This window comes from Rhizobium mulingense, from assembly GCF_029194105.1.
Taxonomy (GTDB): domain Bacteria; phylum Pseudomonadota; class Alphaproteobacteria; order Rhizobiales; family Rhizobiaceae; genus Rhizobium; species Rhizobium mulingense.
On sequence record NZ_JARFVE010000013.1, the window covers coordinates 1 to 56,449 of the forward strand.

Consider the following 56,449-nt stretch of genomic DNA (forward strand, 5'->3'; position numbering starts at 1 on the left):
ACGCGCTTGGCGACGCGTTCGACGACGACGTCGGAGACCGCACCGTGATCCTTGTGGCCCCACCAGGTCAGCACATCAGTTTCGGCAAGCCGGGCTTCGCTGAGACCATGTTCCGGTTCCTGCAGCGTCGCCGTCGTCGCCGAGATGGCGGGATCGGCATTCAGCGCATTGGCGATCGCCGTGTGCATGCCCTCGGGATAGATGCCGCGGACGATTGCATTGGTATTCTCATGAATATTTTCACCCCACACAATGGTGCGAATGGTCATGTCATTCTCTCCTTGTCATAAAACGGATCGAGTCTTGGGAGGAACATCGATCCTGGGAAGGTCAGGCAGCCTGCATGGATTGACGCTCGAGCGCCCGACCCGAACGATCGAAGCGGTGGACGTGGCCGCCAAGCGGGGCAAGGCCAAGCGTCTGACCCGGCTCGTGGCGGGAAACCCCGGCCTCCCGCACGATGAGCGGCTCGTCCGTTCCGATGTCCACATAGACGAAGCTATCGGAGCCGAGGATTTCCGAGTGGACGACAGTGCCGCTCCAAACCGGCGACTCGGCCGTGATACGAATATGCTCGGCGCGCACTCCTATCGTATGGCTGCCATAGGGCTGGGCCAGTTCGCCCGACAGAAAGTTCATTTTCGGCGAGCCGATGAAGCCGGCCACGAAGAGCGAATTCGGGCTTTCGTAAAGCTCCAGCGGCGTGCCGATCTGCTCGACGACGCCGTCCCTCAACACGCAAATCCGATCGGCGAGCGTCATGGCCTCGACCTGATCATGCGTCACATAAATCATCGTCGTATTGTGCATGCTGCGATGAAGCTTGGCGATTTCCAGCCTCGTCGCCACGCGCAGCGCCGCATCGAGGTTGGACAGCGGCTCGTCAAAGAGAAAGACTTTCGGATTGCGGACGATCGCCCGGCCGATCGCGACGCGCTGACGCTGGCCACCGGAAAGCTGTCGCGGTAGGCGGTCCAAGTAGGCTGAGAGCTGCAGCATGCCGGCCGCCTGCTCCACGCGCTCGCGGCATTCATCTCTGTTGCTCCCGGAAAGCTTCATGCCGAAAGCCATATTGTCGAACACCGTCATATGCGGGTAGAGCGCGTATGACTGGAACACCATGGCGATCCCTCGCTTCGACGGCGCGTGGCGGTTCACCGTCTCGCTATCGAAGGAAAGCGTCCCTGAGGTGATGTCCTCGAGGCCGGAGATAAGCCGGAGCAGCGTGGACTTGCCGCATCCCGACGGCCCCACGAACACCATGAACTCGCCGCGGCGGATGTCCATCGTTACGCCCTTGATGACCTCGAAGGCGCCGAAGCTCTTACGGATATTCTCCAGTTGGATCTCTTCCATGTCTTACTCCCTCAACCCTTGACGCCGCCGGCGGTCAGCCCGGAAATGATCCGGCGCTGGAATATCAAAACAAGCACCACAACCGGCACGGTGACGATCACCGACGCCGCCATGATGTTGCCCCAGGGGATCTCGAATTCGCTGTTGCCCGAAAGCAGGGCGATGGCGACCGGAACGGTACGCTGTGTATCCGACGACGTGAAGGTCAGCGCAAAAAGGAACTCGTTCCACGCGGTAATGAAGGCGAGCAGCCCTGTTGTCACCAACGCCGGCCACATCAGCGGCATGAAAACCTGGGTGACGATGACCCATGGCGAGGCGCCATCGACGATCGCCGCCTCCTCGATCTCGATCGGTAATTCACGCATGAAGGTCGTCAGCACCCAGACGGTGAACGGCAGCGTGAAGATCATGTAGGAAAAAATCAGCGCGAAGGGCGTATTGAAGATGCCGATCCAGCGAATGAGCTCGAAGAGGCCGGCAAGGACGGCAATCTGGGGAAACATCGACACTGAGAGGATGGTCAGCATCAACAGCGCCCGCCCGCGGAAATGCACCCGAGCCAGAGCGAAGGACGCGGTGATCGAAAGCAACAGCGACGCTGAAACCACGACACAGGCGATCATTGCGGAATTCGCGAGGCTACGGACGAAACCGCCCTGGCCCATCACGGATGTATAGTTGCCGAACGAGATCGAGGTCGGCCAGTAATCGACCTGGAAAAGGGCCGTGCCAGTCTTCAGGCTCGTGAGGATCGCATAGTAAAACGGAAAGACCGCAATGACGACGATGATCGTGACGAGCAGGTAGAAGAGCGTATTCTTGGTGATCGACAGCAGCATCAGCGTTCCTCCCCGCCGAGCCTGACGCGGCCGAGCCAGATATAAAGGATGGTGACGGAGGCAATGATCAGGAAAAGCACCGTCGAGGCGGTCGCGCCGTAGGCGAACTTGTCGAAGTCGAACAGGTTCTCGCGCGCCATGACCGACATGGTCTTCGTCTGAGCATTGTTCGGCGTCAGCACATAGATCAGATCGAAGATGCGCATCGCGTCCAGCATCCGGAAGATCACGGCAACCATGATGGCGGGGCGGATCAGCGGCAGAGTCAGGCGCCAGAAAACCTTGACCGGGTTGATGCCGTCGATCCTGGCGGCCTCGTAGATATCGCCCGGAACCATCTGCAGTCCGGCAAGGATCAGAAGCGCCATGAAGGGCGTCGTCTTCCAGACGTCGACGATCAGCACGGCGATCATCGCCGTCTCCGGATTGGCGGTCCAGGCGATCTTCTCGCCGATAAGGCCGAAGCCGAGCAGGATGTCGTTCAGAATGCCGAACTGGTCATTGAGCATCCAGGCCCAAATTTTGGCCGAGACGATCGTTGGGATCGCCCAGGGAATGAGGATTGCGGCTCGAACAATGCCGCGCCCGACGAACCGTGCGTTTAGCACGAGCGCGACGATCAATCCGAGCACGGTCTCGATCACCACAGAAAGGACGGTGAATTTGGCGGTGTTCCAGACCGCCTTCCACCACACCGGATCGGCAAGCAGCCCGCGAAAGACGGTCCTTCCGCTCTTCAGCGTCACCCACGACAGATAGTTGTCAAAGCCGACGAACCGAGCATTGCCGAGATCGTTGAGCGACGCATTCGTAAAACTGAAATAGATCGTTCTGAACAGCGGCCATCCGGCGACGATTGCCAGGATCAGCAGCGTCGGCGCCAGAAACAGCCAGGCCGATCGAATGCGCTCGGATCGCAGCTCCGTAGAGGCTCTGAGAATGGAAACCCTTGGTTCAACTGCTTGCGGAACTACGATTTCGGTCATGAAACGCCTATCCCCGTTCGCTCGTCCGAAGACTGGACCGGCGGCCTGAGGGCCGCCGGTCGGAAAACCTTACCAGGCGTCGCCCTTGAGGGTCGTCAGGTCGGCTTCGAGAAGCTCGAGGTTCTCGGCAGCTGAGCCGCTGCCGGACAGCGTGTTGTGCACGGCCGTCCAGAACTTCGAAGACACCTCGTTGTACTTCACCTTGGCCGTCGCCGAAGGACGCGGCACCGCGTCCTGGAAGATCGGTTTCCAGTTCGGCATGAAGGGCTGTGCGGCGGCAACATCCTTGTCGTCATAAAGGTCGGTCAATGTCGGCAGATTGGACAGCTCGACGGCACGCGCCTTCTGAACCTCTTTCGATGCCATGAATTTTACGAGCGCGATGGCCGCGTCCTGCTTTTCGGAATATTTCGAAACCGCAAGGTTCCAGCCGCCAAGCGTCGAGGAAGGCTTGTCGCCGGCCGCCGCGACCGGCAGCGTCATGACGTCGAATTTGCCCTTCACGGCGCTGTCGGCACCATTGCCGAGGGAATAGGCATAGGGCCAGTTACGCATGAAGACGGCGTTGCCGGTCTGCCAGACGCCGCGCGATTCCTCTTCCTGATAGGCGAGCACGCCGGGCGGTGAGATCGTGCCAATCCAGCTCTTGGCGCGGTCAAGCGCTGCTGCCGCCTTCTCGTTGTTGATCGAGATCGTCCCATCCGGCTCGACGATCTGGCCGCCGCCCGACGACTTCACCCATTCCAGCGCGTTGCAGGTCAGCCCTTCATAGGAGTTGCCCTGGAAGACGTAGCCCCAGAGGTCCTTCTGTCCGACCTGGCGTTCCTTTTCCTGAACCTCTTTGGCGGTTGCGGCCATCTCGTCCCAGGTCTTCGGCGGCTGCTTGCCGTATTTCTCCAGCAGGTCCTTTCGGTAAAACAGCGCCGGCGCGTCGGTAAACAACGGCAGCGCCACCAGCCGGCCATTCACCGTCTGCGAGGCAATGATCGACGGGAAAAACTGGCCGGCCACATCCTTGGTGGCCTCCTTGAGATCGATGAACTGATCGGCAAGCTGCGGCGCCCAGATGACGTCGGTCTGATAGACGTCGATGTCCTTGTTTCCAGCGGCGAGCCACAGGCGATATTGAGAGAACTGCTCGCTGCTCGAGGACGGCATCGTGACGAGCTTGACCTGATTGCCGGTCTCCTTCTCGAAAATTGCGAGTTGCTTGTTGAGGAATTCGACGTTTTTCCCCGTCGTGTTGGCGGCAAACGAAATCTCGGCGGCACGGATCGGGCCGGCGACTGCGATGGCGACTGCCAGCGCGGAAACACCTAATGTAAACTGTTTCATGATCTCCTCCCAGAAATTGAAATCGATTTGGCTCGCAGAACATTGCAGAAGGCCTTGGCCGCGTCAATACGCCAATTGAACGCTTTTCAGTTGCAGCTTGCGCAACTTCTAACACCATATACACTTTAAAAGATAACTTATGGCCTTTGCACGCGATGCCTCTAACCGCCAAATTTGAAATCGGTTTCAATCATACTTAAATTGGATATTTGCCCGTTGCGTACCGCCAACACATCGTCCATTGATTGCCCAGATAAAGAAGACAACGATGAAACTTCGTGAATTCGCAAAGCAGCTTGGGCTTTCTCCGACGACGGTCAGCCGTGCGCTCAGCGGCTACCCGGAGGTGAGCGAAGCCACGCGCGCCCGGGTTGCAAGCGAAGCAATGCGGCTCGGCTATCGTCCCGACATCAATGCCGTGCGCCTGAAGACCGGACGAGCCGGAGCGATAGGCGTGATGATGGGACGTTCGGGAGAAATTCATTTCGCTGAATTCGTGTCGGGAATGGCGCAGCGCCTGGAAACGGCCGATACGGATATCCTCATCACACCCATCACCGCACACAATGATGACGACGAGATCCAGGCCTATCGACGCCTGGTCGAAAGCCGCCGGGTGGATGCAGTGATCATTCATTCGCCACGCCCCCAGGACCCTCGGATCGAGATGCTGAACAGCCTCGGCGTGCCTTTCCTGGTTCACGGCCGCTCGGAGACCGAGCACCTTCATGCTTGGCTCGACATCGATAATGAAGGTGCCGTGCGCAGGTCCACCGAACACCTGCTCGATCTCGGGCACCGCCGCATCGCCATGATCAACGGCCTCAGGGGCAAAACCTATTCGATCCACCGCGAAAAGGGTTTTCGGATTGCCCATCAGGAGCGCGGGCTCATCGCCGATCCCAACATGATGGTCTGCGATAAATTCTCCGACGAGAGCGGCTTTCGCCATGCCCGCTCCTTCCTTGAGAGAGCGAACGCGCCGACCGCCATCGTCGCCGGTTCCACGATGACGGCGCTCGGCGTTTACCGCGCCATCCGCTCGCTTGGGATGACGGTCGGGCGGGACGTCTCCGTCATCGCCCATGACGACGTCTTCCCTTATCTCACGGCCGAAAATATGGTGCCGTCACTCTCGACAACGCGATCTTCCATGCGTGCTGCGGGCACACGTTGCGCCGAGCTGACGCTGCAGCTTATTGCGGGGCGCGCCGCCGACGAGATCCACGAATTATGGCCGGTCGAGCTGATCCTGCGAGAAAGCACTGCGGCCCCGCGCTGACAGATGCGGAACTCCGCTTCGGCGGGAGATGGCAACGCGCGCGGCACCTCTCGCACCAGATCCGCGAACAAGCCGGCAATTAGAGTAAAGGTTGCCGGACGGGCCAACCGACTGCGTTGTCGCCGAAGTCCATTAGCCGGCATTTCGCCTTACCCCGCCATTGGCCCTGACGAGCGCCATCAGCATCGGGCCGATCGCAAATTCACCTCTCTCGGTCCTGCGGGTGAGATCGCGGAGATAACCGCCGGGCGAGTTGATGTGGCCTCCCCGTTCCAGGATGCAGGCGATCACCGTGGCGGCATTCTCCGGCCCCATGCCGGCGCAGGCTTCCTCATAAGCCGAGGGGCTGACGCCGAGCATTGAGCGCACGACGACGGCGGCCGACATCAGGTCGCGCCAATTTCCGATCGTTCCGTCGGGACCGTAGTCAAGAATGGCGGGGCAGGCCTGCAGGACAAGGCCGAGCGGGAAGGATTGCAGGCTGTGGCCGGCGGCCGGAGTGGCACTCGGCGTCCCGCTATCCCTTCCGGCGGGTAGCCTCGGCTGCTTCAGCCTTTGCGCATCCGGCGGCTCAGCCATCCTGTCTCTGGTTGTCACTGCCTTTTCGCCCTGCTTCGGTCCGAAGCTTGGTTCAGGTTCATAAATGGAGTCGGGGTTTGAATTCTGTTTGTGGCGCTCAATTTGAGACTCATTGGCGTCTATTTTTTTTCTTTTGATGTGGTTTTCCAGCAGGTTGACGGCTTCCTCGCGCAGCAGTCCCATCTCGTCGAGCAGCGCGGCCAGTTCGTCGATGCTCGCCATCCGCGGAATCCTGGCAACAAGGTCGCGAAACATCATCGTCATCTGCTCCCAGTCACCGGGAACGGCTTCGTCGATGGCCGTCGAAATCAGCTTGGAGATATCGCGCCGGCAGACCGTCAGGCGCTCCCTCATCGCTCGGAGCAATTCCCGGTCGGCGATCGTTTGGGCCGCGAGATTCTCAATTTCGACTGCGCGGGCAAGAAGTGGCGCGACGCTGAAGCCGAAGGCCTCGCCGATGGCCCCTGCCCTGTCGCGGCGGGCATAGCGCTTTCCATTCGGGCTATCCTTGCGCAGGATCAGACCGGCCTCGACCAGCACGGCAAGATGGCGCCGCAGCGTCGCCGGCGTCATGCCGCGGGCACGCAGCGACAGTTGCGCATTCGAGGGAAAGACGATCAGGCCCTTCTCCTCGGAGATTTCATCGTCGGGATAAAAGGTCAGCAACGCGTCGAGCACCGTCAGCGCCCGATCGGTTACGCCGAGCGCCGGCCGCGCCTCGCAGATTGCCCTGAACAATTTCCACTTGCTGCGCTTCATCCCCGGCTCGATGGTCCCGGCCAATTGCTGACTTGCCAGCATGCCAAGCGACATCGGCCGCCGCCCGAAGGGCGTCGTCACATATCCACTCTCCATTTGCCTTCACCTTCGTTCAGGCAAAAGAAAACCATCCACCAATTTGGTGCCTAAGACGCTTGACTGTGATTCGTGGAAATGCGATTCTCGATGTGCTTAAGATCTGAGAAGGGCTTCCACGACGGCGTCGTTGGGGGCCTTTTTCTTTTGCGCGCTACGCTCCTCTGTGCTTTTTGAACTCCTGGAACAGGCCTTGCAGCCTTTCCTGGACGAATTGATCGAAACCGGGCGCGATCTTGCCGTCGAAGACGAAAGTAGCGCCGGATGCTGTCTTCTTGATCATCACAGGCACGCCGCTGACTTCGGATTTGACCGCCGCCGGCCTTGGCGCCGCCGTCTTCTTCGTCGCCAAAGCGAATGCCTGGTGAAACCGCTCGTCGCTCGAAATTTTACGCGCGTCGTCCGCGGACAACTCGGCGATGATCTTGCCGATATCGGCGCCTTCGAGCCCCTCTCCGAGCTCCAGCCACCGCCGGCGACCGATATCGGGTGCAGCGCCAATGGCGTTTATCAGCTCCAAGGGCACCTGCCGCATGACGATCAGCATTCTCGACAGCGCCGCCTTATCCACGCTGAGAGCGGCCATGATAGTGTCGCGTCCGAAGCCGCGTTCCTCGAGCCGCCACGCGAAGAGCGCGCGCTCGATATAGGAAAGATTGGTCCGGGCGCTGTTTTCCTGTCCCTGGCTGACGACCAGCTGGCCGTCGGTGAGATCGCGAACCACCGCGCGCACACGGATGCCGATCTCTTTGGCGGCTGCCAGACGGCGATGGCCGTAGGCAACCTGATAGCGCCCCTTTGTCTCGGGATGCGGACGCACCAGGATCGGAACCTGCTGCCCATGTTCGCGGATTTGCTCGACAAGCTCGGCCAGCTCGGCCGCGTCGATCGCCAGGCGGTCGCTGACGAAGGAGGCCTCGATCAGGCCGGGATCAAGCTCGACGATCGTCTGGCCCGCCGCAAGCTGCCGTTCCAGCTCGCTCGCCCGTTCCATTTTCTCGGTGATGTTGCCGAGCGTCTTGGTAATGCCGCCGACCGGCGCGCCGACACGCTCCTGCGGCACGAAGCCAGCGATCGGACGATTGTCGCGTGGCGCAATCGATTCCACCCTTGCCGGGCTCGGAGCGGAGATTTCGATGAGATTCTTGCGCGCCATTTCTATCTCCTTCCCCAGGTGGAGCGAATATGCGCTTCGATCTCACCATTCACGAGGTTCAGCGACTCCAGCGCCCGGTCATAGGTTCCGCGCGTGAATTGCGACCGCTCGACCTCATAGAGGGTCTGCTTGGTGACGCCGGCGTCGGCGACGGCCGTCGACTTCACCATGGCGTTATGCAGCATGCGATTGCCGAAGATCGCCCGCATGAAGCCGGTCATCTGGCTCTGCGGTCCGTCATTCGGCTCGAACCGCGTCACCAGATAGCGCATCCAGTCGTAGCTGGTGCGCCCGCCGGCCTTCTCGACGACCGACATTAGCTCGCTCGTCATCGTCAGGAACTGCGACATCGACATGACGTCGAGCATCTGCGGGTGGACCGTGATCAAAACGGAAGTTGCGGCGCAGAGCGCCGACATCGTCAGGAATCCCAGCTGTGGCGGGCAGTCGATGACGACGACATCATAAAGGCTTTCTATTTCCGTCAACACCTCGCCGATACGGGCGAAGAACATCGTCTCCGCCGTCCCCGACGCCATTGCCTTCGGCGTCTCGTGCTCGAATTCCATCAATTCGAGATTTCCCGGAATGAGATGCAGATTGGGCGTGTAGGTTGCGCGCACGATATCGGCGATCGGGCGTGGTGCCTCGTATCGGATCGCCCCGTAAATCGTCTCGCCTTCACCGACGTCGAACTCCGGCTGATGGCCGAACAAGGCGGACAAGGACGCCTGCGGATCGAGATCGACGGCAAGCACGCGATAGCCGCGGAGTGCCATGAACTGCGCCAGATGTGCCGCCGTGGTGGTCTTGCCAGAGCCGCCCTTGAAATTCATGACGGAGACGATCTGGAGCTTTTCGCCTGGCCTGCGGGCCGGCACATATTTCGGCGTTCCGTTTCGCTCGTCGAGAACTCGGCGGATCCGGTCCATGTCGATTGCGCTGTAAAGCCGACGCCCGTTTGCGAGCGGATCGGGCCCGTGGCCATCCGCAGCGACCTGCCTGAGATAACCTTCACCAATGCCGATGAAGGCTGCGGCTTCCGCAGGCGAGAAGGTCCTGATCGTCTTCTGGGAAAGCGGCGGAAAGATTTTCGCCTGATGCTGCTGAAGTTGATAGGACAACTCCTTCGCATCTGTTGCCAGAAGCGACGGGAGATGCTCTTGATCGTCTTGAAGAGCAAGACTCGGCTGCATGTTCGATTTCCCAAGTAACTGCGCAATTTTGAACGAAAGCGCTTCAGTTGCGCAGTTACTATATGCCGCGATTCGTGACCGAATTACAAACGCTTAACCAAACCACACGCCGAGGCATGCGAGACGGTATCGGAAACCCGGCAGTTTCGCAGATCAAACTGCGGGTGATTCGCGCCCGCCCCAGGTTCGGACAAGCAAGGCCTTCACTTTCATTACGCACATGAAATTCATAATATTTTTGCGACGCTGCGGACGGAGACGGAAAGGGCCAACGTGACTATTGCCTACGATGCCGAGCATGTCCCGGACCGGCTTCGGAATGGTTACCTGCCCCTTCGCGGTAACGGTCGTGGCCATTCTGGTACCTTTGTAATACTCTCCTTTCGAAGGGTATTACCTCAAGCCAGCCGTTAGGCGGCCATCGATTGGAAGAGCCAGTCGGAGAGGGTCTGGCTCGCCGTGCGGGCACCAGCACCGGGAAGCAGTACATCGCCGGTCAATTCGACGTCGAGATAGCAAACAGCTGGATCGGTCGTCACCGGCCGTTGGTCTTCGTTCGCGGCGAGATATATCCGCGCGATTTCGTCGATGCCGAACTGTTCCGGGCCGCCGATCTCGACAATATCGCCGACGGGAGTTCCCTCTGCCAGTTCCATCAGAAACGCGGCTACGTCACCGGCCGCGACCGGCCTCATCGCCGCCGGCGGCAACCGAAGGACGTCGCCATCGGCACCGATATCGATCAATCCGTTGATGAATTCGTAAAACTGCGTCGAGCGGAGGATCGTATAGGGTCGGCCAGAAGCACGGATGAGATTTTCCTGCACCATTTTGGCGCGGAAATAATCGCTTTCCACGAGGTAGGGCGTGCCGACGATGGAGAGAGCGAGATAATGCCTGACGTTGGCTCCGGCCGCAGCGGCGAGCAGGTTCTTCGTCGATGTTCTGAAGAAATCGAACGCCGAACTGTCGCCGAATGATGCGGCATTGGTGACGTCGATGACGATTTCGTTTCCCGCCATCGCCGCTTCGAGGCCCCTGCCCGTCACCGTATCGACGCCAAGCGATAAGGATGCGGCCGTGACATCGTGGTCCGCCCGGTGCAACTTCGCCGTGAGCTGCGTTCCGACAACGCCGCTTGCTCCCGCTACCATGATTTTCATATCGGCATCCTCTCTAATCTCTGCCCAATGCCGGCGGTTGGGCCGACAATGACCGTAAAGTTAGAGACCTTCCATCATGCCTGAGGTCCGGCGTCCTGGCCTTTGAGCATAGGGGAGCCAGCCTCCGGTATAGGGTGCGCCATCTGATAAAGCGGACTCCCGCATCCCTCTTCGCTCTAAAAGCCGGCTACATGCCCGCGCAATGCATGGGTTTCCATGAGTTGCGGTTGTGGTGGGGCAGGATTACGGTTCGAACATGAGCTCGCCGGCCCCAAAATCAAAAACAACCACCGCAAATGCTGACGGCCCCCCGTTATTTCCGTCCGGCAGGAGCAGCTAATGATGAGCGTCTGGTCGCACCGTCCCAAGCTTTTGCATCTGGGCTTTTTTGTTGCGGCTTATGTGCTTGCCTGCGGCTTTGCTCAATCTCTTGCGATCGTGCCTGGAACCGGCATTTCCATCTGGCCGGCGAGCGGACTTTTCATCGCGACGCTTATTCTTAGCTCCGGCTGCAGCTGGCCGTGGTGGGTGCTGGGCGGCTGCCTGGCGGAGATGTTCAGCAATGTCCTTTGGTTTCACAGCCCACCAGTCGCCGCCTTCCTGATTTATGTCGGCAACGCGCTGGAAGCGCTGGTGGGAGCCTGGCTCGTGAACCGCGTCCTGACACGGCCGGTGCGCCTGGAAAGCCTGCAGGAAGTCCTTGCTTTCGTCGCGCTGGGCGCCGGGGTTGCCCCGATCGTCAGCGCGACTGTGGGAAGTGCTACACTTGCCTGGTTCAGCATCCTGTCGCAATCCTTCGTGACGGCATGGCCTCTGTGGTGGATCGGCGATGCTACCGGCGTCCTCATCGTGGCGCCGCTGGTGCTGGTCGTGCTCCACAACTGGCGGGGCAGACCGCAACTTTCGACCACACAGTGGATGGAAGCCTGCGTTCTCGGGCTTATCTTCCTCGCCGTTGCCGCTCTTTCGCTGAGCGGCTACCTTCCCTTCGCTTATATTATCATGCCGCCGCTTCTATGGGCCGCGGTCCGCTTCGAGTTCAAGGGCGCGGCGGTGTCGCTGGTGCTGCTGGCGCTGATAACGGCAATCTTCACGATAACGGGCGCCAGCCAATTCGCCGGCGATCCGGAGGCCCAGAAACACAAGCAGATCATGCTGCAGCTTTTTCTGGCCATCTCGGCGCTTTCAGCGCTCATTGTCGCCGCCATATCCCGCCAGCATCAACTGGCAGCGCTTTCGCTGCGCCAAAGCGTGGAGGCATTGCGCGAACGGGAACGCGAGCTCTCACAGCTCGTCGACATGGTGCCGAGCCACGTCTGGCGACTGACGCCCGAGGGCGAGCCGACCTTCTTCAACAAGCGCATGGTCGATTTCCTCGGCCTTGACGTGAGCGACTCCGATAGGCCGGATATGAGCCGACTGGAAGCAGTACTTCTGGCCATCGTTCATCCCGACGATGCAGCCGAGTTCAGAGCAGCGCTCAGCCATTGCCTCGTCACCGGCGAGACCTTCGCCACGCGCTATCGGCTGCGCCGGGCCGACGGCGTTTATCGTTGGATGTCGAGCCGCGCCGAGCCGCTGCGAGATCAGATGGGCAATGTCCTCCAGTGGTATGGGCTTTGCCACGACATCGACGATCAGGTCCATGCCGAAGAGGCGCTCCGGCAAAGCGAACGGCAGCTTCAACAGATGATCGATGCCGTTCCGGTCCGCGTGTGGAGCGTCGAGCCCACCGGCGGCTCGATCTACTTCAACAAGCGCTACCAGGATCATTTTCGCACCGTCATTGCCGATTTCGACGCTGTCGGCGAGCCGAGCATCGAAGATCTGCTGCAGCGGTTGATCCATCCCGTGGATGCACCCGACGTTCAGCGCACGCTGCGGAACTGCTTCGAAACCGGCGGCGGCACCGCGATGCGGTTTCGCTGGCGCGAACAGGACGGCGTCTACCGCTGGGCCGAGTGCAGGGTGGAGCCGCGGCGTGACGACGATGGAAAGGTCGTGCAGTGGTACGGCGTTTCTCTCGATATCGACGAAGAGGTGCGGGCGCTGGAGGCCCTGCGCGAGCGCGAGCGCGAGCTGTCGCAGCTCGTGGACATGGTCCCGGCCCAGATCAGACGGCTGACACCGACAGGCGAGCCCGTCTTCTTCAACAAGCGCCTGATCGACTTCTTCGGCCTCGACGTCGGCGACATGGATCAGCCGGGCGTGAGCCGGCTGTCGGTCGTCATTCATACCCTGGTTCATCCCGATGATGCGCCGAGGCTGCTTCAGACGGTTCACCGCTCTCTCGTCAGCGGCGATCCCTTCTCGATCAAATACCGCATGCGCCGCTTCGACGGAGCCTATCGCTGGGTCGACGGGCGCGCCGAGCCGCTGCGAGACCAGAACGGCACGATCACGCAATGGTACGTCATTTCGGTCGATATCGACGATGAGATGCGTGCGCAGGATGCGTTGCGCGAGCGCGAGCGCGAGCTCTCGCAACTGGTGGACATGGTTCCGAGCCTGCTCTGGCGCCTTGATCCGGACGGCACACCGACCTTCTTCAACCAGCGCCTGATCGATTTTCTCGGTCTCGACATTGTCGATATGGACACGCCCGGTGTCAGCCGGCTTGCAGCCCTCATCCAGGCCGCCGTCCATCCTGAGGATGCCGCCGGCCTTACCGAAGCACTCCACCATTCCATCGCCACCGGCGAACGCTTCTCCAAGCAGTATCGCCTGCGGCGCGTAGATGGCGTCTATCGCTGGGTCAGAGGCAGCGCCGAGCCGCTGAGGGACGAGAACGGGCGGATCATTCAATGGTACGGCCTGACGCATGACATCGACGATCAATTGCGCATCGAGGAGGAGCTGCGCGAGAGGGAGCGTTCGCTCTGGCAGATCGTCGAAACCCTGCCGGCAATGATCGATTGCGCGGCGCCCGACGGAGAACCGGTATACCGCAACCCTCAGCTGCGCCACTTCCTCGGTTATAAGCTGGAAGAACTGGACGGCACGGGAAAGACGAGGTTGGAAGGCACGCTCGACGCCGGCGTTCATCCCGACGACGTGGCGAGCGTTAAATTGGACTATGCCCATTCATTGCGCACCGGCGAGCCCTATGCGCGCCGGCATCGTTTGCGGCGGTTCGACGGCGAATATCGCTGGGTCGAAACACGCGCTGCGCCGATGCGCAATGCCGAGGGCGTCATCGTCCAGTGGAATGTCATCTGCCTCGATATCGACGGAGAAGTTCGGGCGGAGGAAGATCTGCGTCAAGCGCGAGAGGGCCTTGCGCGGGCGAGCCAAGTGGCGAGCCTTGCCGAGCTTTCGGCCTCCATCGCTCATGAGGTGAACCAGCCGCTCGCCGCGGTCGTCGCAAACTCGCATGCCTGCCAGCGCTGGCTGATGGCCGATCCTCCGAATATGGAGCGGGCGCAGAGGACCGTCGAACGCATCATCCGCGATGCCAACTCGGCGGCGGAGGTCGTTAGCCGTATACGCGCCCTGTTCAAACAATCGGCAGACAGAAGGGTTCATACGGCGATTTCGGGAGTCATCAGCGAGGCGCGCAACCTGATGGCGGACGAAGCGGTGCGCCGGCGCGCCCGGATAGAGGTCGCGGTCGATGGCAACCTTCCGCTCATCGCCGTCGATCGCATCCAGATCCAGCAGGTTCTGATCAATCTCATCCGCAACGGCATCGAGGCGATGGACGCCATTGCCGGCGACAAGGTGATCGAGATGCGCGTGCACCATGTGGGCAATGCCATCCAGACCGAAATCAGCGATCGCGGCCAGGGGGTCGAGTTTCCCGAGAAGATGTTCGAGCCGTTCTTCACGACCAAGGAACACGGCATGGGTATGGGTCTGGCGATCTGCCGCTCGATCGTCGAGCTGCATGGCGGACGATTGTGGGCAGAGAAGAACAACCCGCGCGGAGCAACGTTGATCTTCACCTTGCCGATAGAAACGAAGGCGGCGTCATGACGGCCGATGACCACATCGTCTTCATCGTCGACGACGATGAACGCATCCGCGAAGCGCTCGGCGAGCTGCTGGACTCGCACGGCATGCGCGCCGTTGCCTTTGAATCGGCCGGGGACTATGTGAGGGCAGACAAGCCCGATGTGCCCGCCTGCCTCATCCTCGATATCGAGCTCCCCGACATCAACGGCCTCGATCTGCAGAGGCAGATCGCCGACAGGGACCATCCGCCGATCGTCTTCATTACCGGGCATGGCGACATTCCCTCCTCGGTGCGCGCGATCAAGCATGGCGCAGTGGATTTTCTGACCAAACCGTTCAGTGACGCTGACCTCTTGAAGGCAATCCATGCGGCACTTGCCGAGGATCGGAAAAAGCGATCGGGACGCGCCGAGCTCGACATGTTGAAAAGACACTATCTCGACCTGACGCCGCGCGAGCGCGAGGTGCTGCCGCTCGTGGTCAGCGGTCTTCTCAACAAGCAGGCGGCAGCCGAACTCGGGATCAGCGAAGTCACCCTGCAGATCCATCGAAGAAATGTGATGCAGAAAATGGCGGCGGCCTCGCTCGCCGATCTCGTGCGGATTGCAGAGAAACTGGAAATACCGATTACCCACTCGCGCCGGGTGGGGGGGAATTGAACATGAACGAGACAAGACATGTCGTCGCAATTGTCGATGACGATCCAAGACTGCTGGAATCGATGGGCGACCTTTTGGAATCGGCCGGTTACGTGGCCCGCGGTTTCCCGTCGGCGGGCTCGCTGCTCGTCAGCGGGCTGTCCGACCTCGACCTGCTCATCACCGATATTGGAATGCCTGGCATCGACGGCTTCGAGCTTCGTGACCTGGTGAGAAAATCGCGTCCCGAGTTGCCGGTGTTCCTGATCACGGGCCGCCACGAGATCGCCGATCAAGGCCGCGCTCAGGGAGGCGGCGGATTCTTCCGCAAGCCCTTCGATGCGCAGGCCCTGCTGACGGCAATCGCCAATGCTTTACGTCAATCGAGAGATGGGGGGTGACATGAGAGTTGACCAGCCGTTGCTGCGGAGATCGGCGCCGTTATCATTGCAGTGCAGATATCAAGAGGACCAGCCGCTCGTCATTATCGTCGATGACGACGCATCGGTACGCGAGGCCTTGTCCGAGCTGATCTTGTCGGCGGGTTTTCAGCCGGTCTGTTTTGCCTCGACCCGAGAATTGCTTGACGCCGACATATTGGAAAACCCCGGCTGCCTGATCCTCGATGTGCGCATGCCGGGGGCAAGCGGCCTTCACCTGCAAAGCCATCTGGCCGAGAACGGCATTTCCAAGCCGATCATTTTTCTGACCGGCCACGGCGACATTCCGATGACCGTCCAGGCAATGAAGGCCGGTGCTGTGGATTTTCTCACAAAACCGGTGCGGGATCAAACGCTGCTCGACGCCGTCACTGCGGCCATTGCGATGGATGCCGAACGACGGGCCGAAGCCGCAATCGCCAAGCGCAATGTCAAACGCCTGGAGACGTTGACACAGCGCGAGCGCGAAGTTCTGCACGAAGTGGCACGCGGACGCCTTAACAAGCAGATCGCCTTCGATCTCGGCATCAGCGAAGTGACGGTCAAGCTGCATCGAAGCAATGTGATGCACAAGATGGAGGCTGCCTCGATCGGTGAACTGATCCGGGCCTGGGAAACGCTGCCGGCACAAATGCGGCAGGCCGGCTCGCGTTAGCTTTTTTACCTGACGCTTTCCAATGACGAAGAATACCGGCCACGCACGCGAGCTTCCTGTCCATTTAATGCGCGCCGTATCCGATTCGCGTTGAAAAAGACGACGCGAAGCCGACAATGGCTGTCGGCTTCGCACCCATGCGTTATCTCTAAATTAAGCTCAAGGATATGATCTCATATCCGGTTTGATTCCATAAGGAGATCCCGCCTGAACAATCGATCGTCAACCACGCCTTCCCCAGAAGCCAGCGCCTTCGACATCGAAGCAACCTTCTTGTCGGCCATGGGGAACGCCAAACGGCTCCACATTCTGCATCTGTTGACCGTGGGAGAAGTGTCGGTGACCGTCCTAGCCGATGAAGTGGGATTGAGCCAATCTTCGACTTCCCAGCATCTGGCAATTCTTCGAGAACACGGACTAGTGCAGACGCGAAGGGCTGCCCAGACGATCTATTATTCCCTTCAATCCGACACGGCGAGGACAATGCTCGACACGCTCGCCGATATCTTCGGATCGCGCCGTCACTCCCCGGGAGAACGCGTCCGAGCCGGGCAGCTGACGAAATGACCATGTTGTTCTTGCCGCTTAATCCCTGATGAACGTTTGATGTACGCCTCCTAGACCAGGGTGTGGTTATGCCTCCATTGCGAATGGAGATAATGGACCACATCAGCAACGGAAGGGTCAGGAGAAGGCGATCATGGACGTCTATGAGGCAGTCACAAGCCGACGGTCGGTGCGTGGATTCAAAGACAAGCCTGTGGCGAAGGAGACACTCGAGCGCGTGCTGTCCGCCGCGGCTTGGTCGCCGTCAGGATCGAACATCCAGCCGTGGAACACTTACGTGATGACCGGCGCGTCGCTGGCCGAGCTCAAGACATCCGCCATCGAGCGCGTGGCCCACGGCGACCCCTGGGACAAGCGGCAGTACGAGATGTATCCGCCTATGCTCAAGTCCCCGTACGGAGAGCGCCGATCTGCCTTCGGCAGGGAGCGCTACAGTTCGCTCGGCATTAGCCGCGAGGACTGGGAGGCGCGCCAGCGGGCAGCAATCGCCAACTGGAACTGCTTCGGCGCGCCCGCCGCCCTGTTCTGCTACATCGACCGTGACCTGGGCCCACCCCAATGGGCCGACGTCGGCATGTATCTGCAGACCGTCATGCTGCTGCTGCGCGCCGAAGGACTGCACAGTTGCCCGCAAATGGCATGGTCACAGGTTCGCGAAACGGTTGCGGAAGCGCTGTCACCGCCGGACGAGCTCATCCTGTTCTGCGGCATGTCGATCGGATACGAGGATCCCGCAGTCAGTTTTGCCCGGACGGGCCGCGCGCCCCTCGCCGAGACGGTCACTTTCGTCGACGATTAATACCTGCGCTCAAGGAACAAGAGACCCCTTCCATGCTTCCTGCGTATGATGGTCCTTTATCATGCGCAATATTGGAGAACGCCATGACCACGCATAAAGTCGGTTATCTCATCGGCAGCCTCGCCAAGGGCTCGATCAACCGCAAGCTCGCCAAGGCGCTGGTGCGGCTCGCCCCGCCGGAACTTGAAATGTCGGAGATAACCTTCACGGATCTGCCGCTCTACAGCTACGACTATGACGCCGACTATCCTCCGGCCGGCAAAGCATTCAAGGCGGCAATCGCGGCCGTCGACGCCGTGTTGTTCGTCACGCCCGAATACAATCGATCCATACCCGGCGGACTGAAAAACGCCATCGACTGGGCAAGTCGCCCCTACGGCACCAACTCGTTCACACGCAAGCCGTCAGCGGTCATCGGCACCTCGCCGGGCGCGATCGGCACCGCAGTCGCCCAGCAGAATTTGCGCAGCGTGCTCAGTTTCTGCAACTCGCCCCAGATGAATGCCCCGGAAGCCTACATCCAGTTCACACCGGGGCTGATCACCGATGACGGCGAGGTCACGAACGAGGCTACGGCGGATTTCCTTCGCAAGTTCATGCAGGACTTCCATATCTTCATCGCAAGGGTTCGCTCGGTGTTGCCGAAAGATGCTTAGAGCATAAAGAACCTGGCCGCTCCATGCGGCAGCGGCCAGTTTTCGAGTTTCTTGAGCGACCTCTTCAAGCGAAGGCGTAAGAGCCGTCAGGCCGCTTCGGCACCCGCCGTTGCCAGTGGATGTAACCTTCTTCTTCCATCGCCTTCTCGTCCATTTCGACGCCCCAGCCGGGCCGGTCGGGACGTAGCTCGAGATAGCCGTCCTTCGGCAGATAGGGATCGACGACGTAGCGGGTCTCTCCCTGGCGTTTCTCAACATCGAGGCCGCCATAAACATAGGCCTGGCCCTTCGGCAGCCGGTATTCGAGGATGCGGAAATTCTGCGCGGCGGCCGAGAAATGCACATTGACCGCGGTTGCCAGCGGCCCCATAGGATTGTGTGGCGCGACGCCGACGAAGAAAGCTTCGGCGAGCGTGGCGATGCGGCGCATCTCGCTGATGCCGCCGACAACGCAGATATCCGGCTGGATGAGATCGGCGCCCTTGACCTGCAGCAGACGCAGGAATTCGTTTCTGTTGTAGAGGGACTCGCCGGTCGCAAGCGTGCAGTTGAGACCCTGTTTCAAGTCACCCCAGGCCTCGATATTCTCCGGGCGCAGCGGCTCCTCGAAAAACAGCGGGTCGTAGGGCGCCAGCGCATTGCCGAGCTGGCGGGCAGCGATCGGCTCGAAAATCTTGGCATGCGCATCGAAGGCGATCTCGTATTCGTCATTGACCGCCTCGCGAAGCGAGCGGAAATAATCCGCAGAGGCTTTCACGACATTGCCCCAGCGATGCGCGTGCATATCGATCCGCCAGGGGCTGAGCTTGAAGGCGGTGAAACCCCATTCTTCCTTCAGGCGGTCGAATTCCTCACGGGCGGCCGGCGCATCGGGCGCGGTATAGACCCCGGCATAGACCTTGATGCGGTCACGCACCTCGCCGCCGAGCAGCTTGTAAACCGGCACGTTCGCCGCCTTGGCCGCCAGATCCCACAGGCAGTGATCGAGCGCCGAGATCGCCGCAAGGCCGAGTGCGCCCGGCGGGAAGCGGCTCTGCTGGATCAGCAAGTTGACCAGATATTCGACGCGCGTCGGATCCTGGCCGGAGAGAAATCCATAGAGATAATCGAGCAGCGGCGGCAGCGCCTTGTCGGGGCCGTGATTGTAGCATTCGCCCCAGCCGGTCAGCCCGTCATCGGTATCGAGCGCGACGATCACGCGCGGACGGTCCTTATCGCGGGTCATGAAAACCCGCATGCGGTCGATCTTCATCATTCTGTCCTTCTAGCGATTGAAATAGCTGCGGCGCGCCACGCGCGCCTGCACGTAGACATGCTCGTTATCGGTTCCGGGATTGTAGGCACCGGCGGCCTGTGGCACCGAGACATTGCCGCCGCTGGGGAAGCGGGCGACGAATTCCTCATCGATATCGCAGCCCAACCCCGGACCATCGGGAACGGCAATAAAGCCGTCAACCTGCTGCGGATGCGGCAGGATCGTCTGGCGGCGGCCGTCCCAATCGTCGTCGAGCCGCTCCAGGATGAGCGCGTTCGGGATGGCAGCCAGCAGATGCAGGGCGGCATATTCCGCCACCGGCCCGAGCGAGCCGGAATGCGGCGCCATTTGGATATGGTGGGCTTCGGCCATGGCCGCGATCTTCTTCATCTGCGTGATGCCGCCTGCCCGGCCGGTATCCGGCTGGATCACGTCGACCAGCTCTTTCTCGATCAGCTCGCGTTCGCCGAAGATGGTTGCCGAGCGCTCGCCAGCCGCAAGCGGCACATAAGCGGCGTCGCGGATGCGGCGGTAGCCGTCGAAATTCTCCGGCGCGATCGGATCTTCCACCCACATCAGCTCATAGGGTTCGAGCGCCCGCACCAGCCGGCAGGCATCGCCGGGCGTCAGCCAAGGCGGTCCATGCAGATCGATGGCAATGTCCATATCGTCGCCGACAGCATCGCGGAGTGCGGCGACCTTGCGTACGGGGTCGGCGACCCCGCCGCACTTGATTGCCTTGATGCCGCGCTCCTTGAGCGCAAGCGCGCGCTCGGGCGTATTGGCATGGGAATAGATCGGAATCCGATCCCGCACCTTGCCGCCGAGCAGCATCCAGACAGGCACGCCGAGCGCCTTACCCTTGATGTCCCAGAGGGCCATGTCGATGCCGGTCATAGCGCCGCCTCCGACCGTTCCCAGCATACCATGGCTCATCATCGTGATATGCATCTTCTGCCACAGCCGTTCGATATGGGCCGGATCTTCGCCGATGAGCAACGGCGCAAGGTCATGGATCGCCGTCTCGACGACGCGCGGCCAGCCTGAGCACTCGCCGATGCCGGTGATGCCGTCATCGGTATCGATCTTCAGAAAGAGCCAGTTCCGGGTGCCGCCGAACTGCTTGGAGGTGCGATCGCCGGAACGCTGGTCGGACGCCCAGTTCGAGGGATCGGGCTGGCCGACATGCATGAGAAACGTGCGGATTCCGGTGATTTTCATCTCTGAGAACTTCCATTCTTCAGACTGTCGGGCTTCAGATGATCTGGCGCGACGTAGCGGAAACGTCTCGAATGATCGCGATCGCGCGGGTCAGGGCGCGGGATCGCCGAGATGAGCGCCTGCGTGTAGGCATGCTCGGGTGTGCGGCAGACCTTCTCCGCATCCCCGACTTCCACGAGCTGGCCTTTGTACATGACGCCCACCCGGTCGCACATGTAGCGGATGACGCCGATGTCATGGCTGATGAAGATATAGGCGAGACCAAGTTCGTCCTGCAGGCGCATCAGGAGATCGAGAACCTGCGAGCGCACGGAGACGTCGAGCGCCGAGGTCGCCTCATCGGCAACGATGACACGCGGATTGAGCGTGATGGCGCGGGCAATGCCGATGCGCTGGCGCTGGCCGCCGGAGAAGGCATGCGGATAGCGTTCGCGCGCCCTCGGATCGAGGCCGACTTGCTCCATGAGATGGCAAACGCGCTCCTCCAGCGCCCGCCCCTTTGCAACGCCGTTGACCAGCAACGGCTCGCCAATGATCTGGGAAACGGTCATGCGCGGGTTGAGGGAGCCGAACGGATCCTGAAACACCATGCGCAATTCGCGCCGTGCGGCGGCGAGCGTCTGGCCCTTTGCCGTTGCCAGATCGATGACCTCGCCGCCGGTGCGGCGGTAGAGGATTTCGCCGGCAGTCGGATCGAGCAGCCGCATGATCGAGCGGCCCATCGTCGTCTTGCCGGATCCGCTTTCGCCGACAATGCCGAGCGTCTCGCCCGGCAGAAGCGAAATGGAAACATCGTCCAGCGCTTTCAAATCACCGAAATTCATCGACAGATTTCGCAGCTCGAGAATTGGGGCCGCCGTCCTGTCGAGCGGCGCGCGCGCCAGCCGGATTTCGGCCTTCTGCTCAAGCTTCAGCACCGAACCGATCAGCATGCGGGTATAGTCGTCTTTCGGCGCATGGAAGATCTGCTCGACCGGCGCATATTCCTTGGCGACGCCGTTGTGCATCACGAGCACATCGTTGGCGATCTGCGCCACGACGCCCATGTCATGCGTGATGAAGAGAACGGCCATGCCGTTGGCCTTCTGCAGCCGGGCGATCAAGTCGAGGATTTCGGCTTGGGTCGTCACGTCGAGGGCCGTGGTCGGCTCATCGGCGATCAGCAGCTGCGGTTTGCAGGCAAGCGCCATGGCAATCATCGCACGCTGACGCATGCCGCCGGAATATTGGAAAGCGTAGCGATCCAGCGCTTTTTCCGGAAAGGGAATCTCGACCTGCTTCAGCAGCGATATCGCCTCCGCCCGCGCCTCCGCCTTGGTCATCCGGGTGTGGAGACGAAGCGCCTCGACAATCTGGTTGCCGACTGTGTGGATCGGCGACAATGACGACATCGGCTCCTGGAAGATCATGGCGATGTCACGGCCGCGGATCGCCCGGATCTGGCGTCCCCGCGGATGGAGACTGGTCAGATCGGTCGAGCCGCCGTGGTGATCGTTCAGGACGATCGATCCGGCAGCAATACGACCGGGCGCATCGACGATCTGCAGGATCGAACGGGCCGTCACCGACTTGCCGGATCCGCTTTCGCCGACGACACAGAGCGTCTTGCCCGGTTCGATCGAGAAAGACAGATCGTTGACGGCGCGAAAGACGCCGGTACGCAACGGGAACTCGACCGTAAGATTTTTCACCTGGAGCAGCGGCTTGCTGGCAAGGGATACGATATCGGTCATACCGGCCTCATTTGTTGTAGGGATCGGCCGCGTCGCGCAGACCGTCGCCGAGAAGGTTGAGCGCCATCACGGCGACCACGACGGCACATCCCGGCATGAAGAGCCAGGGTGCGGTGGCGATCGAGCGAATGTTCTGGGCCTCGCGCAGCAGCACGCCCCACGAGATGGTCGGCGGCTGCAGCCCGAGCCCCAGGAAAGACAGCGAGGTTTCGGCAAGGATCATCGCCGGCACCGCGAGCGTGATCGACGCGATGATATGGCTGGCAAAGCTCGGCAGCATGTGACGAAAAATAATGCGTCTTTCGCGCACGCCGTCGAGCCTGGCGGCCGCGACGAATTCTTCCGTGCGCAAAGACAGGAAGCGGCCGCGAACCACACGGGCGAGCTGTGCCCAGCCGGTCAGCGACAGGATGACCGTGATCATCATATATTGCAGCGTCGCCGGCCAGTCCTGCGGCAAGGCCGCGGCCATGGCGAGCCAGATCGGGATCGTCGGCAGGGACAGCACGAAATCGATCACGCGCTGCATGAAGAAATCGATGCGGCCGCCGTAATATCCCGAGATGCCGCCGATCACGATGCCGAGCATCAACGACAGGAAGACGCCGACGAGACCGATCGACAGCGAAACCTGCGAACCCTGCACCGTTCGGCTGAAGACATCGCGCCCAAGCCGGTCGGCGCCGAAGAGAAGCAGCGGCGTGGTCTTGTCGGGCGAAGCGATCAGATGGATGTTTGACTTGAAGAGCCCGAATACGGAATATTCGTAGCCGCGCCCGAAGAACTGGACGTCGACACGCTTCGTCGTGTCTTCCTTGAAGACGGCCGCTAAGGTTTCCGGATCACGGGTCAGCTTCATTGGATAATAATGCGGGCCGAAGGAGAACCCGTTCTGAGTATCAATCAGATGCAATCTCTGCGGCGGATGAAAGGTCGCCCGCGCATTTTGCAGGTTCGGATCGTTGATGGCAAAGAAGCCGGGCACCAAGGCAACGATATACATCAGCACGGTGACGACGAGCGCCACCATGGCCAGCCGATGCCGGCGGAATGCCCACCAGATCAGCTGCCATTGCGAAGCGACAGCGGCGCGATCCGGCTGAATAGTTGTAACGGCGATGTCAGCCATATCGGGTTCCTATTCCAACCGGATGCGGGGATCGACCAGCGCAAGGAGTATGTCGCTGATCAGGGAGCCTATCAGCGTCAGCGCGCAGATCAGCAGAACGAAGGCGCCGGCGAGATACATGTCCTGAGCCATCAGCGCCTGCAGGAGCAGAGGCGCTGCCGTTGGCAGGTTGAGTACGATGGCGACGACGACCGAGCCGGAAATGAGATTGGGCAGCAGCCAAGCGATCGTCGAGATGAACGGATTGAGTGCGATCATCAGAGGATATTTCATCAACAGCCGGAACTCCGAAAGCCCCTTTGCCCGCGCCGTCGTCACGTAGGGCTTAGGCAATTCGTCGAGCATGTTCGCGCGCATGACGCGGATGAGGCTGGCGGTCGAGGAGACGGCAAGGATAATGACGGGAAGCCAGAGATGCGAGAAGAGGTCGCCCATCTTGGCGAAGCTCCAGGCCGCATTCTCATATTCAGGCGAAAACAGCCCGCCGACATCCTGGCCGAATTCGACCGCCGCGATATACATCAGCACCAGCGCCAGCAGGAAGGACGGAACGGCCAGGCCGAAGAAGGTGAAGGCGGTGAAGAAATAGTCGCCGATCGAATATTTGCGCACGGCCGAAAAAACGCCGATCGGCAGCGCGATCGCCCAGGTGGCGATCAATGTCGCCAGAGCCAGAACAAGGGTCAGCGCCATGCGCTCCCAGATCAGGTCGGAGACCGGCTGCTGCCATTCGAAGGAGATGCCGAAATCACCGCGGGAGAGGATGCCCCACATCCATTTGAAATATTGGATGAGCATCGGATCATCGAGGCCGAAGCGCTCACGCAATTGCGCCGCCGTGTTCTGGTCGACGATCTCGTTGGAGGCTGCCAGCGTCGCGATATAGGTGGTGACATAGTCGCCCGGCGGCAGCTGGATCAGCACGAAAGCGAGGAAACTGACGGCAAAAAGCGATGGAATCATCCACAGCAAGCGTTTGGCGATAAAGACCAGCATGAGGCGCCTCTTGCATTGAACGCCGCCCTCAGGCCCTGTCGGCTCTCAGCGCCGGCGAGGCATCTTTGAAGGCGAACCGAAGAAAAAGCGCCGTACCGACGATACGGCGCTCGATCAAAATCAGCTCGTGAAGGTGAACTGCTGCGGCATCGCGGGCCCCGGATTAGGCCAGGACCAGCTATCCGGCTGCTTCTCGGGAACATTGCGCAGATTGTTGCGGATGATGCCGAAGCCACCCACGGCAAGGCAAAGCCCGACCGTCTCGAATTCTTCCGCCGCGATATCGAAGATCTGCTTCATGATCGCGCCGCGCTTGTCGAGATCGGCCGTCGAACGCGCCTCGTCGAACAGCTTCATGCGCTTCTTCTGGCTTTCTGGCGGCTCCTCACCGCGCGCACCGTTGGAAGTGTACCAGAGCGTCCACGGAATGGCGTAGCGAGAGCCCTGCGGATGGAAGGCGAAGAAATCGCGCGGATCGAGCATCGGATCGAGACCGCCGGGGCCAGGCCACACCGCCGCATCATGGGCATTGTCGTCGCCGCGGGTATAATAGAGCGCCCGCTCGATCGTGTTGACCTTCATGTCGATACCGATCTGTGCCCAATGAGTCTTGACCAGTTCCAGGGCATCAACGAGGTCGGGATAGAGTGTCGGAATGACGTCGATCGAGAAGAATACCTTCTGGCCATCGGGCCGGAGGCGGAAACCGTCGCCGCCCTTCTTATAGCCTGCCTCATCGAGCATCGCGCCTGCCTTGTCGGCATCATATTCGGTGAATTGGCGCGCGTATTTCTCGTTGTACCAGGGATGGGTCGGACGCGGCCCGGCCTGGTAGGGTTCGCTCTGTCCGAAATAGACGATGTCGATGAGTTCCGGCCGATTGATGCCGATCGACAGCGCTTGCCGGAACGACTTGTCGGCAAACATCTTGCGCATGGCAGGATCTTTGTGGGTGATGTTGAAGTAGATCTGGCACTGTTGCGCGGCCGAAGGCACGAGCGTCAGCAAGCGGTAGTCGCCCTTCTGCATATTCTGGGACAGCGTCGGCTTGTTGGCGAGCACGCTGATGTGCCGCTCCTGGATGTCGATCTTGCCGGAGATGACGTTGAGCATCAGCGATTCGACGTCCTGCGAAATGCCGAAGTTGATCTCGTCGATATAGGGAAGCTGGTTGCCTGCGGTATCGACCTGCCAGAAATAGGGGTTGCGGGTCATGACGACGCGGGTCGCGCCGCCGACATAGGGCTCCTTGACCACCCAGGGATCGAGCGTCGGCTTGTCGACATTGCCCCAGCGCGTCGGAATTTCGATGTCGCCGCAGCGGTTGCGGAACAGTTCCGTCCAGCTGGTGACACCCGCCTTCTTCACATCGGCCTCGATGTTGGGATTATATTTCGGCAGGAACTGGCTGCAGTAATGCTTCGGAAATAGCGTCGGGTGCTGGCCGAGCGGCGTGGCAAGATTTTCCAGATAAAGCGCGTTGGCCGCTGCAAAGGTGAACTTCACCGTGTAATCGTCGATCTTCTCGACGGTGACCGGCTTGCCGGCGACGGCAAGCTGCGCCGGCGTGGCGCTGTAGAGCTCGGTATTCTTGACGCAGTCTTCGATCGCGAAAACGATGTCATCGGCGGTGAAGGGATGACCGTCGGACCAGCGCACGCCTTCGATGAGATGGAAGGTGAATTGCGTCGCGTCGTCGCTGACCTCCCAGCGTTCGGCCAGGTTCGGCTGGACGGCGGTGAATTCCAGGTTCCAGCGCACGAGGCTCTGGTTGCCGACCATGCGCAGGATGCCGTTATGGTCCGATGAACCGCGCAGGCCGCGCCGCAGCGAACCGCCATAGGTGCCGACCTTTTCGAACGGCGTCACCACCATCGGCTTTTTCGGCAAGCGCTCGGCGAGCGGCGGCAGTTTTCCGTCCTTGACGAGCTGCGCCAATGCCGGCGCTTCACCTCCCGGGTCAGCCAAAGCGCGACCGGTGACAGACAACGCTGCGACGCCGGCCATACCGCCAAGCACGGCGCGGCGGGTGACACCGCGCGACAGAATTTCATTGGGCATCCACTTCCTCCCTGTTTTAGACCGGCGCAGCTCTTGTACCGGCTGGTGCGGCGGTCTCCCAACCTGCCGCTTCACGCCCTCCTCGGCGCTACGGACGAAACCATAGACACGTTCCCAGATGATTACAAGAGTTGACAGATAATTACAGATTCGATAGCGATGCAGCATCAAGCACCCCGCTCAGGCCCGTTCCCGAGGCGGATTATGGAATGAAAAGGTGGCTGATCTGTCAGATGCTGTACGCCCGCCACTTTGCGGCCTCGGCGCATGGGCGACAGAAATATTCGGAGCCAGCCTGCCGGCTCGAAAGAGCAACGACTGAAATGCCGCGTAGCAGGGGAGAAAAGGACGATAATGACCGTCGCCGTCGATGCCGTTTCCAACAGAGGCGCAACGCGCTTCAGCGACATCATCTACGAAAAGATCGTAGGGATGATCGCGGACGGCACGTTTCCCATAAACGAGCGGCTGCCTTCGGAGACGAAGCTCGCCGGCGATTTCGGCGCGTCGAGACCGGTCGTGCGCGAAGCGCTGGAGCGGCTCAGAACCGACGGCCTCGTCGTCTCCCGTAAGGGTTCGGGCTCTTACGTTCGGCAGCGGCCGGATTCATCGATGCTGACAATGGTTCCGGTCGGTTCGCTCGCCGACGTCCAGCGGTTCTTCGAATTCCGCGCCGGCCTCGAAGCCGAGGCGGCCGAGCTTGCGGCACGCAACTGGCAGCCGGCCGACAAGGAGCGGATAACGGCCGCACTTCTCTCGCTCGAGCAATGTCTGCGCAACGGCGAGCTCGGCGCCGAGGAGGACCAGGCCCTCCACGACGCAATCGCGGCGGCGACAGGCAACCAGTTTCACATCACCGTACGCGAATGGTTCAAGCCGCATTTCGCCATAGGCCATTCCGTGACGCGAAGCCTGAGCCTGAAACGGACGCCGGAACAGATCCGCAGTGTCCAGGACGAGCATGCGGTGATCGTGGAGGCGATCTTCGCGCGGCGGGAGTCCGATGCGCATAACGCGATGAAGAAACACATACTGAATGCGCGCGCCCGCATGTTTCAGGGGGTTTGAGCGACAATGGGAGGAAGACGATGAGACGGATCGCCATGACGGGTGCTGCCGGACGCGTCGGGACGCTGCTGCGCCCGCTCCTTCGCCAACACGCAGAGCACTTGCGTTTGATCGATATTCATGAGCCTGCCGAGCTAGCTGAAAACGAGGAGTTCGTGAGCGCCGATCTCTCGAAGCTCGACGAGGCGACGGCCGCCCTCAGAGAGGTCGACGGCGTCGTTCATCTTGCCGGCATCGCGAGCGGCGTCGACATGAACGCCATTCTGCAGGCTAATGTGCTCGGGACCTACAATCTCTACGAGGCCGCTCGGACCAACAAGGTCGGGCGGATGGTCTACGCCTCGAGCAACCACGCGACGGGCTTTTATCCGCGTGGCGAAGTCATATCGCCGCTTGATCCGATGCGACCGGACAGTCCCTACGGATTATCCAAATGCTGGGGCGAGCTGGTGGCGGGACTCTACTACGACACATCGGGCATCCGTTCGCTTTCCATTCGCATCGGCAATGCCGGCACCTATCCGAACAGCGAACGCTCGATCGCGATCTGGATAAGCGCCCGGGATCTCGCGCAGCTGGTGCAGATCGGGCTCACCCATCCGTTGATCGCCGCGACTGTGGTCTACGGCGTATCCGATACGGACGAAAAATGGTGGAACAATGATCTGGCAAGGCGGCTCGGCTACCAGCCTCAGGACCGGCCGCGCGATCACGCCCATATCGAGGACGGAGCCGAGGGACGGGTCGCCCGCGCGTTCCAGGGCGGCGGTTTCTGCGAGTTCAACCATGACGGCAACATCCGCATGCGTGATGCCGAGGGGCTCGTCAAAGACCCGGAGACGGCGTCGTGACGGCGCCGCGCATCGTTGAACCGAAGATCCGTTCGGTGCTGCAGCAGCCGCTGACGGTCGGTGAATCGCCCGTGTGGGACGAAGAGACCGGTGCTCTCTGGCTTGTCGACATCCTGGCGCCGGCAGTCCTGCGGCTTTCCCCGGAAGGCACGGTCGACCGCTTCGCAATGCCGGCCGCGGTCGGCTGCCTCGGGCTTTGCCGTGACAACAGGATCGTCGTCGGTCTTCAGACGGGCGTCCATCTTTTCGATCCCGTCTCCGGTGATATCGAGTTTCTTTGCGATCCGACCGGGCGCCACGTCAACGGCCGCCTCAACGACGGCAAGGTCGGACCCGACGGACACTTCTGGGTCGGCTCGATCAGCGAAGCCAAGCCGCAGGTGAATGACGCCGCACTTTTTCGCGTGGGAGCAGACGGCAGCGCGCGCGCCGTCGCGACTGGTCTAACGAGTTCCAACGGCCTCGCCTGGTCGCCGGACGGCCGGCGGATGTACCATTCCGACAGCCGGCAATGCTTCCTGCAGTCCTTCGACTTCGATCCGGCGACGGGCGAGCTCGGCGAAGCACGCCGGCTTCGCAGCTTCACCGAGGAAGAGGGGCGGCCGGACGGCGCGGCCACAGATCGCGACGGTTTTTACTGGAGCGCCGGCGTCTCTGCCGGCCGGCTCAACCGGATATCGAGCGACGGCGAGATCGTCGAAATCTATCAGCTGCCGGCGGCCGCGCCGACCATGCCATGTTTCGGAGGGCCCGATTTCAGGACGCTCTTCGTCACCAGCCTGTCGACGGACCGTACCGGACGTTTCGAGGCCGGCACGGTCATCGCCTTCGACGTGGATGCGGAGGGCTTGGCGCCCTTCCGCTTTGGCAATCACTCATTTTGATGGAAAGCGAACGGGGAGAAGAATGAGCATCGCAATCATGCGCAAGGCGCTGACAGGTGTGTCGGGCGTTCCCGTCACGGCCTATGACGGAAAAGGCGAAGTCGAACCGCGTATCACCGCGCAGGTCTATGGGCGGGTGGCGGCGGCCGGCATTCACAACATCGTCGCCGCCGGCAATACCGGGGAATTCTATGCGCTGACGCCGCAGGAAATCCGGATCGTCCACGAGGCGGCGGTATCGGGCGTCGACGGCAGGGCGCCGGTGACGGCGGCGATCGGCCGGTCGCTGCACGAGGCGATCGGCATGGCGAGGGATGCGGCGGCGATCGGGGCATCCGCTGTCATGTCGCACCAGCCCGTCGATCCCTTCGCCGCACCTTCGGCTCAGATCGATTATTTCTGCAATCTCGCCGATGCCTGCGCCCTGCCGCTCATCGCCTATGTCAGGGCCGACGGCTTTGCGGTCGCCGATATCGTCCGCCTCGCAAACCACGGCAACATTGCCGGCATCAAATTTGCCACAACCGACCTGATGCTGCTGTCGCGCGCGATCCCGGCAGCCGATCCGAACGGTGCGCTCTTCGTCTGCGGGCTGGCGGAGAGCTGGGCGCCGACCTTCACCGCTGCCGGCGCGCGCGGCTTCACTTCCGGCCTCGTCAACGTCGCACCGAAGCTCTCGCTTGCGGTCCATGATGCGCTTGAAAACGGCGATTTCGGCCGTGCAAGGGCGATCGTCAACAAGCTCGAACCCTTCGAGCGGATGCGGACCAAATTCCGCAACGGCGCGAATGTCACCGTTGTGAAGGAGGCCGTCACCTATGCCGGCCTCGACGTCGGGCCGGTGCGCGTGCCGGGGCTGCCGCGGCTCGACCAGCATGACCGCGAGGAGCTTCATCGATTGCTGGAAGGCTGGGAGGCCGACGGCGACATTCGATCCGACCCGGGCCGGCAGGACGCGAAGGCGGCCGGCTAGAATAAGGCGATTTAGGCCGATCGGTCTAAATGCCGTTCCAGATTAAAGAGTTAGGCATGGCGCCGGACCCACGCGCTCACGCTTTCCGGCACCATGCTTTGAGTTCGACACGATTTTGACAAGCGACAGGATTGGGAGGTCTTGAAATGCTGAGACAAGTACTGACGACGATCGCAATCACCGGTGCCCTGATGGCAGCGCAACCCGCTTCGGCGGCGTCGCCGCCCAACATGCTGGTCATCGGCACCAACCTCACCGGCATCCGCACACTCGATCCGGCTCAGAACAACGCCCGCACGGTGTCCGAGCTGATCTCGAATCTTTACGACAACCTCGTGCAGCTCTCGCCCGACGACCTCAAGACGCTGAAGCCGATGCTTGCGACGAAATGGGAGGTCTCGGCCGACGGTAAGCTCATCACGCTGACCTTGCGCGACGATGCGGTCTTCCAGAGCGGCAACAAGGTGACCGCCGAGGATGCGGCCTGGTCGATCCAGCGCGTCATCAAGATGGGCCAGGTCGGCTCCACCGACGTCGCGCTCTGGGGCTTCACGGCCGATAACGTCGAAAAGCTCGTTCGGGCGAAGGACGAGCATACGCTGGAGATCGAGTTGCCGCAGGCGGTGAATACGGATCTCGTTCTCTATTCGCTGGCCGGCTCTTCTATCGGCATCGTCGACAAGAAGACGGTGTTGTCGCATGAGGCGAACGGCGACTTCGGCGGCGCCTGGCTTTCGGCCAATTCCGCCGGCAGCGGTCCGTTCAGCCTGGCGCAATGGCGGCCGAACGACGTGGCGATCTTCAATGCGCAGTCGAAATATTGGGGCGGCAAGCCGGCCATGGCGCGCGTCGTCGCCCGCCACATCCCGGAATCCGGCAATCTCCGGCTCCAGCTCGAAGCCGGCGACGTCGATGTCGGCCAGTATGTGGCGAGCGGAGATCTCGATGCGCTCGCCACCAACAAGGACATGGTGATCGACAATGTGCCGGGCCTCGGCTTCTACTACATCGCCCTCAACCAGAAAGACCCCGATCTGCAGAAGCCGAAGGTTCGCGAGGCCTTCCAGCATGCCTTCGACTGGAAGGCGATCTCCGGCAACATCATGCGTTATACCGGCTTTCCCTGGCAGTCGATGATTCCGCGCGGCATGATTGGCGCGCCCGAGGAGGCCGCCGTTCGCTATGACTACGACCCCGCCAAGGCCAAGCAGCTGCTGGTGGAGGCTGGATATCCCAACGGCTTGAAGAAGGTGCTCAATCCGTCGGGGGCCCCGACACTGCCCTTCGCGGAGGCGCTGCAGGCGAGTGCGCGCGCCGCCGGTTTCGATCTCGATCTCGTGCCGGGTGAGTTCACGCCCGCCTTCCGCGAGCGTAAATTCGAGGTGCTGCTCGGCAATTCCGGCGCCCGCCTGCCGGACCCCTTCGCCGTCGCCACGCAATACGCCTTCAACCCCGACAATAGCGACGAGGCACGCCTTGGCAGCTATTATCTCTGGCGCACGGGCATGAAGGTGGACGAGCTCAACACGCTCATCGACCAATCGATGCGGGAGCGCGACACGGAAAAGCGCACCGACATCTTCAAGAAGATGGACGGCATCTATGCCGGCATGGCTTCGCCGCTCGTCATCTTCTTCCAGCGAACCGACCCCTACGTCATGCGTGCCAACGTGAAGGGTTATCACGGGCACACGACGTGGTCGACGCGCTGGCATGATGTGACCAAGGAGTAGAGCACGTGGCGAGTGCCGATCTGACATCGAAGCGGGATGGGAGCGGGTTCGCCGAGGCGGCCCCGCACCCTCTGCTGAGCCTGCTGCGGCGGCTGGCGGGACGCGTGGTGGCCGTCGTGACGACGCTGCTCGGCCTGCTCTTCCTGACCTTTTCGATGGGCCGCCTGCTGCCTGCCGACCCGGTCTTAGCAATCACCGGGGCGGAAGTCAGCAAGCAGGTTTACGACCGCGTCTATAACGAGCTCGGCCTCGGGCAGCCGATCTGGATGCAGTTCCTCTCCTATGTCGGGAAGATCGCCACCGGCGATCTCGGCATGGCGGCGACGACCGGCCAGCCGATCCTGACCGATTTGATGACGATTTTTCCGGCGACCATCGAGCTTGCCATCATTGCCATGATCATCGGAGCGATCATCGGCATCCCATTGGGCGTCACCGCGGCCGTTAGGCGCGGGACGATCATCGACCATATTGCACGCATCGTTGCCCTTGCCGGCCATTCCATCCCGATCTTCTGGACCGGCCTGATGGCGCTCTTCATCTTCTACGCCAAGCTGAAGCTCGTCGGCGCGTCGGGCCGGGTCGACGTCTTCTACGAAGGCCTCGTCACGCCCGTGACCGGCTTTCTCTTGATCGATGCGGCGATCCAGGGCCAATGGGACGTGTTTCACAATGCGCTCGGCCACATCATCCTGCCGGCGGCAATCCTCGGCTATTACTCCGTCGCCTATATCAGCCGCATGTCGCGAAGCTTCATGCTGGAGCAGCTGAGCCAGGAATATATCGTCACCGCCCGGGCAAAGGGGCTCGGCACCCGAAAGGTTGTCTGGCGCCATGCTTTCCGCAATATCCGCGTGCAGCTCCTGACGATCCTGGCGCTGACCTTCGGCGGCCTGCTCGAAGGCGCGGTCCTGATCGAGACGGTTTTCGGCTGGCCAGGGCTTGGCCAATACCTCACCCGCGGGCTGCAGATGAACGACATGAACGTCGTGATGGGCTCGGTGCTGACGATCGGCGCCGTCTTCCTGACGATCAATATCCTGTCCGACGTCCTCTATCGCATCCTGGATCCGAGAACACGGTGACGCCATGACGATCTCCACCGAAGACGCAGACACCACCCATGCCGGCGGCTTCCGCAATTGGCTGCACGCGCCCGAGCCTCAGGGCTGGTTCCAGTCGTCGGCGCAGCAGGTCCATCAGGGCTGGCAGAAATTCAGCCTTCACCCGCTCGGCCTTGCCGGCCTCTTCATCATCGTGCTGCTGATCGTCGTAGCGACGGCTGCTCCCCTGCTGACGAGCTACGACCCGATCGTTCAGGACATGGCAAGGCGGCTTGCGCCGCCTTCCGCGGAACATTGGCTCGGCACCGACAATTTCGGCCGTGACGTCTTTGCGCGGGTGATCTACGGCGCCCGCACGACGCTCTACATCATCATGCTGGTCACCATCATCGTCGCCCCCCTCGGCCTGCTGATCGGCACTTTCTCCGGCTATTTCGGCGGCATCGTCGACGAGATCCTGATGCGCATCACCGATATCTTCCTCTCCTTCCCTGGGCTGGTGCTGGCGCTCGGCTTTGCCGCCGCTCTCGGCCCCGGCATCACCAATGCGATCATCGCCATCTCGCTGACGGCCTGGCCGCCGATCGCGCGGCTGGCGCGCGCCGAAACGCTCAGCCTGCGCAAGGCGGATTATATCGCCGCCGTGCGCCTGCAGGGCGCGACGTCGATCGCGATCATCACCCGCCACATCCTGCCCATGTGCATTCCCTCGGTGATCGTACGCGTCACGCTCAACATGGCCGGCATCATCATCACCGCCGCGGGTCTCGGCTTCCTTGGCCTCGGCGCACAGCCGCCATGGCCGGAATGGGGTTCGATGGCCGCCAGCGGCCGCGAATTCATGCTCGACAGCCCCTGGGTGATCGCCGCGCCCGGCATCGCCATCGCGCTCGTCAGCCTCGCCTTCAACCTCGTCGGCGATGCGCTGCGCGACGTGCTCGACCCGAGAGGTTCGGAATGACGCAGCCCCTGATCGATATCCGCAACCTCGAAATCGCCTATGGCGGCGGCCACATGCGCGCAGTGCGCGGCGTGAGCTTTACGCTCGACCAGGAAAAGCTCGGCATCGTCGGCGAATCCGGGTCAGGCAAATCCACAGTCGGCCGGGCGATCATGAAACTGCTGCCGCCGACCGCCATGATCACCGCCGAGCGAATGCGCTTTCACGATCTGGATCTCCTCAAGGCGAACGAGCGGACGATGATGACGATCCGCGGGCGGCGGATCGGCCTCATCCTGCAGGACCCGAAATATTCGCTCAATCCTGTCATGCGGATCGGCGAACAGATCGCCGAGACCTACCGCTTCCATCATCCCAAGGTGAGCGCAAAAAAAACCTACGCCCAGGCGCTCGACATGCTCGAAGCCGTCCAGATCCGCGATCCCGAACGCGTCGCCCGCCTTTATCCGCACGAGATCTCCGGCGGGATGGGCCAGCGCGTGATGATCGCCATGATGCTGATTGCCGAACCGGAGGTGCTGATCGCCGACGAACCGACCTCGGCGCTCGACGTAACCGTAAGGCTCGAGATCCTCGCGCTGCTCGACGAACTCGTTTCACGTCGCAATCTCGGCCTGATCTTCATCAGCCACGATCTCAACCTCATCCGCAATTTCTGCGACCGCGTCCTGATCATGTATGCCGGCCGCGTCGTGGAAGTGCTGGAGGCGCGCGATCTCGACAAGGCCAAACACCCCTATACACAAGGGCTGCTGGCATCGCTGCCGACGATCGAGGATCCGCCCGCCCGGCTGCCGATCCTGAAGCGCGATCCCGCCTGGCTGAATGACGTGACAGCGGAGGCGCCGCGATGATCAGTATCGACAATCTCACCATCCGCTTCGGTCACGGCCAGCGGCCTGTCGTCAGGGATGTGAACCTCGCCATCGAGAGTGGCACGGCCTTTGGTCTCGTCGGCGAATCCGGCTGCGGCAAGTCCACGGTTCTCCGGGCGCTTTCCGGCCTCAACGCAAACTATGACGGTCGCATCGCCCTCGACGGCGAGGCGCTTGAGCGCCAGCGCAGCAGGCCGTTCTATCGGCGGGTGCAGATGGTGTTCCAGGACCCCTACGGCTCGCTCCATCCGCGCAAGACCATCCGCTCGCAGCTGCAGGAGCCGCTGCGCAACCAAGGCTTGGACCGAAATTCCGTCGACGTGAACGCGGTGCTGCGATCGGTCGGCCTCGATCCAGCGCTGAGCTACCGCTTTCCGCATCAGCTCTCGGGCGGGCAGCGGCAGCGCGTGGCGATCGCCCGCGCCCTGATGCTGAACCCTGATGTCCTGCTTCTCGACGAGCCGACATCCGCACTCGACGTTTCCGTCCAGGCCGAAATCCTCAATCTGCTGCAGGACCTGCGCAAGGAGCGCGGGCTGACCTATCTCCTCGTCAGCCACGATCTCGCCGTCGTCTCCCACATGTGCAGCCGCGTCGCGATCATGGAAGCCGGCGAGATCGTCGAACAGGTCGATATCGAGGCCTTGCGAAGAGGCGCGGTCGAACATCCCTATTCGCAACGCCTGCTGCGGGCGAGCCGGATGTATGGTAGGGCGTAGCCCCGCGCCTCATCGGAACGACGGACATGACCGCCTCGCCTCTCTTCCTTGGCCTTCCCAATCGTCTCGACGACGGCCGCACGCCCCGTGCGGTGATCTTCGGAGCCGGTCACGGCAGCACCTATCCCGGCAAGGACAGCTGCGGCTATGCCCTGGCCGCCAACGCCATCCGCGCCGCAAGCCAGGACGATGCACCGCTTATCGAGCATTGGGACTTCGATCTCGGCGGCCCCTTGTTCGACGGCAAGCCCGTCTCATGCACCGATGCCGGCGATATCGAGACCATCATGCATGACAATGCCGGCAACCGGGCGCGGATCGAGGCGAAAACGCGCGAGGTCCTGTCGCTGCCATCGGTGCCGATCCTGATCGGCGGCGATTGTTCCGTGACCATTCCCTTCCTCGCCGGCTTTGCGGATCGCGGGCCGGTCTGGGTCCTGCAGATCGATGCCCATATCGATTGGCGCGACGAACTGCATGGGGAACGCTTGGGCTATTCGAGCCCGATGCGGCGGGCAAGCGAGATGCCGCATGTCGCCGGCATGGTGCAGGTCGGGCTCCGCAGCGTCGGCAGCGCTCGGCCGGCGGACGTCGAAGCCGCGCGGGTCTATGGCAGCCGCTTCGTCACCGCCCGCGAAATTCACGCTGAGGGCGCCGAAGCCGCCCTGCGCCATATTCCCGAGGGAGTGCCGGTCGTCGTCACCCTCGACTGCGACAGTTTCGATCCCGCCATCATGCCCGGTGTCGCGGCGCGCACGCCCGGCGGCCTGACCTATACTCAAGCGATCGACCTAATAGCTAGGCTCGGCAGGCGCGCCCGGATCGCAGGTTTCGACCTCGTGGAGTTTTATCCTCCCGCCGACAGAGATGGCCTGTCGGCCCTGACGGCGGCGCGCCTTCTCGTCAATGTGATCGGCGCCACCGCCCGGCAGGAATGATGCGGCCGCTCGTGGTACGACTTGGCTGATACCGGCTGTTGATGTCGTCTCCGAAGGCTTGACATCGACCGTGTTAAGGCAGAATTCGCAGTCGGCGGCCGTGCATGCGCGGTCGCCGACTTACAAGCCCACCAACTACTCCCGTCATGCTTAGGCTTCCGCACCGATCGATGCGCAGCGGATTCTCGGCACAAAGCCGAGGACGACGGCGAGTAAAAAACGAAGCTTGTCAACAAAGTGCGGGGCCGCGGACGCGAGACCGTTTCTGCAAGGATGCGAGAGATGAAGACCAAGACGGCCGTCGCCAATGCCGGGAACCTGATCATGACAGGTGTCCTCCTGATGCTGCTCGGCGATCTGCTGTTCGCGCTGAACGATGCAATGGGCAAGTGGCTGATGGCAAGCTTCGCCGTCGGCCAGGTGCTGGTGATCCGCTCGGTCGGCGCCTTCATCGTGCTCGGGCCGATGATCCTGCGGCAGGGACCTATGGCTCAGTTTCGCATCGAGCAGAAGGGCCTGCAATTCATGCGGGTCGTCATGGCGACCGGCGACGTCGCCCTGTTCTACGCAGCCGTCGCCTATCTGCCGCTCGCCGACGTGATGACCTTCTATATGGCCGGGCCGATCTATATCGCCGCGCTCTCGCATTTCTTTCTCGGAGAAAAGATCGGCTGGCGGCGCTGGCTTGCCGTGCTGGTCGGCTTCGCCGGCGTCGTCATCGCGCTTCGGCCTTCCACGGCGATGCTGTCGCTTCCATCCTTCTTCGGCCTCGCCGGCAGCTTCGCCTTTGCGCTCTCGCTTGTCATGAGCCGATATCTGCGCTCGACGAGCGACACGACGCTCGTGACGTGGCAGACGGTTGCCGCCCTCGTCACCGGCATCGGCTTGAGCATCGGCAATTGGCAGCCGGCCACACTCGTCGATTGGTCCGGCATGCTGCTGCTTGGCGTTGTCGCCACCTGCGCGCATCTGCTCATCACGCGCTCGCTGAAGCTCGCACCGGCATCGCTGCTGGCGCCCCTGCAATATACGCTACTGCTCTGGGCGATCGTGCTCGGCTACATTTTCTTCAACGACATTCCCGACACGCAGATCGTCATCGGCGCCGCCATCATCGTCTTTGCCGGGCTGTTCATCTTCCACCGGAAGAATTTGAAGGAAACCGTTCCGGCCGAAGCCGTCCCGCCCGATGGTCACTGAGATCAATCGTCAGCGACCGGCGGCGGCTCCCAGCCGAAGACGCTGCGGCCGCCGAAATCGGCGGATTGGCGGAATTCGCCGGCGATGATTTCCTTGAGGTCGGGGCCGGTCACATAGCGTTCCATTTGGCGGGATTGCTCGTCCAGGCGCTTCAGCGCCTGCAGCTCCTCCTCGCGCCCGAGTCTGCCCTTCAGCACAGCCGACTTCATTACGCCGATCGTCTCGTCATAGACCTTGAGCGGCACCGGAAAGGGATGTCGGTCCTTGCCGCCATGGGCGATCGAGAAGCGCGCAGGGTCGGAAAAGCGGCAGGGTGCGCCGTGTACGACTTCCGCCACCATCGCCAGCGCCTTCACCGTGCGCGCACCGACGCCGGGAACAAGCAGCAATTCCTGGAAATCCGTAGGCCCGCGATCGGCCGCGGCGGCCAGATTTCCGCGCAGGCGGCGCATGTTGACGTCGCTCTCGCGGACATCGTGATGGGCAGGCATGATGAGATGCGGCAGCATTGGCTGCTCGGCGGGCTCGGGCTCCGGCTCTTCGGCGCGCAAGAGTGCTGCAGCTTCGCGAACGATCCGGTCGGGGCCGAGCGTCGCCAGAAGGTCGAGCTGCCCGCGCCGCGAGCGCTCCGCGCGTTTATCTGCGAGATTGACGATCTCGCCCTGGCTGCGTCCCTCGATTGCCGCATGCGGTGAGTCGACGAAGCTCTCCAACCCCTCCGATAGCCAATGATAGCGCCGGGCCTGCCGCCGATCGCCGTTCATGCCCTGCTGCACGACCACCCAATGACCGTCATCGGCGACTATGAAACCGTGGAGATAAAGGTCGAACCCATCCTGAAGGGCGGCACTGTCGACTTTGGCGATCAGACGGCTGGTCGTCGCCAGCCCCTCACCGTCCAGGCCGACGCGGCCGCCGATCGAGACGAGCTCCTGCGGCGTCTTGCGCGAGTGTTGGCCGCGGCCGCCGCAGACATGCAGTCCGAGTTCGCCCGCACGGGGCTTCAGCCCGCGCTTCAGCGCGCCGAGAACGCTGGTCGTGATGCCGGAGGAATGCCAGTCCATGCCCATGACGGCACCGAAGGACTGAAACCAGAAAGGGTGAGCGAGCCGGCGCAGAAACTCATCGCGGCCGTAATGATGAACGATCGCCTCGGTGATCAACGTGCCGAGTCGCGTCATCCGCTCGCCAAGCCAATGCGGCACACGTCCCCCGTGGAGGGGAAGATCGGCGCTGCCTGCTCGCTGTGACATTTCTTTTCCTTATATTTTCATCGCCGACGGCGATCGGGAACTCGGGAAAGTCCGGGGCGTTTGCTTTCAGTCGAAAAGCCGAGGCAACCATGACCGCGTTAGAAACCATGCTCAATCAACCCTACCTGCTTAGAACAAAAGCGCAACAGCCAGGCGGCGGTGAAAAACAGGAACTGGAAGGCTACGCCGAAAAAGCCGCCTTCCTGGTAAATGGCAACCGGTATTTCGCCGAGCTGGCGCGCGCGCTGCGGCAGGCGCGGCGCAGGGTCTGGATCGTCGGATGGGATTTTAATCCTGATATTCCGATGGAGCCGGAGAAATCTGGCGAAACCTTGGCCGAGCTGCTGCACGCCCTGGCAGAGGCAAACCCGGCGATCGAGATACGCATTCTCATCTGGACGCTCGGACCGATCTATTCGGGAAAATCCCTGCAGGTGCTTCGGAAGAAAAACTTTCCGAGGAATGCCAGGATCGATCTGCGCTTCGATTTTCAAAACACCGTGCGCGGCTGCCATCATGAGAAACTCGTCTGTATCGACGATGCCGTTGCCTTCATCGGTGGCCTGGACCTGACGTCGCGGCGATGGGATACGAGACGCCATCGCGCCAAGGAGGTATTGCGACGTGACCCCGAAGGCGTCTCCTACGATCCGCTGCATGACGTTCAGGCGATGGTCACCGGTGACGCCGCCAGGCTGATCGGCAATATCTCGCGGCGGCGCTGGGAAAAGGCCACCGGCGAAAGCCATGGACCGCTTGCCGAGAGCTACCCTTTCACATGGCCGGACGATCTTGCCGTTTCGCTGAAGCAGATCCCCGTCAGCCTCGTATTGACGGAGCCGGCGACGACTTTCCGCACCGGGATCAGCGACGGCATCGCCTCGACACTCGACGTCATCGCCCGGGCGCGGCGGCAGCTTTACATCGAAGCGCAATATCTCGCCTCCTTCCGCGTCGCCGACGCCCTTGCCGCGCGTCTCCAGGAGGAAGATGGCCCCGAGATTGTGGTCATCTGCACGCGCCGTTCGCACGGCCTGATCGAAAAACTCGTCATGGGCGGCAATCGTGACCGCGTCATCCGTCGTCTCAAGCGCGCCGATCGCGCTGATCGGTTCAGGATCTATTATCCCGTCGTGCCCGGACCGCCAGTGCCCGGACCGACAGTGCCCGGGCCGCCAAAGGACGACGGGGTGGACGTGCTCATCCATTCCAAGCTGATCATTGCCGACGACGAACTGATCCGCATCGGCTCTTCCAATCTCAACAACCGCTCGGAGGGATTGGATTCGGAATGCGACATGCTTCTCGAGGCCGACAATGACGAGCATCGCGGCGGAATCGCGGATCTGCGCCATCGTCTGCTGGCCGAATATCTTGGAACGACCACCGAGACCTTTGCGGCAGCCTTTGCGCAGAGCGGCTCGATCATCCAAGCAATCGACACGCTCAATGATGGGCCTCGGGGCTTGCGGGAATTTGCCGTCGATCTATCGGGCAGCATTTCGCCGATAAAGGGCACCGCGTTCTTCGACCCGGCCCGGCCCTTCGGGCTCCTAGATCGACTGGGCCTCGGCGCGCTCTTCCGTCTCCTGGTCCGCCCCGCGTGACTGGCGCCGGAAGATCACTTCGCTGATGATGAGAAGCGTGGTGCCGAGCGCCAGCGGAATGAAGAAATAGCTGCAGCGGAACGCAATCAGCGCACCGATCGAGGCTTCCTGCGGCACGACATAGGAGACCGTCGCCTCGAGTACGCCGAGACCACCGGGGACATGCGTTGCAAGGATCGCGGAATTGGCGAGCACGTAAGCCGTCACCGACCTGAAGAAGGCAACGTCGCCGAAAACCGAGAGCATCTGGTGCAGGCATGCGGACACCAGCATGAAGTTGATTGTCCCGACCCCGACCTGGGCGAGCGCGATCGAAAATCGCGGCAGCTGAAACGACCAGTGCCAGAGCCGCAGCCGGCCGCGGATGAAATACGCCAACCCCGCATAGAGGACCGGCACGACGAGCGCCAGCAGACCGAATAGGCGGGTGCTCGCCGGGTCGATGCGCAGCAGACGCGCGGCATCGCCGGGATTGACGATCAGTGCAAGGCCGCCGAGCGTGATCAACCCTAAGCCGACGGTGACGCCGCATAACAGGATGATCTTCGCCACGTCCTCGGCCGTCAGGCCCCAGCGGGAATAATAGCGAAAGCGGAAGGCGCCGCTGCTCAGCCCCGCAAATCCGATATTGTGGCCGAGCGAAAGGCTAATGAAGGAGGCGAGCACGATCTTCCGGTAAGGCAGGGATTTGCCGAGCGAGCGGATCGCCAGCAAGTCGAAACAGCTCAGGCATAGATAGGATGCCGCCGTAAACAGGAGTGCTGTGCAGAAGCTCGGAAAAGGTATGCTGCGAACCGATTGAACGATCTGCTCCAGGCTGTACTGGCGGAAGATCCGATAGAGAAGAAAGCCCGCGATACAAAGGGCGGCAACGAGCAGTCCATTCCAGATTGCGTTTTTCAGACTCATCGATTGTCCGTTTCGAGGTGCGAGCGCGATAACTCGATCAACTGGAACGATCAAAAGAGTATTGTGTTCCCCTCTGGGAGGACGAACCCTGTCTCTCGAGGGGAGACCAGCTTTAGCGGGCCAATGCCGGATAGATCGATCAAACTCCTGACCTATAACGTGCACAGCTGCATCGGCAACGACCGGAAGCTCGACCCGGGCCGCATCGCGTCGGTCATTGCCGAGGCTGGAGCGGATATCGTCGCCCTGCAGGAAGTCGATGTGATGAGACATCGGACCGGCGGCGTCGATCAGGCCCATACGATCGCATCGCTGCTGAAGATGCAGGTGCATTTCCATCCGGCGCTGTCGGTTGCCGAGGAGCAGTATGGCGATGCGATCATCACCGCGCTGCCGACAGGCGCGGTCAAGGCCGGCCCTCTGCCCTCCATCGGCGAACAGCGCGGCGCGCTATCCGTCGAAATCCTGGTCGGCGACAGGAAGCTCCTGGTGATCAACACCCATCTCGGCCTTCGCGGGCGCGAGCGCATCCGGCAGATGACGACGCTGTTGAACACAGGCTGGCTGCGCGGCGCGGCGAACGAACCTCTTCCCTGCATTCTCTGCGGCGATTTCAATGCAATTCCATCATCGGCGACGTACCGACTTGCCGCGCGGTCGTTGAAGGACGCCCAGCTCGCGGGCAAGGCCGCCGCGAAAGCGACCTTTCCGTCCCTCTACCCGCTGATGCGTCTCGACCACATCTTCGTCACCGACGATCTCGTCGTCAAAAATGCCGCCGTCCTGCAAAATCGGCTGACGCGGATCGCCTCGGACCACCTGCCTCTGCTTGCGGAAATCGGTTTCGCCTGATCGTCGGCGTGGCACATCCGGACAGCATGCCGTGGGCGCCGTGGGGGCTTTTATGCAACGAGCCTGCTTCAGGGGCGGATGGATATTACTCCGTCCTCCAATCCTTGAGCCGTTTTCGCAATCTGTCGGCGGCAATGGCCGAGTTCCTAGCCAATGCCACGCAGGAAATCGCGACGCCGTCACCGCCAGGCTTGCCGATCAAGATCATGCAGATCATCGGCGTCATGGACGACATCGCCTTCAAACCTGCTCAGGAAGAAACGGACAGGCGCGTGGCGTGGCCGCTGCCTGAGGGGGAGTCAGTGACGGCTGTAGAGCGGCGGCATCACATCTTCGTCTGCGAGATCGGGATAAAGCTGCCTGCGGGTGCGAGCGAGCGCTTCTGCCTCCCGGCGATTCCGTTCCAGCAGAACGGCGGTGACGTCCTTAAAGGGCTCGCCGTCCGACAAGGCGACGCGGACGGTACCGCCCTGCGAGAGGAAGTCGCAGAAGGACCGCATCGAGCGAAGACGCGTCGTGATCTCGATATAGCGGTCGTCATGTCCAGCCATATTCATCTCCCTTCCAAACCGTAAGATGGCGCGAACACTTCGGCGAGAAGATGGCGCTCGTTTCAGCTATCCGTCGGACATCAATCTCTGGCAAGCTTCCGATTGATCGCGGCGGCCGCCAGGGGCAGCGCCGCGGTCGCCACAGTCCCGAGAGGCAAACGCCGGAGCCCCCTGGTGACGACGAAGGCTGCCGCAATCGCGCCCGCCAGCTTGAGCCATGGCCGGTCACCGAGTTGGGCATGGGCACTGGCATCGGCCCAGCGAGCATTTTCGGTCAGGACGGTCGCGGCCTGCCGCCGGATCACCTGCAAACGGGCCTGGAGGTTTTCAAACTCTTCCCGCAACTCCCGCAGACGGCCTTCCAGAGCATGTCCTTCGGAGGTCTCGACGGTTTCCGCGACATAGGCGTCGAACGGAATTTCCCCACCAAGCGTGGCGAGATAGGCGCGGTATTCAGCCTCGTTCGCGAAGCCGTCGCGCCGGATGAGGTCAGGATTGATATCCGCCTCTTCTTTATTTGCGAGCGGGATGCCGACGTCGTCGAGGCTTTTGGTGGCGCTAGTGCCGGATTCGTTCTTGAACATGATGCGTCTCCCGTGTTTCCTCACCGCAGAACGCCTGATGGCTCAAATTGATCCCACTCGCCGACCTGGCCCTGCGGGCCTACGCATGTCGCTGCCGAAAACCGCTGCATACTGTTGCGCGACATGCTTCAATCAAAAAGCTCGCCATGTCCAATCTGTTCACGCTTGCCCGGTACCTCGCTGATGATCGGATCGTCGGCAGGGTCGGGATCTTTTCTGTTGGCCTCGTTCAAAAACCGCGCGGCCTCGAGGAATGCGACCGATATTTCCTCGGTCCCCCATCCGGCTTCATTGGCGGCAGCAATCAGCTTTTCCAAGGCGTCGCGTGCAGCAGCGCTCGCTTCTTGGAAGCGCTGAGCGGGAGCCTCGGCTTTCGGCCGTGGAAAGGTCATCGTCTTCCCTCCATAGACTGGCTATCGAGGATGAACGCAGTTCCCGGGAAATGGATGCACCATGAGGACGATTTAGCTGCGGACGCTCCGATTTTCTCTATCAGATGACCGTTCGCAACAGAAACGGGGAAGGCTCCAGCGGACGCTGGGCAAGGATTCTGAGCATCGCCGAGCCCTCTATGCCGGTCGTGGTCCGCGAGCGGCCATCATGATAGACGACCGTCATGACCTGACCACGAATATCATAGCGTATCTGCGCAATCGTCCGGGTGTGAACCGGAAATATAAATTCGTCGCGCTCGGATATCTGCCCGGAGGTCTTCAAAGTCATCGCCCATGCCCCAACGATGATAGCGCCCCCTCATGTTCCGCGTTTCAGGCGCACCCCGGCCTGGAAATCGGAAGCACCGAACGCCCCAATCAAGCACATATTGCCTCCACGGTCACGTGACATGCAGATCCGTATTGGAAAACTGTTTTATAACAGCAGCTTAGGAAAGCACGAGGCACTGCTGAAATCAATGCAAGGTTTTCTCTAGCCCGTGGGCGTGAACGGCTTGCGGCCAGCATTCGACAGTGAGTGCGAGCGACCGGACCGCTTCGTCCACCCCAAAAAGCACGTCCCTCAACCGTTCGATCTCACGATTGAGTTCATACACCCCCGCTTCGTCGAGATCATCTCCGTCAAGCAGCCGCCTCGCCGTTTCGATCAAGCGTTCCGCCCGCCCGACGATGGCGAGAGCGCTGCGTATGATGATATCGAGCATCCGATTTTCCCTTGTGCGTGAGAGAGCCTCGGACAAAATCGGGGTGCTGACAATCCTGAAATCTTGTCAGATCCGCTGGCGCATCCAGTCGTAGAAGTCCCTGACGTCTCGCAAGGCGGACGGCCCGCGACGCGGCGAGGAGACGTGATGTGAGGCAAAGGCGAACACACCCGCGACAGCAGTCACGAGCATAACCGTGGCAAGCGGATAATGTTTGACCACGGCCTCGGTCTGATGGATCGCTTTTCCAGCACTGTCCTTTGCCGATCGCCCGGCCTCCAGCACCTGCTGCTTGAGCATGTCGATCTGTTTCCGCAATGTACTCAATTCCACGCGCAGGTCCTCTTCGGGCTGCCGGGGGACGCCGACGGATGCGGTGTTGGTGTCGATAATGGCTTTTGGCACCGGTTCGCCGAGCTTGGCTCGGCTGGTGTCGAGGGTAGTCGTTTCACTGTGCTTGCGACGCGGCATTTTGACATCTCCCAAAATCAACGTTCCGACCTCGCGGTCCCTCCATGAGAACTTTTTGATAATCAATTGACAGCGCATGTCGCGACAACGCGCAACCTGCCTCGCGCTCGCGCCTCAATGATATTGTCAGACGCCTAAAGCTCGTCGCTGCGACGCCTTACCGCGTGCTTCAAAGCCAACAAGTGTCTGCGCCTCTCCAGCATGTAGTCGGCATAACCGACGCAGATAAACAGCAGTGTCGGGCCGGCGTAGATGACGATGAGAGCCAATGCAACAAGGATGAATACGGTCGTCATGGTCTGTCTTCCATCATGTTGATCCTATGAAGCGACGGACCTCATCCCTTCGGCTAGTTAGTCCGCCGCCAGTCTGCCCCTCACTTCCGCCGCGGGTCGTGGCCGTGGTGGCGATCATGCTCGCCGCCACCGCCGGAGACCTTGCTTTGCGTGCGTTTGTCCGGCTCTGCTGCCGGCTTCTGAATGTCGAGCGGCTCCTTGGCATTTTCACGCGAAGCGCCCGGACCGCCCTGGCGGATGGTCGCGGCGCTCTTCTTGGACGTGGACATCGATGCCTCCTAGCGGTCCTGCTGATGGCTGGTATTGATCTTACTGTTGCCTTGCTGACCCTTCTTATCCGGGTCTTCTACACCGCTTGCCATTGCGGCGTCTTCTGCTTTGGTCTTCATCGGCTTGCCTGCGCCCTTGCTGCTGACGTTGCCGGCTGGAACAGGAGGTAGCTTGCTGCTCATCACGTCTCTCCCCAGTCGGGGTCTCGGTTCGAGCTGTGATCCGAATATTGCTCGGTCTGAACCGTCTTGCCGTCCAGGCCGCGCTCCTTGGAGTGTTGTGTCTTGTCGCGGTTCGACAGGACCATATTTTCAGGAAGCTGCTCTTCTTCGAGATCGGTCAAGGCGCCGCTGCCATCGCCTTTTCCCTTCGCGCCAGCGCCGATATGTTTCCGGTCGGCATGTGCCATGGTTTTCTCCTTGGTCGTATCAAACAATCCAGATCCACCGAGGTTCCGGGATCGAACGCAAATCAGCCGGATGGACCGCCAGGCCGGCCGTACCGCTTGTCGAGATGCCGTCGCAACTCGTCCTTCTGGACGAAGCGGTCGGTGTTGCCCGGCTCGTGATCGGGATGCGATATTTCGACATCGAGATCATCGGGAAGCGCGAGCGCCTGCCTGGCGTTCATGATGCCGAGAGGGACGCGCCCTTCTTCGGTATCCACCGCGACTTCGACCAGGTGTTTCTTGGAAATCATCTCGGCGATCCTTTTCCTATCTATTCAGAATCCGCCGGCTTCCTATTCGTTCCCTTGCCAATCGATTTTGCGGCCTTTCCTTGCGCATCGCCTCCGTTACGCGCTGGACGAGCGGGTTCGACATCATGTCCTCGAGCGAAACCGAAAGCTTCGGCTTCCAATTCGGATAGCTGTCACTCGTGCCGGGAATATTGGTCGGGTTTTTCTCATCGGTGAGATCGGCAAGGCGCACCGCAACGAGAAGGGATGGGGTTCTGGCGATGAAGCGATAGGCGCTGACGGTCAGCTGCCTCAGCGCCTCCCGACTTGCCCTTGCGTCAAGACGCTTCGGCAAGCCAAAACCGGCAGCTCTGAGCGCCGCCTTCAGGCGTCGCCGCTCGCGCTTGCGGTGTTCGAGATGCTTTTCGATAAGATTCGGCGGCACGATGCCGTGGTCGCGCCGGTCCTGAATGTCGGCGCCGCGCCACCAGCCGGCCAGGGTCTGATGATCGTGCGTCGAAATACACGCTAAGGCAAGAATGGGATAGGCAGCCGCCGGCTTGAAGCCGTCGTCGTCCTGTTCATAGGAAAGGATCCGATAAGAGAGAATTCGGGCCGCCGCCAGATCATCGGGCAGGTCCTCGGGGATCATCCCCAAGGCTTCGCCGATGACGAGGCATCGATGCTCGGCCGACGTCTCGGCAAGGATCTGCAGGAGCCGATCCTGGGGATAGCGGACATAGCCGCCGCCCTGCGGGCTGGCGCCGAGCGGCACCAGAAAGAGGCGGCGAAGCGCCGGGGCATGATCGATGCGGATCGCACCCGCATAGCGCATGGCCGCGCTCACCAGACGACGAAAGGGAGAGGTTTCCCTTGATGCGATCATGGAAGGCAGATAGCCGGCAAGATGCCAGTCCTGCCCGTCGACGGCGAAGGGATCGGGAGGACTGCCGACGGTGGCCCCGGAAATATAGACTTCCGGCTCACTCCATGTCGCCGATCCGTCGACTGCTTCGCCGACGGCAAGATCAAGGTAGAGCCCGATCCGCATACCGGCCTTCAGCGCCCGCGCGGCCGCCTGCATCAGCTGCCGGTGGGCGAGCCATTGCAGCCACATATGGAAACGCACATCGTCTTCATGTTCGCGCTCGAATTCGGCGACGGCAGCGCTGTCGGCACGCTGGAAGTCGGACGGCCATTTCTGCCAGCCGGCACCCGCGCCACGAGCGGTCATGGAAAGCGACAGGCATTCGAAAAGAGCGTGCCGCCGCAAGCTGTCGCCGCCTTGCGCGACGAAGGCGTCGAAATCCCGGGGATCATAGGTCTTGTCGGTCGCCGCTCGCGCCCGCCACTCCGGCCAGAGATCCCGCAGCGCTTGAAGCTTGGTTCGTGCGACGCCGGCGTAATCCACGAGCTCTGTTTGGCGAAGGCGTTGCAATTGCCGCTCGAGGTCGGCATTGCCGGTAAAGCCCGGCACCTTGTCGACGGCGATATGGAGCGGGTTGAGATGCTGGCGGCTCGAGGGCTCATAGGGGCTGCAGCGATCGGGATCGGCGAGAAAAGGCGCGTGGAGCGGGTTGAGACCGATGAAATCGGCGCCAAGCGATCCCGCCAGACCTGTCATAGTGGACAGATCCTCGAAGTCCCCAAGGCCCCAGTTGCGCGCCGAGCGAAGCTCGTAAAGCTGCAGGCTGATGCCCCAGACGCGCGTGCCGGAGAGAAAATCCGGGAGGTATGACCTTGGGATCTCCTTGAGCGTCGGCTTCGGCTCCTGCCGCGTCCCGGCTGTCTCGCGATCAGCCGCCGCCGAGAGGTCAACCTTCAGTGCCGAAAGCAGCTTGCGCTTCGTGTCGCTGGAGATCGCCACTTCCCGATTGTCGGGACTGGGCCTTGTCGGGCTAATGCCGTGCCGGCGGGCGAGCCTTTCGATCTCCGCGCGCCTCATGGTTCGATCGCCTTCATCTCAGCCCCTTACACTTCACCGATGGTCCAGATCACCGTCCAAGGCGCAAGATCGCCATCGTCATTGCGGCCGAGACGGAAGATCGTCTCGCCGCCCTCATGCTGAGCGCCGAGCGTCGCGGCCTCGTCACTGAGATTAGCGCTGAAGTGAAGTCGCCGGTTGCCGGCAAACGTCCAATCCACCGCCACCGCAGTGCCGGCCGACCGGTAAGCCCCATGTCCGGCTCCGCCTTTCAGCAAGGGGATGATTCTTTGATGTCGCAGATCGAGAAGCATCCTGTAGAAATCAAGGGTCTCCGAGGAGGCGCGTTTCGACCAGTCGAGCTTGGCGGCAGCAAAGGTCGACGCCGCCGTCGGGTCGAGAAGCTCGTCGGCATCGAAGCCCGGCAGGCGCGAAAGCTCCTCGCGCCTGCCTTTGCGGACTTTGTCGTTCAGATCCTCGTCGAAATCGCAGAAAAACGGAAAAGGCTCTTTGGCACCCCATTCCTCGCCCATGAACAGCATCGGGATCTCGGGCGCCAACAGGTAGATTGATGTGACGGCTTTGATGGCATCGGCCGGGCTCGCGGCCATGATGCGGTCGCCGAGCGCCCGGTTGCCGATCTGGTCATGGTTCTGGATAAAGGACACGAAGGCGGTCGGCGGCAGGTGGCCGCTCGGCCTGCCCCGACTCCCGCCGCGGTAGGGCATATGCTCACCCTGGAACACGAAACCTTCGGCCAACGCGCGGCCGAGCTTATCGGCATCGCCGGCGTAGTCGGCATAATAGCCGAAGGTCTCGCCGGTCGCAGCGATATGCAGCACATGGTGCAGGTCGTCGTTCCACTGGGCGGTGAAAAGCCGGGCCGCGCCGTTCTCATCGCGCTGCAGCAGGTCGCTGTCGTTCTCCTCGTTTTCAACGATCAGGTGGACCTGCCGGTCGCCGGCCGCTGCCCTGACACGACGGGCGAGCGCATGCAGAAGATGCTCCCTGCTGTCGTCCTTGATCGCATGGACGGCATCGAAGCGAAAACCATCGAGCCTGAACTCGGTGATCCAATAGATGGCGTTCTCGATGATGAATTCCCGGATCATCTCCGACCCGTCGCCGTCATAATTGACGCCGTTGCCCCAAGGCGTCCTGTGATGATCGGTAAAGAGCGGCGCGTAGGACGGAATATAGTTTCCATCCGGCCCGAAGTGATTGTAGACCGCGTCGAGGAAGACCGAGATGCCGCGCTCATGCGCCGCATCCACCAGCTCCATCAAATCTTCGGGCTTGCCGTAGCTGCTGTCAGGCGCATAGGGAAGCACGCCGTCATAGCCCCAACTATAGCGGCCCGGGAATTCAGCGACCGGCATGATCTGCAGCGCCGTCACGCCCAGTTCCCGCAGCTGGTCGAGACGCTCGATCGCGGCCTTGAAAGTACCCTGCGGCGTGAAGCAGCCAATGTGCATTTCGTAAATGATCATCTCCTCCCAGGGCCGGCCCTTCCAGGCAATGGTCTTCCAGCGGTAGGCAGAAAGATCGACCACTTCGCTCGGGCCATGCGCATCCTCAGGCTGGAACCGCGAGGCGGGATCGGGGACCTCGAGACCATCCGGCAGCACGAAACGGTAGCGCGTGCCGACGCCGGCTTCCGCGACCACGCAACGATGCCAGCCGTTGTCGTCCGCCTGCATCGGACGGCGATCCGCGCCTACGATCCTCAACGATACGCTTTCATGCAGAGGAGCCCAGAGGCGGAACAGAACGCCGTCTTCGCTGAAAGCGGGGCCGAACATCATTTTGGTCAAGGGAGAGCCTTTGATGAATGGACGGGATCTGGGTAACTGCCGTGGGAGCAAAAAGTTTCGTCTGCAAGCGGACGTGGGAAAGCGGCCGCCGTCGGCAGTGTTTGGGCTGAGAAAAAGTAGGATTCTATCCTATCATGTGCAGAAAGATAGGAGTGCAATCGATGCGTTCGACGCAGCAGATGAGCATCACGTTGCCCGTGGAAATGGCGAAGCTGGTTAAGCAGCGAGTGTCCAACGGCGAATACGCCTCAGAGAGCGAAGTCATTCGCGAAGGTTTGAGAGCCTTGCAAGAACGCGAAAACGCTGTCGAGCATTGGCTTCGAACGGAAGTTGCGGCCACCTATGACGCATATAAGGCCGATCCCACTAAAGCTAAACCCCTCGATGAGGTCTGGAGGCGCCTTGAAGCGAGCATGGACGAGATCGATCGGGAAAAGGATTGATGAAGCACTATCATATCCGCCTGACCGATGAGGCGGAGCTGGATTTGGTGCGTATCTATGGCTTCGTTCGTAGGAAATCCACGTCTGCTACCGTCGCCCGCGATTGAGTGGCCCGCATCAGGACCTTCATGGATGGTCCGAGATGTAATCCCGAACGTGGCAGCCTCCGTGATCATGTTCGCCCAGGCTTGCGTATAGTCGGCTTTGAGCGCCGGGTAAGCGTAGCGTTCGTCGTCGAGCCTACCGAGGTCATTATCATCCGTATCCTCTACGCCGGCCAGCGGTTTGACGAGGAAAGCTAGCAGCTTCTGGACTAGTGAGAATCGCGCGCTGCCCGCCTGTCAAGTATGATCCGCCCTGCCGCTCGCTTCGTCGATTACGCCGCAGCGACCTTGTCCCGGAGCGCTTCGTCCATGGCCGCCTGAAGCTGCTCTTGAGTGAACGGCTTCGTCATCCTGAGCATCGGGCCGAGCCCCTGGTCCTCGGTAAGCTCGACATAGCCGGAAGCGAGAATAACGGGCAGGTTGGGGAAAGCTGCACGAAGGTGGCGCGCGAGCTCGGCGCCGGTCATGCCCGGCATGGCGTGATCGGTGATGACAAGATCGCACTCCTGTCCGCCGGCGAAGAATTCCAGAGCCTGGGAAGCGGAAGTCGCTTCCCGCGGCAGGTGTCCAAGGTCCTCCAGCATCGCCACGGTTCCGGTCCTGACGAGCGCATCGTCGTCGACGACAAGAATGGCAAGCGATCGCGACACCGGCTTCACGGGTTCCGCGGCCGCCGGCACTACCGCCGGCTGCGCCTTGGTGAAGCTCTCGGCGACGGGCAGCCAGAGGGAGACGGTGGTGCCCTTGCCTCTCGCGCTCGAAATCTGGATCGAGCCGCCCGATTGCGCTGCCAGGCCGTGCACCATCGACAGGCCGAGACCGGTACCCTTGCCGATCCCCTTGGTGGTGAAAAATGGCTCGGCAGCACGCAGAACCGTCGCCTCGTCCATCCCCTCGCCATCGTCCGAGACCGATATCTTGATGTAATTCCCGCCCGCAAGGCCGGTCGGCCGTGCCTCTTCCGGCGCCGCGGCGACCGTCACCGCACCGCCGCTTTCGAGCGCATCGCGCGCATTGACGAAGAGGTTGAGCAGCGCTAGCTCCAGCTGGTTGCTGTCCACCAGCAGCGGCTCCAGATCCGCCGGGATGCTCTTTCGAATCTCGACGCGCGGACCGACCGCCTTGGCGAGCAGATCCTCGACATTTTCGAACAGCCGGAGGAAGTCGACCGCCTGCGGCTTCAGCTCCTGTCGGCGGGCGAAGGCGAGCAGGCGCTGGGTGAGCGCCGTGCCGCGCTCGGCGGCCTGGATCGCGTTCGTCACCAGGCGTTCGCTGCGCTCATCGGCCGGCAGCCGCTTCTTCAGCAGGCTGAGGCTGCCGAGCACCGCCATGAGAAGATTGTTGAAATCGTGCGCCACGCCGCCGGTCAAATGGCCGATCGTGTCGAGCTTCTGCGCTTCGAAAAGCTGTGCCAGCGCCTCCTCGCGCTCGCGGGTCCGCTGATCGATCCGGTGCTCGAGTTCTTCATTAAGCTGACGCAATTGCGCCGCCGATGTTTCGAGCTCGGCGGTGCGCTGGTGCACCCTCGCCTCCAGCTCGGCATTCAGGCGTTCGAGTTCCCGCGTCTTCCTGTAGAGATCGGCAAAGACCCTGACCTTGGCCCGCAGCACTTCGGGCACGATCGGGACGGAGACGTAGTCGACGGCGCCGACCGCATAGCCGCGCAGCCGGTCAGGCTCGGCCAGCATAACGGCGGAGACGAAGATGATCGGCGTATTCTGATAGCGCGGATGCTGCCTGATCATGCTGACGAGCTCGAATCCATCCTGTTCAGGCATGCAGACGTCCACGAGGATTACGGCGATTTCGGTGCGCAGCAGGTGCTCGAAGGCTTCGCGGGCCGACTGCGCCTTGATGAGGTTTTCCTCGAGCTCTTCGAGAATGACTTCGTAGCTCAGGAGCTTCGCTGGCTGGTCGTCGACGAGGAGGATGTTGACGGGGTTCATGGGCCGGATCCTCAGCGGTGCAACCACATGCGCAGAGCCGACAGGAGCTGCTCGGTGTTGACGGGCTTCGCCAGGTAATCCGACGCACCCGCCTCCAGGCATTTCTCCCTGTCACCCTTCATCGCCTTCGCCGTCAGCGCCAGGATCGGGAGACGCCGGAAGCGGGGCTCCGAGCGGATGACCTGCATCGTCTCATAGCCGTCCATCCCGGGCATCATGATGTCCATCAGCACGATCGCAACCGAGGGTTCATTATTGATGATGTCAATGGCTTCGCTGCCGGTCGTCGCCGTCAGCACCCTCATGCCGCGGCGCTCCAGCACGCTGCTGAGTGCGAAGATGTTGCGGGCATCATCGTCGACAAGCAACACGGTCTCGCCGACAAGATCCTCGTCCGAGCTGTGCAGTTCCTGCAATGTCGCCTGCTTTGCCGCCGGGAGATCGGCGACCACCCGGTGCAGGAACAGTGCCGTCTCGTCGAGAAGCCGCTCGGGGGACTCCACACCCTTGACGACGACGCTGCGGGCCATGCTGTGGAGCGTCGCGTCCTCCTCCGCAGAAAGCTCCCTGCCGGTGAAGACGACCACCGGCACCTCGCCGATCTCGGCATCGTCTCGTATCTGCTCCAGCACGTCGAAGCCCGACATATCGGGAAGAGAAAGATCGAGCACGACGCAGTCGGCGGAATTGCTCCGCAGAGCGGCAAGCGCCTCGGATCCCGAGCCGACGCTGGTGATGTCGATATCGTCATGTCCGAGAAGCGCAGTGACGCTCAAGCGCTCCGCCTCGTCGTCCTCCACGAGCAGCAACTGCTTGCGGCGCGGCTCGGCATAGGCCTTCAGACGCGACAGCGCCTTGCCCAAACCCTCCGCCGTCGTCGGCTTGCTCATGAAGGCGAAAGCGCCGCGCGTAAGCCCATGCTGCCGATCCTCGTCCAGACTGATGATCTGCACCGGGATATGCCGCGTCTGCGGGTTCTGCTTGAGCTGGCTCAGCACCGTCCAGCCGAGCATATCGGGCAGGAAGATATCGAGCGAGATCGCCGATGGCTTGTAATCCTGCGCGAGCGTCAGCGCATCGCTGCCGCGCATCGCCACCAGCACCTTGAAACCATTGTCGCGGGCGAGATCGACCAGGACGCGGGCGTAATGCGCGTCGTCCTCGACGACCAGCAGCACCGAGTCACCCGTCGCGATCCGGTGTCGATCGTCTGCGACATGTTCGGTGGGCTTCTCGGCGCGGCGGCTTGCCGCCGCCTCGGCGAATTCGACGACATTCGCCGGCGGCGAAACCGGCCTGGGTGCAACCGCACCGGCGCCGACATAGGTGAGCGGCAGGTAGAGGACGAAGGTACTGCCGACGCCGGGCGTGCTGCGCAGCTGGATCTCGCCGCCGAGCAGGTTTGCCAGTTCGCGGCTGATCGCCAGCCCGAGGCCGGTGCCGCCATATTTGCGGCTCGTCGAGGCGTCCGCCTGCTGGAATGCCTCGAAGATGATACGCTGTTTTTCCGGCGGGATACCGATGCCGGTATCGACGACTTCAAAGGCGATCACCGACGGCGCGTGCCGGAGCGAGGGGTGATCCGACGACCAGCCGCTCGTCGCCGATGCGACGCGAAGTGTCACGCCGCCCTGCGCGGTGAACTTGAAGGCGTTCGACAGCAGGTTCTTGAGGATCTGCTGGAGCCTCTTTGAGTCGGTGATAATGCTCTTTGTGACGTCGGTGCCGACCTCGACCGCGAAGGACAGGTTCCGCGTTTCCGCTTCGTGCCGGAACGGTCGCGCCATCACTTCGAGCAGATTGTTCACGAAGATCTCCTCGGCGTCGACCGAGACCGTACCGGACTCGATCTTGGAGAGATCGAGAATATCGCTGATGAGATTGAGCAAATCAGTGCCGGCGCCGTGGATCGTCTTTGCGAACTCGACCTGCTTGCCCGACAGGTTGCCGTCGGGGTTTTCTCCGAGCTGCTGGCCGAGGATGAGAATGGAGTTCAGCGGCGTGCGCAGCTCATGCGACATGTTGGCGAGGAACTCGGATTTGTATTTCGAGGTCAGCGCCAGTTCGGTCGCCTTTTCCTCCAGCGCCCGCCGCGCCTGCTCGATCTCCTGGTTCTTCGCCTCGACCTCGACGTTGCGTTCCTCGAGCTGCTGCGCCTTCTGCCCGAGCTGCTCGTTGGTCTGCTGCAGTTCGCGCTGCTGGGTCTGCAGCTCGGCGGCGAGCTGCTGGGACTGCTTCAGCAGGCCTTCGGTCTGCATGGTCGCTTCGATCGAATTGAGAACGATGCCGATCGATGTCGTCAACTGGTCGAGGAAAGAGAGCTGCAGCTCGGTGAATTCGCCTGCGGAGGCGAGCTCGATAACCGCCTTCACCTGCCCCTCGAAATGCACCGGCAGCACGATCGCGCTTCTCGGCAGAGTGGTGAACACGCCGGAGCTGATCGGTACGACGTTATCGGGCAGATCGGTGACGAGGATGCGGCGGGCATCGCTCGCGCATTGGCCGACTAGGCCCTGGCCGAAGTCGAGCCGCGGCGGATGCGCCGCCTCGCCGCCTTGCGCATAGACCGACAGCAGCGACAGGAACGGTTGGCTCTCGTCGGCATCCACCTGGTAGATGACGCCCTGATGGGCGCCGACCAGCGGCGCGAGCTCCGACAGCAGCATCTTGCCAACCAGCGTCAGGTCACGCTGCCCCTGCAGCATGTTGGTAAAGCGCGCTAGGTTCGTCTTCAGCCAGTCCTGCTCGGTGTTGCGCTCGGTGGTGAGCCGCAAATTATCAATCATCGTGTTGATATTGTCCTTGAGCTCGGCCACTTCGCCCCGCGCATCGACCTTGATCGAGCGCGTCAGGTCGCCCTTGGTGACGGCGGTCGCCACTTCGGCGATGGCGCGCACCTGCGTCGTGAGGTTCGCGGCGAGCAAGTTGACGTTGCCCGTCAGATCCTTCCAGGTGCCGGCCGTGCCCGGCACGTTGGCCTGGCCGCCGAGGCGGCCCTCGACGCCCACCTCGCGCGCCACCGTGGTCACCTGATCGGCGAAGGTGGCAAGCGTGTTGGTCATGTTGTTGATGGTTTCGGCAAGTGCGGCCACTTCGCCCTTGGAGGCGACAGTGAGGTTCTGCTTCAAGTCGCCATTCGCGACCGCCGTCACCACCTTGACGATGCCGCGCACCTGCTCGGTGAGGTTGGCGGCCATGACGTTGACGGTGTCGGTCAGATCCTTCCAGGTACCGGCGACGCCCGGCACCTGAGCCTGGCCGCCGAGCTTGCCCTCAGTGCCGACCTCGCGGGCGACGCGCGTCACTTCGCCGGCAAAGGCGTTGAGTTGGTCGACCATCGTGTTGATGGTGTTCTTCAGCTCGAGGATTTCCCCCTTTACGTCGACGGTGATCTTGCGGGAGAGGTCACCGCGCGCCACGGCGGTCGTCACCTCGGCGATGTTTCGAACCTGGGTCGTAAGATTGGCG

Annotated in this window: 53 protein-coding genes and 2 pseudogenes (1 of these 55 cut by a window edge); 23 read left to right on the top strand and 32 right to left on the bottom strand. The window is 61.7% G+C overall.

The window, feature by feature from the left end; genetic code table 11:
- The 5 genes and pseudogenes from PYR71_RS24715 to PYR71_RS24735 form a co-directional block, all read right to left on the bottom strand.
- Positions 1 to 269: pseudogene (locus PYR71_RS24715) on the bottom strand (ThuA domain-containing protein); the annotation flags it as partial.
- A 61-nt stretch (positions 270 to 330) separates the two neighbouring features.
- The gene (locus PYR71_RS24720; RefSeq protein ID WP_275621234.1) at positions 331 to 1,356 is read right to left on the bottom strand and encodes an ABC transporter ATP-binding protein; all 1,026 of its coding nucleotides are present in this window, start codon (positions 1,354 to 1,356) and stop codon (positions 331 to 333) included.
- Between the two features lie 11 nt (positions 1,357 to 1,367).
- On the bottom strand, positions 1,368 to 2,198 hold the full coding sequence (locus PYR71_RS24725) for a carbohydrate ABC transporter permease (RefSeq protein WP_088935944.1): 831 nt from the start codon (positions 2,196 to 2,198) through the stop codon (positions 1,368 to 1,370).
- Positions 2,198 to 3,184: a carbohydrate ABC transporter permease gene (locus tag PYR71_RS24730; RefSeq protein WP_275621235.1), complete on the bottom strand. Its 987-nt coding sequence runs from the start codon at positions 3,182 to 3,184 to the stop codon at positions 2,198 to 2,200. The genes PYR71_RS24725 and PYR71_RS24730 overlap by 1 nt, the downstream gene beginning before the upstream one ends.
- 69 nt (positions 3,185 to 3,253) lie before the next feature.
- Entirely contained in the window at positions 3,254 to 4,519 is a 1,266-nt protein-coding gene (locus tag PYR71_RS24735; protein ID WP_275621236.1) for an ABC transporter substrate-binding protein, read from the bottom strand.
- A gap of 268 nt (positions 4,520 to 4,787) precedes the next feature.
- Here PYR71_RS24735 and PYR71_RS24740 point away from each other — a divergent pair, with 268 nt between their 5' ends.
- On the top strand, positions 4,788 to 5,801 hold the full coding sequence (locus PYR71_RS24740) for a substrate-binding domain-containing protein (protein ID WP_275621237.1): 1,014 nt from the start codon (positions 4,788 to 4,790) through the stop codon (positions 5,799 to 5,801).
- 132 nt (positions 5,802 to 5,933) lie between these two features.
- On the opposite strand, the gene repC is transcribed toward PYR71_RS24740, so the two are convergent.
- From repC to PYR71_RS24765, 5 genes and pseudogenes are all read right to left on the bottom strand, one after another.
- Positions 5,934 to 7,235 carry a plasmid replication protein RepC gene (gene repC, locus PYR71_RS24745; protein WP_275621238.1) on the bottom strand — a complete coding sequence of 434 codons (1,302 nt, stop codon included), beginning with the start codon at positions 7,233 to 7,235 and terminating at the stop codon, positions 5,934 to 5,936.
- Positions 7,236 to 7,389: 154 nt separating this feature from the next.
- Positions 7,390 to 8,391: a plasmid partitioning protein RepB gene (gene repB / locus PYR71_RS24750; RefSeq protein ID WP_275621239.1), complete on the bottom strand. Its 1,002-nt coding sequence runs from the start codon at positions 8,389 to 8,391 to the stop codon at positions 7,390 to 7,392.
- Between the two features lie 2 nt (positions 8,392 to 8,393).
- On the bottom strand, positions 8,394 to 9,587 hold the full coding sequence (gene repA, locus PYR71_RS24755) for a plasmid partitioning protein RepA (protein ID WP_183934666.1): 1,194 nt from the start codon (positions 9,585 to 9,587) through the stop codon (positions 8,394 to 8,396).
- 270 nt (positions 9,588 to 9,857) lie between these two features.
- Positions 9,858 to 9,944: pseudogene (locus tag PYR71_RS31075) on the bottom strand (AbrB/MazE/SpoVT family DNA-binding domain-containing protein); the annotation flags it as partial.
- Between the two features lie 53 nt (positions 9,945 to 9,997).
- Positions 9,998 to 10,750, bottom strand: a complete 753-nt coding sequence (locus PYR71_RS24765; RefSeq protein WP_275621241.1) for an SDR family oxidoreductase — start codon at positions 10,748 to 10,750, stop codon at positions 9,998 to 10,000.
- Between the two features lie 339 nt (positions 10,751 to 11,089).
- On the opposite strand from PYR71_RS24765, the gene PYR71_RS24770 reads away from it, so the two are divergent.
- The 7 genes from PYR71_RS24770 (at position 11,090) to PYR71_RS24800 (ending at position 18,459) form a co-directional block, all read left to right on the top strand.
- Positions 11,090 to 14,725, top strand: coding sequence for a PAS domain-containing protein (locus PYR71_RS24770; RefSeq protein WP_275621242.1), 3,636 nt, complete (start codon positions 11,090 to 11,092; stop codon positions 14,723 to 14,725).
- Positions 14,722 to 15,363, top strand: a complete 642-nt coding sequence (locus PYR71_RS24775; RefSeq protein ID WP_275621243.1) for a response regulator transcription factor — start codon at positions 14,722 to 14,724, stop codon at positions 15,361 to 15,363. The genes PYR71_RS24770 and PYR71_RS24775 overlap by 4 nt, the downstream gene beginning before the upstream one ends.
- A gap of 2 nt (positions 15,364 to 15,365) precedes the next feature.
- A complete protein-coding gene (locus PYR71_RS24780) occupies positions 15,366 to 15,743 on the top strand; it encodes a response regulator transcription factor (RefSeq protein ID WP_010027584.1) in 378 nt (125 codons plus the stop codon).
- A gap of 1 nt (position 15,744) precedes the next feature.
- A complete protein-coding gene (locus PYR71_RS24785; RefSeq protein ID WP_275621244.1) occupies positions 15,745 to 16,437 on the top strand; it encodes a response regulator transcription factor in 693 nt (230 codons plus the stop codon).
- Between the two features lie 207 nt (positions 16,438 to 16,644).
- Positions 16,645 to 17,004, top strand: coding sequence for an ArsR/SmtB family transcription factor (locus PYR71_RS24790; protein WP_183934832.1), 360 nt, complete (start codon positions 16,645 to 16,647; stop codon positions 17,002 to 17,004).
- 133 nt (positions 17,005 to 17,137) lie between these two features.
- Positions 17,138 to 17,803 carry a nitroreductase gene (locus tag PYR71_RS24795; protein ID WP_275621245.1) on the top strand — a complete coding sequence of 222 codons (666 nt, stop codon included), beginning with the start codon at positions 17,138 to 17,140 and terminating at the stop codon, positions 17,801 to 17,803.
- Between the two features lie 83 nt (positions 17,804 to 17,886).
- A complete protein-coding gene (locus PYR71_RS24800; RefSeq protein WP_275621246.1) occupies positions 17,887 to 18,459 on the top strand; it encodes an NADPH-dependent FMN reductase in 573 nt (190 codons plus the stop codon).
- 64 nt (positions 18,460 to 18,523) lie between these two features.
- Here the strand turns inward: PYR71_RS24800 and PYR71_RS24805 are convergent, their stop codons facing one another.
- From PYR71_RS24805 to PYR71_RS24830, 6 genes are all read right to left on the bottom strand, one after another.
- Entirely contained in the window at positions 18,524 to 19,711 is a 1,188-nt protein-coding gene (locus tag PYR71_RS24805) for a galactarate dehydratase (protein ID WP_183934833.1), read from the bottom strand.
- A gap of 12 nt (positions 19,712 to 19,723) precedes the next feature.
- Positions 19,724 to 20,935, bottom strand: a complete 1,212-nt coding sequence (locus PYR71_RS24810) for a mandelate racemase/muconate lactonizing enzyme family protein (protein ID WP_275621247.1) — start codon at positions 20,933 to 20,935, stop codon at positions 19,724 to 19,726.
- On the bottom strand, positions 20,932 to 22,668 hold the full coding sequence (locus PYR71_RS24815; protein ID WP_275621248.1) for an ABC transporter ATP-binding protein: 1,737 nt from the start codon (positions 22,666 to 22,668) through the stop codon (positions 20,932 to 20,934). Before PYR71_RS24815 ends, PYR71_RS24810 begins: the two co-directional genes overlap by 4 nt.
- A gap of 7 nt (positions 22,669 to 22,675) precedes the next feature.
- Positions 22,676 to 23,797 carry an ABC transporter permease gene (locus tag PYR71_RS24820; protein WP_275621249.1) on the bottom strand — a complete coding sequence of 374 codons (1,122 nt, stop codon included), beginning with the start codon at positions 23,795 to 23,797 and terminating at the stop codon, positions 22,676 to 22,678.
- 9 nt (positions 23,798 to 23,806) lie between these two features.
- Complete coding sequence (locus PYR71_RS24825; protein ID WP_183934676.1) at positions 23,807 to 24,793, bottom strand: ABC transporter permease; 987 nt, start codon at positions 24,791 to 24,793, stop codon at positions 23,807 to 23,809.
- Positions 24,794 to 24,913: 120 nt separating this feature from the next.
- Positions 24,914 to 26,854, bottom strand: coding sequence for an ABC transporter substrate-binding protein (locus PYR71_RS24830; protein WP_275621250.1), 1,941 nt, complete (start codon positions 26,852 to 26,854; stop codon positions 24,914 to 24,916).
- A gap of 354 nt (positions 26,855 to 27,208) precedes the next feature.
- On the opposite strand from PYR71_RS24830, the gene PYR71_RS24835 reads away from it, so the two are divergent.
- The 11 genes from PYR71_RS24835 (at position 27,209) to PYR71_RS24885 (ending at position 38,120) form a co-directional block, all read left to right on the top strand.
- Complete coding sequence (locus tag PYR71_RS24835) at positions 27,209 to 27,922, top strand: FadR/GntR family transcriptional regulator (RefSeq protein WP_275621251.1); 714 nt, start codon at positions 27,209 to 27,211, stop codon at positions 27,920 to 27,922.
- Between the two features lie 20 nt (positions 27,923 to 27,942).
- Positions 27,943 to 28,773, top strand: a complete 831-nt coding sequence (locus PYR71_RS24840; protein WP_275621252.1) for an NAD-dependent epimerase/dehydratase family protein — start codon at positions 27,943 to 27,945, stop codon at positions 28,771 to 28,773.
- The gene (locus PYR71_RS24845; protein WP_275621253.1) at positions 28,770 to 29,657 is read left to right on the top strand and encodes an SMP-30/gluconolactonase/LRE family protein; all 888 of its coding nucleotides are present in this window, start codon (positions 28,770 to 28,772) and stop codon (positions 29,655 to 29,657) included. Before PYR71_RS24840 ends, PYR71_RS24845 begins: the two co-directional genes overlap by 4 nt.
- Positions 29,658 to 29,679: 22 nt before the next feature.
- The gene (locus PYR71_RS24850; RefSeq protein ID WP_183934681.1) at positions 29,680 to 30,630 is read left to right on the top strand and encodes a dihydrodipicolinate synthase family protein; all 951 of its coding nucleotides are present in this window, start codon (positions 29,680 to 29,682) and stop codon (positions 30,628 to 30,630) included.
- A gap of 146 nt (positions 30,631 to 30,776) precedes the next feature.
- Entirely contained in the window at positions 30,777 to 32,363 is a 1,587-nt protein-coding gene (locus PYR71_RS24855; RefSeq protein ID WP_275621254.1) for an ABC transporter substrate-binding protein, read from the top strand.
- Between the two features lie 5 nt (positions 32,364 to 32,368).
- Positions 32,369 to 33,448 carry an ABC transporter permease gene (locus tag PYR71_RS24860; RefSeq protein WP_275621255.1) on the top strand — a complete coding sequence of 360 codons (1,080 nt, stop codon included), beginning with the start codon at positions 32,369 to 32,371 and terminating at the stop codon, positions 33,446 to 33,448.
- 4 nt (positions 33,449 to 33,452) lie between these two features.
- Positions 33,453 to 34,388, top strand: a complete 936-nt coding sequence (locus tag PYR71_RS24865; RefSeq protein ID WP_275621256.1) for an ABC transporter permease — start codon at positions 33,453 to 33,455, stop codon at positions 34,386 to 34,388.
- On the top strand, positions 34,385 to 35,242 hold the full coding sequence (locus tag PYR71_RS24870; RefSeq protein WP_275621257.1) for an ABC transporter ATP-binding protein: 858 nt from the start codon (positions 34,385 to 34,387) through the stop codon (positions 35,240 to 35,242). Before PYR71_RS24865 ends, PYR71_RS24870 begins: the two co-directional genes overlap by 4 nt.
- The gene (locus PYR71_RS24875) at positions 35,239 to 35,982 is read left to right on the top strand and encodes an ABC transporter ATP-binding protein (protein ID WP_275621258.1); all 744 of its coding nucleotides are present in this window, start codon (positions 35,239 to 35,241) and stop codon (positions 35,980 to 35,982) included. The genes PYR71_RS24870 and PYR71_RS24875 overlap by 4 nt, the downstream gene beginning before the upstream one ends.
- Before the next feature lie 26 nt (positions 35,983 to 36,008).
- Positions 36,009 to 36,920: an agmatinase gene (locus tag PYR71_RS24880; RefSeq protein WP_275621259.1), complete on the top strand. Its 912-nt coding sequence runs from the start codon at positions 36,009 to 36,011 to the stop codon at positions 36,918 to 36,920.
- 282 nt (positions 36,921 to 37,202) lie between these two features.
- Entirely contained in the window at positions 37,203 to 38,120 is a 918-nt protein-coding gene (locus PYR71_RS24885; RefSeq protein WP_275621260.1) for a DMT family transporter, read from the top strand.
- A 2-nt stretch (positions 38,121 to 38,122) separates the two neighbouring features.
- On the opposite strand, the gene PYR71_RS24890 is transcribed toward PYR71_RS24885, so the two are convergent.
- A complete protein-coding gene (locus PYR71_RS24890; RefSeq protein ID WP_275621261.1) occupies positions 38,123 to 39,373 on the bottom strand; it encodes a DUF763 domain-containing protein in 1,251 nt (416 codons plus the stop codon).
- Between the two features lie 89 nt (positions 39,374 to 39,462).
- Here PYR71_RS24890 and PYR71_RS24895 point away from each other — a divergent pair, with 89 nt between their 5' ends.
- Entirely contained in the window at positions 39,463 to 40,980 is a 1,518-nt protein-coding gene (locus PYR71_RS24895; RefSeq protein WP_275621262.1) for a phospholipase D-like domain-containing protein, read from the top strand.
- On the opposite strand, the gene PYR71_RS24900 is transcribed toward PYR71_RS24895, so the two are convergent.
- Positions 40,927 to 41,889, bottom strand: coding sequence for a lysylphosphatidylglycerol synthase domain-containing protein (locus PYR71_RS24900; protein WP_275621263.1), 963 nt, complete (start codon positions 41,887 to 41,889; stop codon positions 40,927 to 40,929). The two genes, PYR71_RS24895 and PYR71_RS24900, sit on opposite strands and share 54 nt — an antisense overlap.
- A gap of 123 nt (positions 41,890 to 42,012) precedes the next feature.
- Here PYR71_RS24900 and PYR71_RS24905 point away from each other — a divergent pair, with 123 nt between their 5' ends.
- Entirely contained in the window at positions 42,013 to 42,741 is a 729-nt protein-coding gene (locus PYR71_RS24905; protein WP_275621264.1) for an endonuclease/exonuclease/phosphatase family protein, read from the top strand.
- Between the two features lie 134 nt (positions 42,742 to 42,875).
- Positions 42,876 to 43,316 carry a hypothetical protein gene (locus PYR71_RS31080; protein ID WP_275621265.1) on the top strand — a complete coding sequence of 147 codons (441 nt, stop codon included), beginning with the start codon at positions 42,876 to 42,878 and terminating at the stop codon, positions 43,314 to 43,316.
- Between the two features lie 56 nt (positions 43,317 to 43,372).
- Here PYR71_RS31080 and PYR71_RS24915 read toward each other — a convergent pair whose 3' ends face one another.
- The 12 genes from PYR71_RS24915 to treZ all read right to left on the bottom strand — a co-directional run bounded on the left by PYR71_RS24915 (position 43,373) and on the right by treZ (position 50,479).
- Positions 43,373 to 43,876 carry a hypothetical protein gene (locus PYR71_RS24915; protein WP_275621266.1) on the bottom strand — a complete coding sequence of 168 codons (504 nt, stop codon included), beginning with the start codon at positions 43,874 to 43,876 and terminating at the stop codon, positions 43,373 to 43,375.
- A gap of 128 nt (positions 43,877 to 44,004) precedes the next feature.
- Positions 44,005 to 44,268: a hypothetical protein gene (locus PYR71_RS24920; protein WP_010026897.1), complete on the bottom strand. Its 264-nt coding sequence runs from the start codon at positions 44,266 to 44,268 to the stop codon at positions 44,005 to 44,007.
- A 100-nt stretch (positions 44,269 to 44,368) separates the two neighbouring features.
- A complete protein-coding gene (locus PYR71_RS24925; RefSeq protein ID WP_275621267.1) occupies positions 44,369 to 44,599 on the bottom strand; it encodes a hypothetical protein in 231 nt (76 codons plus the stop codon).
- 187 nt (positions 44,600 to 44,786) lie between these two features.
- Positions 44,787 to 45,035 carry a hypothetical protein gene (locus PYR71_RS24930; RefSeq protein WP_275621268.1) on the bottom strand — a complete coding sequence of 83 codons (249 nt, stop codon included), beginning with the start codon at positions 45,033 to 45,035 and terminating at the stop codon, positions 44,787 to 44,789.
- 66 nt (positions 45,036 to 45,101) lie between these two features.
- Positions 45,102 to 45,506, bottom strand: a complete 405-nt coding sequence (locus PYR71_RS24935) for a hypothetical protein (RefSeq protein WP_275621269.1) — start codon at positions 45,504 to 45,506, stop codon at positions 45,102 to 45,104.
- A gap of 134 nt (positions 45,507 to 45,640) precedes the next feature.
- Positions 45,641 to 45,802 (bottom strand): hypothetical protein, encoded by a 162-nt coding sequence (locus PYR71_RS24940; RefSeq protein ID WP_275621270.1) that lies wholly within the window; start codon positions 45,800 to 45,802, stop codon positions 45,641 to 45,643.
- Between the two features lie 80 nt (positions 45,803 to 45,882).
- Positions 45,883 to 46,071: a hypothetical protein gene (locus tag PYR71_RS24945; RefSeq protein WP_275621271.1), complete on the bottom strand. Its 189-nt coding sequence runs from the start codon at positions 46,069 to 46,071 to the stop codon at positions 45,883 to 45,885.
- Between the two features lie 9 nt (positions 46,072 to 46,080).
- On the bottom strand, positions 46,081 to 46,254 hold the full coding sequence (locus PYR71_RS24950; RefSeq protein WP_275621272.1) for a hypothetical protein: 174 nt from the start codon (positions 46,252 to 46,254) through the stop codon (positions 46,081 to 46,083).
- Positions 46,254 to 46,481: a hypothetical protein gene (locus PYR71_RS24955; protein WP_275621273.1), complete on the bottom strand. Its 228-nt coding sequence runs from the start codon at positions 46,479 to 46,481 to the stop codon at positions 46,254 to 46,256. Before PYR71_RS24955 ends, PYR71_RS24950 begins: the two co-directional genes overlap by 1 nt.
- Positions 46,482 to 46,543: 62 nt before the next feature.
- Entirely contained in the window at positions 46,544 to 46,771 is a 228-nt protein-coding gene (locus tag PYR71_RS24960; RefSeq protein ID WP_275621274.1) for a hypothetical protein, read from the bottom strand.
- Positions 46,772 to 46,787: 16 nt separating this feature from the next.
- Complete coding sequence (gene malQ, locus PYR71_RS24965) at positions 46,788 to 48,695, bottom strand: 4-alpha-glucanotransferase (protein ID WP_275621275.1); 1,908 nt, start codon at positions 48,693 to 48,695, stop codon at positions 46,788 to 46,790.
- Positions 48,696 to 48,721: 26 nt separating this feature from the next.
- A complete protein-coding gene (gene treZ, locus PYR71_RS24970; RefSeq protein ID WP_275621376.1) occupies positions 48,722 to 50,479 on the bottom strand; it encodes a malto-oligosyltrehalose trehalohydrolase in 1,758 nt (585 codons plus the stop codon).
- Between the two features lie 170 nt (positions 50,480 to 50,649).
- Here treZ and PYR71_RS24975 point away from each other — a divergent pair, with 170 nt between their 5' ends.
- Positions 50,650 to 50,931 carry a type II toxin-antitoxin system ParD family antitoxin gene (locus PYR71_RS24975; protein WP_183934702.1) on the top strand — a complete coding sequence of 94 codons (282 nt, stop codon included), beginning with the start codon at positions 50,650 to 50,652 and terminating at the stop codon, positions 50,929 to 50,931.
- Between the two features lie 376 nt (positions 50,932 to 51,307).
- Here PYR71_RS24975 and PYR71_RS24980 read toward each other — a convergent pair whose 3' ends face one another.
- Positions 51,308 to 52,981 (bottom strand): response regulator, encoded by a 1,674-nt coding sequence (locus PYR71_RS24980; protein ID WP_275621276.1) that lies wholly within the window; start codon positions 52,979 to 52,981, stop codon positions 51,308 to 51,310.
- An 11-nt stretch (positions 52,982 to 52,992) separates the two neighbouring features.
- On the bottom strand, positions 52,993 to 56,449 hold the 3' portion of the coding sequence (locus PYR71_RS24985; RefSeq protein ID WP_275621277.1) for a HAMP domain-containing protein. It continues 2,846 nt past the right edge of the window; only the last 3,457 of its 6,303 coding nucleotides appear in the window; its start codon lies beyond the right edge, outside the window; its stop codon occupies positions 52,993 to 52,995.

Excerpts from the sequence above, each read along its gene's own strand:
- PYR71_RS24720 (WP_275621234.1), bottom strand. The coding sequence starts at position 1,356 with ATGGAAGAGATCCAACTGGAGAATATCCGTAAGAGCTTCGGCGCCTTC.
- PYR71_RS24725 (WP_088935944.1), bottom strand. The coding sequence starts at position 2,198 with ATGCTGCTGTCGATCACCAAGAATACGCTCTTCTACCTGCTCGTCACG.
- PYR71_RS24730 (WP_275621235.1), bottom strand. The coding sequence starts at position 3,184 with ATGACCGAAATCGTAGTTCCGCAAGCAGTTGAACCAAGGGTTTCCATT.
- PYR71_RS24735 (WP_275621236.1), bottom strand. The coding sequence starts at position 4,519 with ATGAAACAGTTTACATTAGGTGTTTCCGCGCTGGCAGTCGCCATCGCA.
- PYR71_RS24740 (WP_275621237.1), top strand. The coding sequence starts at position 4,788 with ATGAAACTTCGTGAATTCGCAAAGCAGCTTGGGCTTTCTCCGACGACG.
- repC (WP_275621238.1), bottom strand. The coding sequence starts at position 7,235 with ATGGAGAGTGGATATGTGACGACGCCCTTCGGGCGGCGGCCGATGTCG.
- repB (WP_275621239.1), bottom strand. The coding sequence starts at position 8,391 with ATGGCGCGCAAGAATCTCATCGAAATCTCCGCTCCGAGCCCGGCAAGG.
- repA (WP_183934666.1), bottom strand. The coding sequence starts at position 9,587 with ATGCAGCCGAGTCTTGCTCTTCAAGACGATCAAGAGCATCTCCCGTCG.
- PYR71_RS24765 (WP_275621241.1), bottom strand. The coding sequence starts at position 10,750 with ATGAAAATCATGGTAGCGGGAGCAAGCGGCGTTGTCGGAACGCAGCTC.
- PYR71_RS24770 (WP_275621242.1), top strand. The coding sequence starts at position 11,090 with ATGATGAGCGTCTGGTCGCACCGTCCCAAGCTTTTGCATCTGGGCTTT.
- PYR71_RS24775 (WP_275621243.1), top strand. The coding sequence starts at position 14,722 with ATGACGGCCGATGACCACATCGTCTTCATCGTCGACGACGATGAACGC.
- PYR71_RS24780 (WP_010027584.1), top strand. The coding sequence starts at position 15,366 with ATGAACGAGACAAGACATGTCGTCGCAATTGTCGATGACGATCCAAGA.
- PYR71_RS24785 (WP_275621244.1), top strand. The coding sequence starts at position 15,745 with ATGAGAGTTGACCAGCCGTTGCTGCGGAGATCGGCGCCGTTATCATTG.
- PYR71_RS24795 (WP_275621245.1), top strand. The coding sequence starts at position 17,138 with ATGGACGTCTATGAGGCAGTCACAAGCCGACGGTCGGTGCGTGGATTC.
- PYR71_RS24800 (WP_275621246.1), top strand. The coding sequence starts at position 17,887 with ATGACCACGCATAAAGTCGGTTATCTCATCGGCAGCCTCGCCAAGGGC.
- PYR71_RS24805 (WP_183934833.1), bottom strand. The coding sequence starts at position 19,711 with ATGAAGATCGACCGCATGCGGGTTTTCATGACCCGCGATAAGGACCGT.
- PYR71_RS24810 (WP_275621247.1), bottom strand. The coding sequence starts at position 20,935 with ATGAAAATCACCGGAATCCGCACGTTTCTCATGCATGTCGGCCAGCCC.
- PYR71_RS24815 (WP_275621248.1), bottom strand. The coding sequence starts at position 22,668 with ATGACCGATATCGTATCCCTTGCCAGCAAGCCGCTGCTCCAGGTGAAA.
- PYR71_RS24820 (WP_275621249.1), bottom strand. The coding sequence starts at position 23,797 with ATGGCTGACATCGCCGTTACAACTATTCAGCCGGATCGCGCCGCTGTC.
- PYR71_RS24825 (WP_183934676.1), bottom strand. The coding sequence starts at position 24,793 with ATGCTGGTCTTTATCGCCAAACGCTTGCTGTGGATGATTCCATCGCTT.
- PYR71_RS24830 (WP_275621250.1), bottom strand. The coding sequence starts at position 26,854 with ATGCCCAATGAAATTCTGTCGCGCGGTGTCACCCGCCGCGCCGTGCTT.
- PYR71_RS24835 (WP_275621251.1), top strand. The coding sequence starts at position 27,209 with ATGACCGTCGCCGTCGATGCCGTTTCCAACAGAGGCGCAACGCGCTTC.
- PYR71_RS24840 (WP_275621252.1), top strand. The coding sequence starts at position 27,943 with ATGAGACGGATCGCCATGACGGGTGCTGCCGGACGCGTCGGGACGCTG.
- PYR71_RS24850 (WP_183934681.1), top strand. The coding sequence starts at position 29,680 with ATGAGCATCGCAATCATGCGCAAGGCGCTGACAGGTGTGTCGGGCGTT.
- PYR71_RS24855 (WP_275621254.1), top strand. The coding sequence starts at position 30,777 with ATGCTGAGACAAGTACTGACGACGATCGCAATCACCGGTGCCCTGATG.
- PYR71_RS24865 (WP_275621256.1), top strand. The coding sequence starts at position 33,453 with ATGACGATCTCCACCGAAGACGCAGACACCACCCATGCCGGCGGCTTC.
- PYR71_RS24870 (WP_275621257.1), top strand. The coding sequence starts at position 34,385 with ATGACGCAGCCCCTGATCGATATCCGCAACCTCGAAATCGCCTATGGC.
- PYR71_RS24875 (WP_275621258.1), top strand. The coding sequence starts at position 35,239 with ATGATCAGTATCGACAATCTCACCATCCGCTTCGGTCACGGCCAGCGG.
- PYR71_RS24880 (WP_275621259.1), top strand. The coding sequence starts at position 36,009 with ATGACCGCCTCGCCTCTCTTCCTTGGCCTTCCCAATCGTCTCGACGAC.
- PYR71_RS24885 (WP_275621260.1), top strand. The coding sequence starts at position 37,203 with ATGAAGACCAAGACGGCCGTCGCCAATGCCGGGAACCTGATCATGACA.
- PYR71_RS24890 (WP_275621261.1), bottom strand. The coding sequence starts at position 39,373 with ATGTCACAGCGAGCAGGCAGCGCCGATCTTCCCCTCCACGGGGGACGT.
- PYR71_RS24895 (WP_275621262.1), top strand. The coding sequence starts at position 39,463 with ATGACCGCGTTAGAAACCATGCTCAATCAACCCTACCTGCTTAGAACA.
- PYR71_RS24900 (WP_275621263.1), bottom strand. The coding sequence starts at position 41,889 with ATGAGTCTGAAAAACGCAATCTGGAATGGACTGCTCGTTGCCGCCCTT.
- PYR71_RS24905 (WP_275621264.1), top strand. The coding sequence starts at position 42,013 with ATGCCGGATAGATCGATCAAACTCCTGACCTATAACGTGCACAGCTGC.
- PYR71_RS31080 (WP_275621265.1), top strand. The coding sequence starts at position 42,876 with ATGGCCGAGTTCCTAGCCAATGCCACGCAGGAAATCGCGACGCCGTCA.
- PYR71_RS24915 (WP_275621266.1), bottom strand. The coding sequence starts at position 43,876 with ATGTTCAAGAACGAATCCGGCACTAGCGCCACCAAAAGCCTCGACGAC.
- PYR71_RS24920 (WP_010026897.1), bottom strand. The coding sequence starts at position 44,268 with ATGACCTTTCCACGGCCGAAAGCCGAGGCTCCCGCTCAGCGCTTCCAA.
- PYR71_RS24925 (WP_275621267.1), bottom strand. The coding sequence starts at position 44,599 with ATGACTTTGAAGACCTCCGGGCAGATATCCGAGCGCGACGAATTTATA.
- PYR71_RS24930 (WP_275621268.1), bottom strand. The coding sequence starts at position 45,035 with ATGCTCGATATCATCATACGCAGCGCTCTCGCCATCGTCGGGCGGGCG.
- PYR71_RS24935 (WP_275621269.1), bottom strand. The coding sequence starts at position 45,506 with ATGCCGCGTCGCAAGCACAGTGAAACGACTACCCTCGACACCAGCCGA.
- PYR71_RS24940 (WP_275621270.1), bottom strand. The coding sequence starts at position 45,802 with ATGACGACCGTATTCATCCTTGTTGCATTGGCTCTCATCGTCATCTAC.
- PYR71_RS24945 (WP_275621271.1), bottom strand. The coding sequence starts at position 46,071 with ATGTCCACGTCCAAGAAGAGCGCCGCGACCATCCGCCAGGGCGGTCCG.
- PYR71_RS24950 (WP_275621272.1), bottom strand. The coding sequence starts at position 46,254 with ATGAGCAGCAAGCTACCTCCTGTTCCAGCCGGCAACGTCAGCAGCAAG.
- PYR71_RS24955 (WP_275621273.1), bottom strand. The coding sequence starts at position 46,481 with ATGGCACATGCCGACCGGAAACATATCGGCGCTGGCGCGAAGGGAAAA.
- PYR71_RS24960 (WP_275621274.1), bottom strand. The coding sequence starts at position 46,771 with ATGATTTCCAAGAAACACCTGGTCGAAGTCGCGGTGGATACCGAAGAA.
- malQ (WP_275621275.1), bottom strand. The coding sequence starts at position 48,695 with ATGAGGCGCGCGGAGATCGAAAGGCTCGCCCGCCGGCACGGCATTAGC.
- treZ (WP_275621376.1), bottom strand. The coding sequence starts at position 50,479 with ATGATGTTCGGCCCCGCTTTCAGCGAAGACGGCGTTCTGTTCCGCCTC.
- PYR71_RS24975 (WP_183934702.1), top strand. The coding sequence starts at position 50,650 with ATGCGTTCGACGCAGCAGATGAGCATCACGTTGCCCGTGGAAATGGCG.
- PYR71_RS24980 (WP_275621276.1), bottom strand. The coding sequence starts at position 52,981 with ATGAACCCCGTCAACATCCTCCTCGTCGACGACCAGCCAGCGAAGCTC.